This is a genomic window from Lysinibacillus sp. Bpr_S20 (genome assembly GCF_023337835.1).
In the GTDB taxonomy this organism is placed as follows: domain Bacteria; phylum Bacillota; class Bacilli; order Bacillales_A; family Planococcaceae; genus Lysinibacillus.
This window is the reverse complement of record NZ_JALNLQ010000007.1, coordinates 57672-115342: the sequence shown is the minus strand read 5'-3', so window position 1 is coordinate 115342 and position 57671 is coordinate 57672. Positions and strand designations below refer to the sequence as shown.

The 57671-nt window shown below is 36.9% G+C and carries 56 protein-coding genes and 1 riboswitch (2 of these 57 cut by a window edge); of the genes, 43 read left to right on the top strand and 13 right to left on the bottom strand.

Annotated features, from left to right (window positions below; all coding sequences use genetic code 11):
* Positions 1–360, bottom strand: the 5' portion of a protein-coding gene (locus MWJ95_RS17205; RefSeq protein WP_249106804.1) for a hypothetical protein. Its footprint begins 138 nt before the window's first position; 360 of the gene's 498 nt are visible here — the first part of the coding sequence; the start codon lies at positions 358–360; the stop codon falls past the left edge of the window.
* A 559-nt stretch (positions 361–919) separates the two neighbouring features.
* On the opposite strand from MWJ95_RS17205, the gene MWJ95_RS17200 reads away from it, so the two are divergent.
* A complete protein-coding gene (locus tag MWJ95_RS17200) occupies positions 920–1807 on the top strand; it encodes a 5'-3' exonuclease (RefSeq protein WP_249075043.1) in 888 nt (295 codons plus the stop codon).
* A 268-nt stretch (positions 1808–2075) separates the two neighbouring features.
* Here the strand turns inward: MWJ95_RS17200 and MWJ95_RS17195 are convergent, their stop codons facing one another.
* A complete protein-coding gene (locus MWJ95_RS17195) occupies positions 2076–2579 on the bottom strand; it encodes a C39 family peptidase (RefSeq protein WP_249106803.1) in 504 nt (167 codons plus the stop codon).
* Between the two features lie 162 nt (positions 2580–2741).
* Positions 2742–3095, bottom strand: a complete 354-nt coding sequence (locus tag MWJ95_RS17190; RefSeq protein ID WP_349294154.1) for a thioredoxin family protein — start codon at positions 3093–3095, stop codon at positions 2742–2744.
* 355 nt (positions 3096–3450) lie between these two features.
* On the opposite strand from MWJ95_RS17190, the gene MWJ95_RS17185 reads away from it, so the two are divergent.
* From MWJ95_RS17185 to MWJ95_RS17175, 3 genes are all read left to right on the top strand, one after another.
* Entirely contained in the window at positions 3451–5835 is a 2385-nt protein-coding gene (locus MWJ95_RS17185; RefSeq protein ID WP_249106802.1) for a 3-hydroxyacyl-CoA dehydrogenase/enoyl-CoA hydratase family protein, read from the top strand.
* A 50-nt stretch (positions 5836–5885) separates the two neighbouring features.
* Positions 5886–7058: an acetyl-CoA C-acetyltransferase gene (locus MWJ95_RS17180; protein WP_249075047.1), complete on the top strand. Its 1173-nt coding sequence runs from the start codon at positions 5886–5888 to the stop codon at positions 7056–7058.
* Positions 7059–7182: 124 nt separating this feature from the next.
* Entirely contained in the window at positions 7183–8967 is a 1785-nt protein-coding gene (locus MWJ95_RS17175) for an acyl-CoA dehydrogenase family protein (protein WP_249075048.1), read from the top strand.
* Here MWJ95_RS17175 and MWJ95_RS17170 read toward each other — a convergent pair.
* Positions 8964–9218, bottom strand: coding sequence for a hypothetical protein (locus MWJ95_RS17170; RefSeq protein ID WP_249106801.1), 255 nt, complete (start codon positions 9216–9218; stop codon positions 8964–8966). The two genes, MWJ95_RS17175 and MWJ95_RS17170, sit on opposite strands and share 4 nt — an antisense overlap.
* A gap of 508 nt (positions 9219–9726) precedes the next feature.
* Between MWJ95_RS17170 and MWJ95_RS17165 the strand changes: the two genes are divergently transcribed.
* The 17 genes from MWJ95_RS17165 to MWJ95_RS17085 all read left to right on the top strand — a co-directional run bounded on the left by MWJ95_RS17165 (position 9727) and on the right by MWJ95_RS17085 (position 30690).
* Positions 9727–10083 (top strand): arsenate reductase family protein, encoded by a 357-nt coding sequence (locus MWJ95_RS17165; RefSeq protein ID WP_249075049.1) that lies wholly within the window; start codon positions 9727–9729, stop codon positions 10081–10083.
* Positions 10084–10222: 139 nt separating this feature from the next.
* Entirely contained in the window at positions 10223–10603 is a 381-nt protein-coding gene (gene gcvH, locus MWJ95_RS17160; RefSeq protein ID WP_100544522.1) for a glycine cleavage system protein GcvH, read from the top strand.
* A 184-nt stretch (positions 10604–10787) separates the two neighbouring features.
* The gene (locus MWJ95_RS17155; protein WP_249075050.1) at positions 10788–11129 is read left to right on the top strand and encodes a toprim domain-containing protein; all 342 of its coding nucleotides are present in this window, start codon (positions 10788–10790) and stop codon (positions 11127–11129) included.
* Between the two features lie 16 nt (positions 11130–11145).
* Positions 11146–11448 carry a thioredoxin family protein gene (locus MWJ95_RS17150; protein WP_249075051.1) on the top strand — a complete coding sequence of 101 codons (303 nt, stop codon included), beginning with the start codon at positions 11146–11148 and terminating at the stop codon, positions 11446–11448.
* 64 nt (positions 11449–11512) lie between these two features.
* Positions 11513–11617, top strand: a riboswitch (SAM riboswitch).
* Between the two features lie 135 nt (positions 11618–11752).
* Positions 11753–12781 (top strand): methionine ABC transporter ATP-binding protein, encoded by a 1029-nt coding sequence (locus MWJ95_RS17145; protein ID WP_249075052.1) that lies wholly within the window; start codon positions 11753–11755, stop codon positions 12779–12781.
* Entirely contained in the window at positions 12771–13439 is a 669-nt protein-coding gene (locus MWJ95_RS17140) for a methionine ABC transporter permease (RefSeq protein WP_249075053.1), read from the top strand. The genes MWJ95_RS17145 and MWJ95_RS17140 overlap by 11 nt, the downstream gene beginning before the upstream one ends.
* A gap of 63 nt (positions 13440–13502) precedes the next feature.
* On the top strand, positions 13503–14360 hold the full coding sequence (locus MWJ95_RS17135; protein ID WP_249075054.1) for a MetQ/NlpA family ABC transporter substrate-binding protein: 858 nt from the start codon (positions 13503–13505) through the stop codon (positions 14358–14360).
* Positions 14361–14773: 413 nt separating this feature from the next.
* Positions 14774–15658 (top strand): response regulator, encoded by an 885-nt coding sequence (locus MWJ95_RS17130; protein ID WP_249075055.1) that lies wholly within the window; start codon positions 14774–14776, stop codon positions 15656–15658.
* Entirely contained in the window at positions 15655–16701 is a 1047-nt protein-coding gene (locus MWJ95_RS17125) for a HEAT repeat domain-containing protein (RefSeq protein ID WP_249075056.1), read from the top strand. Before MWJ95_RS17130 ends, MWJ95_RS17125 begins: the two co-directional genes overlap by 4 nt.
* On the top strand, positions 16698–18122 hold the full coding sequence (locus MWJ95_RS17120; RefSeq protein WP_249075057.1) for a glycosyltransferase family 2 protein: 1425 nt from the start codon (positions 16698–16700) through the stop codon (positions 18120–18122). Before MWJ95_RS17125 ends, MWJ95_RS17120 begins: the two co-directional genes overlap by 4 nt.
* The gene (locus tag MWJ95_RS17115) at positions 18119–21298 is read left to right on the top strand and encodes a hypothetical protein (protein ID WP_249106800.1); all 3180 of its coding nucleotides are present in this window, start codon (positions 18119–18121) and stop codon (positions 21296–21298) included. The genes MWJ95_RS17120 and MWJ95_RS17115 overlap by 4 nt, the downstream gene beginning before the upstream one ends.
* A 178-nt stretch (positions 21299–21476) precedes the next feature.
* The gene (locus MWJ95_RS17110; RefSeq protein WP_249106799.1) at positions 21477–22637 is read left to right on the top strand and encodes a dicarboxylate/amino acid:cation symporter; all 1161 of its coding nucleotides are present in this window, start codon (positions 21477–21479) and stop codon (positions 22635–22637) included.
* A gap of 593 nt (positions 22638–23230) precedes the next feature.
* Positions 23231–24556: a nucleotide sugar dehydrogenase gene (locus tag MWJ95_RS17105; RefSeq protein ID WP_249075060.1), complete on the top strand. Its 1326-nt coding sequence runs from the start codon at positions 23231–23233 to the stop codon at positions 24554–24556.
* 10 nt (positions 24557–24566) lie between these two features.
* Positions 24567–26003, top strand: a complete 1437-nt coding sequence (locus tag MWJ95_RS17100; protein WP_249075061.1) for a polysaccharide deacetylase family protein — start codon at positions 24567–24569, stop codon at positions 26001–26003.
* 5 nt (positions 26004–26008) lie between these two features.
* On the top strand, positions 26009–27874 hold the full coding sequence (locus MWJ95_RS17095; RefSeq protein WP_249075062.1) for a glycosyltransferase family 2 protein: 1866 nt from the start codon (positions 26009–26011) through the stop codon (positions 27872–27874).
* Positions 27871–29622 (top strand): polysaccharide deacetylase family protein, encoded by a 1752-nt coding sequence (locus tag MWJ95_RS17090; RefSeq protein ID WP_249106798.1) that lies wholly within the window; start codon positions 27871–27873, stop codon positions 29620–29622. The genes MWJ95_RS17095 and MWJ95_RS17090 overlap by 4 nt, the downstream gene beginning before the upstream one ends.
* Positions 29623–29643: 21 nt before the next feature.
* A complete protein-coding gene (locus MWJ95_RS17085; protein ID WP_249075064.1) occupies positions 29644–30690 on the top strand; it encodes a glycosyl hydrolase family 18 protein in 1047 nt (348 codons plus the stop codon).
* Positions 30691–30923: 233 nt separating this feature from the next.
* Here the strand turns inward: MWJ95_RS17085 and gltC are convergent, their stop codons facing one another.
* Complete coding sequence (gltC, locus tag MWJ95_RS17080) at positions 30924–31826, bottom strand: glutamate biosynthesis transcriptional regulator GltC (RefSeq protein ID WP_249106797.1); 903 nt, start codon at positions 31824–31826, stop codon at positions 30924–30926.
* A gap of 659 nt (positions 31827–32485) precedes the next feature.
* Here gltC and sufC point away from each other — a divergent pair.
* The 6 genes from sufC to MWJ95_RS17050 all read left to right on the top strand — a co-directional run bounded on the left by sufC (position 32486) and on the right by MWJ95_RS17050 (position 39503).
* Positions 32486–33265, top strand: coding sequence for a Fe-S cluster assembly ATPase SufC (sufC, locus tag MWJ95_RS17075; protein ID WP_068985348.1), 780 nt, complete (start codon positions 32486–32488; stop codon positions 33263–33265).
* A gap of 18 nt (positions 33266–33283) precedes the next feature.
* Positions 33284–34591 (top strand): Fe-S cluster assembly protein SufD, encoded by a 1308-nt coding sequence (gene sufD / locus MWJ95_RS17070; protein WP_249075066.1) that lies wholly within the window; start codon positions 33284–33286, stop codon positions 34589–34591.
* Positions 34591–35820, top strand: a complete 1230-nt coding sequence (locus MWJ95_RS17065) for a cysteine desulfurase (RefSeq protein ID WP_249106796.1) — start codon at positions 34591–34593, stop codon at positions 35818–35820. Before sufD ends, MWJ95_RS17065 begins: the two co-directional genes overlap by 1 nt.
* Positions 35810–36238: a Fe-S cluster assembly sulfur transfer protein SufU gene (gene sufU / locus MWJ95_RS17060; protein WP_249075068.1), complete on the top strand. Its 429-nt coding sequence runs from the start codon at positions 35810–35812 to the stop codon at positions 36236–36238. Before MWJ95_RS17065 ends, sufU begins: the two co-directional genes overlap by 11 nt.
* 103 nt (positions 36239–36341) lie before the next feature.
* Positions 36342–37739, top strand: a complete 1398-nt coding sequence (gene sufB, locus MWJ95_RS17055; protein WP_068985344.1) for a Fe-S cluster assembly protein SufB — start codon at positions 36342–36344, stop codon at positions 37737–37739.
* 411 nt (positions 37740–38150) lie between these two features.
* On the top strand, positions 38151–39503 hold the full coding sequence (locus tag MWJ95_RS17050) for a lytic polysaccharide monooxygenase (protein ID WP_249106795.1): 1353 nt from the start codon (positions 38151–38153) through the stop codon (positions 39501–39503).
* Between the two features lie 487 nt (positions 39504–39990).
* On the opposite strand, the gene MWJ95_RS17045 is transcribed toward MWJ95_RS17050, so the two are convergent.
* Both MWJ95_RS17045 and MWJ95_RS17040 read right to left on the bottom strand, forming a co-directional pair.
* The gene (locus MWJ95_RS17045) at positions 39991–40461 is read right to left on the bottom strand and encodes a ferritin-like domain-containing protein (protein WP_249106794.1); all 471 of its coding nucleotides are present in this window, start codon (positions 40459–40461) and stop codon (positions 39991–39993) included.
* A gap of 136 nt (positions 40462–40597) precedes the next feature.
* Positions 40598–40945: a DUF3592 domain-containing protein gene (locus MWJ95_RS17040; RefSeq protein WP_249075071.1), complete on the bottom strand. Its 348-nt coding sequence runs from the start codon at positions 40943–40945 to the stop codon at positions 40598–40600.
* Positions 40946–41407: 462 nt separating this feature from the next.
* Between MWJ95_RS17040 and MWJ95_RS17035 the strand changes: the two genes are divergently transcribed.
* Positions 41408–42007: a nitroreductase family protein gene (locus MWJ95_RS17035; RefSeq protein ID WP_249106793.1), complete on the top strand. Its 600-nt coding sequence runs from the start codon at positions 41408–41410 to the stop codon at positions 42005–42007.
* Positions 42008–42073: 66 nt separating this feature from the next.
* Here the strand turns inward: MWJ95_RS17035 and MWJ95_RS17030 are convergent, their stop codons facing one another.
* Positions 42074–42898 (bottom strand): GNAT family N-acetyltransferase, encoded by an 825-nt coding sequence (locus MWJ95_RS17030; protein ID WP_249106792.1) that lies wholly within the window; start codon positions 42896–42898, stop codon positions 42074–42076.
* A 207-nt stretch (positions 42899–43105) separates the two neighbouring features.
* Positions 43106–43237, bottom strand: coding sequence for a hypothetical protein (locus tag MWJ95_RS24530; RefSeq protein ID WP_283175771.1), 132 nt, complete (start codon positions 43235–43237; stop codon positions 43106–43108).
* Between the two features lie 267 nt (positions 43238–43504).
* Between MWJ95_RS24530 and MWJ95_RS17025 the strand changes: the two genes are divergently transcribed.
* The 9 genes from MWJ95_RS17025 to MWJ95_RS16985 all read left to right on the top strand — a co-directional run bounded on the left by MWJ95_RS17025 (position 43505) and on the right by MWJ95_RS16985 (position 51439).
* Positions 43505–44362 (top strand): DUF72 domain-containing protein, encoded by an 858-nt coding sequence (locus MWJ95_RS17025; RefSeq protein ID WP_249106791.1) that lies wholly within the window; start codon positions 43505–43507, stop codon positions 44360–44362.
* Positions 44362–45183, top strand: a complete 822-nt coding sequence (locus MWJ95_RS17020; RefSeq protein ID WP_249075075.1) for a sulfite exporter TauE/SafE family protein — start codon at positions 44362–44364, stop codon at positions 45181–45183. The genes MWJ95_RS17025 and MWJ95_RS17020 overlap by 1 nt, the downstream gene beginning before the upstream one ends.
* 164 nt (positions 45184–45347) lie before the next feature.
* Entirely contained in the window at positions 45348–46709 is a 1362-nt protein-coding gene (locus MWJ95_RS17015; protein WP_249106790.1) for a bifunctional metallophosphatase/5'-nucleotidase, read from the top strand.
* 45 nt (positions 46710–46754) lie between these two features.
* Positions 46755–47864 (top strand): HD-GYP domain-containing protein, encoded by a 1110-nt coding sequence (locus MWJ95_RS17010; protein ID WP_249075077.1) that lies wholly within the window; start codon positions 46755–46757, stop codon positions 47862–47864.
* 23 nt (positions 47865–47887) lie between these two features.
* Entirely contained in the window at positions 47888–48697 is an 810-nt protein-coding gene (yunB, locus tag MWJ95_RS17005; protein ID WP_481817358.1) for a sporulation protein YunB, read from the top strand.
* 286 nt (positions 48698–48983) lie between these two features.
* A complete protein-coding gene (gene lipA / locus MWJ95_RS17000; RefSeq protein WP_249075079.1) occupies positions 48984–49907 on the top strand; it encodes a lipoyl synthase in 924 nt (307 codons plus the stop codon).
* A 32-nt stretch (positions 49908–49939) separates the two neighbouring features.
* Complete coding sequence (locus MWJ95_RS16995; RefSeq protein ID WP_249075080.1) at positions 49940–50293, top strand: YutD family protein; 354 nt, start codon at positions 49940–49942, stop codon at positions 50291–50293.
* A gap of 361 nt (positions 50294–50654) precedes the next feature.
* Positions 50655–51182 (top strand): D-glycero-alpha-D-manno-heptose-1,7-bisphosphate 7-phosphatase, encoded by a 528-nt coding sequence (locus tag MWJ95_RS16990; protein WP_249106788.1) that lies wholly within the window; start codon positions 50655–50657, stop codon positions 51180–51182.
* A 62-nt stretch (positions 51183–51244) separates the two neighbouring features.
* The gene (locus MWJ95_RS16985; RefSeq protein ID WP_308221940.1) at positions 51245–51439 is read left to right on the top strand and encodes a hypothetical protein; all 195 of its coding nucleotides are present in this window, start codon (positions 51245–51247) and stop codon (positions 51437–51439) included.
* A 177-nt stretch (positions 51440–51616) separates the two neighbouring features.
* Here MWJ95_RS16985 and MWJ95_RS16980 read toward each other — a convergent pair whose 3' ends face one another.
* Positions 51617–51883, bottom strand: coding sequence for a DUF3055 domain-containing protein (locus MWJ95_RS16980; protein ID WP_068985326.1), 267 nt, complete (start codon positions 51881–51883; stop codon positions 51617–51619).
* 88 nt (positions 51884–51971) lie between these two features.
* Here MWJ95_RS16980 and MWJ95_RS16975 point away from each other — a divergent pair, with 88 nt between their 5' ends.
* Entirely contained in the window at positions 51972–52424 is a 453-nt protein-coding gene (locus tag MWJ95_RS16975; RefSeq protein ID WP_249075082.1) for a DUF86 domain-containing protein, read from the top strand.
* Entirely contained in the window at positions 52421–53182 is a 762-nt protein-coding gene (locus tag MWJ95_RS16970; RefSeq protein ID WP_249075083.1) for a TIGR01457 family HAD-type hydrolase, read from the top strand. Before MWJ95_RS16975 ends, MWJ95_RS16970 begins: the two co-directional genes overlap by 4 nt.
* Before the next feature lie 136 nt (positions 53183–53318).
* Here the strand turns inward: MWJ95_RS16970 and MWJ95_RS16965 are convergent, their stop codons facing one another.
* Positions 53319–53555 (bottom strand): YuzB family protein, encoded by a 237-nt coding sequence (locus MWJ95_RS16965; protein ID WP_249075084.1) that lies wholly within the window; start codon positions 53553–53555, stop codon positions 53319–53321.
* 442 nt (positions 53556–53997) lie between these two features.
* Between MWJ95_RS16965 and MWJ95_RS16960 the strand changes: the two genes are divergently transcribed.
* A complete protein-coding gene (locus tag MWJ95_RS16960) occupies positions 53998–55062 on the top strand; it encodes an NAD(P)/FAD-dependent oxidoreductase (protein ID WP_249075085.1) in 1065 nt (354 codons plus the stop codon).
* Between the two features lie 67 nt (positions 55063–55129).
* On the opposite strand, the gene MWJ95_RS16955 is transcribed toward MWJ95_RS16960, so the two are convergent.
* Positions 55130–55465, bottom strand: a complete 336-nt coding sequence (locus tag MWJ95_RS16955; protein WP_249075086.1) for a YuzD family protein — start codon at positions 55463–55465, stop codon at positions 55130–55132.
* A gap of 83 nt (positions 55466–55548) precedes the next feature.
* On the opposite strand from MWJ95_RS16955, the gene MWJ95_RS16950 reads away from it, so the two are divergent.
* Positions 55549–55785, top strand: coding sequence for a NifU family protein (locus MWJ95_RS16950; RefSeq protein WP_249075087.1), 237 nt, complete (start codon positions 55549–55551; stop codon positions 55783–55785).
* A gap of 49 nt (positions 55786–55834) precedes the next feature.
* Here MWJ95_RS16950 and MWJ95_RS16945 read toward each other — a convergent pair whose 3' ends face one another.
* A complete protein-coding gene (locus tag MWJ95_RS16945; protein WP_249075088.1) occupies positions 55835–56527 on the bottom strand; it encodes a DUF2225 domain-containing protein in 693 nt (230 codons plus the stop codon).
* 348 nt (positions 56528–56875) lie between these two features.
* Between MWJ95_RS16945 and MWJ95_RS16940 the strand changes: the two genes are divergently transcribed.
* Positions 56876–57247 (top strand): HesB/IscA family protein, encoded by a 372-nt coding sequence (locus MWJ95_RS16940; RefSeq protein ID WP_249075089.1) that lies wholly within the window; start codon positions 56876–56878, stop codon positions 57245–57247.
* Positions 57248–57546: 299 nt separating this feature from the next.
* Positions 57547–57671, top strand: the 5' portion of a protein-coding gene (locus tag MWJ95_RS16935) for a hypothetical protein (RefSeq protein WP_249106787.1). Its footprint extends 259 nt past the window's final position; the window shows 125 of its 384 coding nt (coding positions 1–125); its start codon is at positions 57547–57549; its stop codon lies off the right edge, out of view.

Here is a 57671-nt window from a genome sequence, read left to right as displayed (position 1 = left end):
ATCATTATTTAATAATTGTGGTAAAGCATCTCCTGTGAAGAGAGAAGAAAGTACTATATATATAATAAATGTTCCAATCCAAGCGACCATGTAATTTAAAAATTTAGCTATTCTAGGAAAATAAATAACTAGAAGATTTAAAGCAATAAAATATAGAACGCAAGCAGTAATAAAAAATAGAGTATCCCAAAAGTAAATGGCTTTCCCACTGGCTATTTTTACACTTATAGCTCCATGTAAGGAAATGGCAGTGAAAAATCCTAAAAATATAAAATCAATTAAAACAGCTACAGTTTTACTAATCATTGCGGAAATTTTAATAATAGCAAACAGTAATAAAAGTATAATTAAAAAAACCATTGTTTTCACCCCTGTTTATTTTATATAAAATTGGATAACGTAATTATAACAAATATGGATAAAACAACCATAAATCTTTTGATCGACCTTTCTCAAAACAGAATCCTCAAAATGATTCTATAATACCCCACGTAAAGCCCTATTTAAACTATGTTGAACAGGAGAGATAACCCAATGAGATTGACGATAAAAATTATTTAATTCAAATCATGAAGCCTCTCCAAACTTGAGTAAAAGGAAATTCTATATCGTATGTTAAACACTAATAAACTTAATGGGGATTCATTCTCCTTGGAAGAGGGGTGTTCACGGTTCAACAGTTACTAATTATAGGGGCTTCTTCCTGCAGCCATTAATCTATTATTTCCTTTTGAAATAGCTACGAATATTTACAAGATGAAAGTCAGCGGGAGATTGAACAACAAGAAAATTTAGTTTACTGCATAAAATTAACATCATTCTTTATTTAGTGATGTTCCCTGGTAGTTTGCTATAATAGAACAATGCTTAATAATGAATTACTACAATCATTGTATTGTTATAGAGAGGACTATTTATCATGACAACAAAACCAAAACTATTAATTGTTGACGGTATGGCGCTATTATTCCGTTCATTTTTTGCGTCGGCTGCAATGGGGCATTATATTCGCCTTGCAGATGGTACACCTTCTAATGGCGCCCAAGGATTTGTGCGTCATGTATTAACGGCACAGTCTATTATGAAGCCGACACACCTAGCTGTTTGTTGGGATATGGGTGCACACACATTCCGTAATGAATTATTTGATGGCTATAAGGCTAATCGTCCATCACCACCAGAGGAAATGCTACCGCAATTTGATATGGCGAAAAATTTATCGCAACAAATCGGCTGGCAAAACTTCGGTGTTAAAGGAATGGAGGCAGATGATTTAATTGGCTCAATGATTACAAAATTTCAGGATGAGGCTGACATTACGGTAATTAGTGGAGACAAGGATTTACTGCAGCTTTTAAGACCATCAACAGAAATTGCTTTTACGAAAAAAGGCTATACAGAGTACGACGTTTATACGCATTCACGCTTCCAAGAAGAGTATGGGATCGAACCTATTCAATTTGCACAGGTCAAGGCCTTTATGGGGGATACGAGTGACGGTTACCCAGGCGTTAAGGGAATTGGACCAAAGCAGGCACTGACGTTAATTCAAACGTATGGCTCTATCGAAAATGTTCTTAAGTCCATAGACGAATTAAAGCCTGGTCAACGCACGAAAATTCAAGAGAATCTAGAGATGTTAAAACTGTCACACGAACTTGCAACCATTCAAACAGACGTACCAATCGAGGCAGATTTGGCAACTTTAGAGTTACCTAATTACGAGCCTCAAATGTTCAAAGAAATAGAACAACGCGGCTACACATTAATCGCCAAGCAAGCACGCTCACTGTATTCACTTATTTAATAACATACATCATGGTTATCAACGCAGAGTATAGAAATATGCTCTGCTTTTTTTATGGCTCATCACCAAATATTGAGACTGACATTTGGTGAAACATATAACCATGTGCATAGGTTGAAGTGGGGGGGATAGATAATACGCTGGAAGAAACGTATAGAACAATGGATGTTTTTGCACAAGTTCTAAAAGAAATTCTTGAGAAGAATAAATAAGCCTTGAATTAAGAATGAAAAAAGAGCGTGTCTAATCATCGCAGGCACGCTGTCACTTAGTTCGGTGTAATTTTTACAAAGCTCAATACTTTTTCATTTTCTTTAAATGGAGCCATTCGAATTTTACTCTCACGATCAGGACCGCCATTATCATGGAATATTAACCATAGCTCATCATTGCGTATTTCATAGCCAATAAGAGGAACCCAATGATAGGCGAAAGCAGATTTTTTATTGTACCAATTTAAGCTAAAATAGCGGTCAAAGCGTATGGCGACAGGGCGACCTTCATCGATTTCCTGCATGGCTTCCTTTAACGTACAATCACGAATATCCCATGTTGGACGGAGCCGGCGAAGATTACGAATTAAACGCCATTTAAATAACCCGATTTTTGTGCCACCCAGAAGTTTATAAAGCTCATTTACCGAAGGGGCTTGATTTTCTAAATAGTGTAAGATGACGTGTACAGTTGTAGGACCACAGGCAGAATTATGATAGTTTGATGCAATGGATGCATCATATTGAGACTTTCCGAGTAGCGACAATTGCTGGCGCATCTTAATCTCCTTTCTAAAAAGAGCCGCATTTCAAAAAGAAATGCAGCTCATTTTTCCATTATTGTTGTGCAGATAAGAACTCTGTAACTTGCGGCTGGTGCTTCGCTTTCGCCACAGACTAGTAGCTCTTCTACATTATTATAACGTTTTTAGCCCAGTTAATTATTGTTGTGCAGATAAGAATTCTGTTACTTGCTGAGGTGTTTTAGCGTTAGCACTATGTAAGTGTGCTAATTTTTCGCCGTTTTGGAAAATTAATAGGCTTGGAATACCCATTACGTCATATTTGTCCGCGATTTCTGGAAGTTCATCACGGTTAAGTTCATACCAGTCAAATTGGTTGTACTCTTCGATAATTGGATCGATGAACATATTCATACGTGTGCAATCTGGGCACCATCCAGCGTAAAATTTCACTAGAACTTTTTGATCACCTGAGATCAGTTCATTAAATTGTTCAATAGTTGTAATTGTTTTCATTAGTATTTCACTCTCCTTGCTTTCCATTCTACACATTTTTTCCGCAACCTGAAAGTTTTCTGTTTGGCATAATCGATATCTACTTATTGTTCTGTTTTCGCTCGTAAAAAACAAAAAAAGTTGTATATTGCAAAAATAATTGGAGAAAAATGATTGCTAAATTAAACAAAATAATCTAAACTAAAAACAGAAAAAGTAGTTTTATCTTTATTCAGCAGAAGATATTTACCGCTAAATCAGAATGGTAGCTGAACGAAGATAAGCCTCAGTTGTATGTCACAGATTACGCCTGAAATAATCTGGACAAAAATACACTAAGGCAAACTTGATATTTTTTTGATCAAAAAATGAATGGCTATTCATTCAATGGGAGAATAAGGGGGAATTGCTAGTGACTTACAACATTAAAAAAGCAGCTGTTCTAGGTTCTGGGGTAATGGGCTCTGGAATTGCAGCACATTTAGCAAACATCGGTATTCCAACACTATTATTAGACATTGCGCCGAAGGAACTAACAAAAGAGGAAGAAGCGAAAGGTCTTTCCTTAGAGCATCCTGCAGTAAGAAATCGAATCGTTAACGGATCTCTTCAAAAGTTATTAAAGCAAAAGCCAGCACCACTTACTTCTAAGAAAAATTTATCACTACTAACGGTTGGGAATTTTGAAGACGATTTAGAGAAATTAAAAGATGTAGATTGGATTATTGAAGTGGTCGTTGAAAATTTAGCGATTAAACAAAGCCTATATGAAAAAGTTGATGCTGTACGTAAGCCTGGCACAATTATTAGTTCAAATACATCTGGCATAAGCATCGACGCAATGGCAGAAGGGCGCTCTGAAGATTTTAAAAAGCATTTCCTAGGAACTCACTTTTTCAATCCGCCACGCTATTTAAAATTACTCGAAGTCATTCCGGCAAACACAACAGCGCCAGAGGTTGTTAACTTTATGAAAACATTTGGCGAAGATGTGCTTGGGAAAGGTGTCGTACTTGCTAAGGATACACCGAACTTCATTGCCAACCGTATCGGAACGTACGGTTTACTAATTACTTTACAAGAAATGATGAAGGGTAGCTATTCAGTTGGTGAAGTGGATTCTGTAACAGGCCCATTAATTGGTCGTCCCAAATCTGCAACATTCCGAACGTTGGATGTTGTTGGTTTAGATACATTTATCCATGTAGCGAAAAACGTCTATGATCAAACAACTGGTGAAGAGCAGCAAATATTCGCAGTACCTCAATTCTTACAAAAAATGGTCGAAAACGGCTGGCTAGGAGCAAAATCAGGTCAAGGGTTCTTCTTAAAGCAAGGTAAAGAGATCCTTGAAATTGATCCAAACACACTAGAATATAGCCCAGCCAAAAAATTAAAAACACCTTCTATCGAGATGGCAAAACAAACGCGTGGATTGGCCAATAAAGTGAAGGCATTAACGTATGCTAAGGATCGAACTGGAGAGCTATTATGGGGTATCTTCGCTCCAACGCTAATTTACTCTGCGCAGCTACATGGTGAAATTGCTGATGATCTTGTTGCTATTGACAATGCCATGAAATGGGGCTTCGGCTGGCAGCAAGGTCCATTTGAAATATGGGATGCAATTGGCGTGAAAGAGTCGGTAGCAAAAATGGAAGCTGAGGGTCGTGAAGTGCCTGCATTCGTCAAAGATATGTTAGCAAGCGGCTTTGACACTTTCTATTCAGAAATTGACGGTGACCTAGCGTATTATAATGGCTCTGAATACGTAAAAGTACCAGTTAATGAAAAAGAAATTAACTTAAAACGCTATAAGAAAAAACATGGCGTTATTAAATCAAATACAGGTGCTAGCTTAATAGATTTAGGTGATGGAATAGCATTACTTGAATTCCATTCCCAATCGAATGCAATTGGCTTAGATATTATTCAAATGATTAACTTTGCAATCGATGAAGTAGAAGCTAACTTTAAAGGCTTAGTCATCGGTAACCAAGGGAAAAACTTCTGTGTTGGTGCGAATCTAGGAATGATTTTAGTAGAAGCACAGGATGATAATATTTTTGAGCTAGATTTCGTTATTAAAGCATTCCAAGATGCGATGCAAAAGATTAAGTATTCCCGCAAGCCTGTTGTGGCAGCGCCTTTTGCGATGACACTTGGGGGCGGAGCAGAGGTTTGCTTACCAGCTGCACATATCCAAGCAACAATGGAAACGTATATGGGCTTAGTAGAAGTCGGTGTAGGCTTAATTCCTGGCGGTGGCGGTAATAAAGCACTTTACCAAAAATTCCTTAAAGGGTTACCAAATGGCGTTGAAGTAGACTATCAACATATTGCTAATAAAGTATTTGAAACAATTGCGATGGCACAAGTTTCGACATCTGGTGAAGAAGCACGCGATAATAACTTCTTAAACTTTGTTGATGGGATTTCTGTTAACGCAGATCACCAACTACATGATGCAAAACAAGCTGCACTAGCGCTTTATGAGGCAGGCTATCAACCACCTTTACCTGCAAAAGTTCCTGTAGTCGGTGCATCAGGCTACGGCACGCTACTAATCGGTGCGCAAGGAATGTATGAATCAGGCTATATTAGCGAACACGATTTAAAGATTGCTAAAAAATTAGCGTATGTCATTGCTGGTGGTAAAGTTCCTTATGGCACATTAGTAGATGAACAGTACTTATTAAACCTTGAGCGTGAGGCGTTCTTAAGCTTAGTTGCTGATCCGTTATCTCAACAAAGAATGCAGCACATGCTTTTAAAAGGAAAACCACTGCGCAACTAATTTCAAGACTGTAACCATACTTGCACATGAAACAAAGGGGGATTAATACGATGCGTGAAGCCGTTATTGTAGCAGGAGCACGAACTCCAATTGGAAAAGCGAAGAAGGGTTCTTTAGCAACAGTTAGACCGGATGATTTTGGAGCGGTTGTTGTCAAAGAAACATTAAAAAGAGCGGGCTATGAAGGCCCGATTGACGATTTAATTTTAGGATGCGCAATGCCTGAAGCTGAGCAGGGCATGAACGTAGCACGTAATATAGGAGCGCTTGCCGGGTTACCAGATACAACACCAGCGCTGACAATTAATAGATTTTGTTCATCAGGTTTACAGGCAATTGCTTTTGCAGCAGAGCGTATCATGCTAGGTCATTCTAAGGCAATTCTAGCTGGTGGAGTCGAGTCTATGAGTATGGTACCTATGGTAGGTAATACACCTCGCTTAAATCCAGCTTTAGCAGAAACTGCTCCGCAATATTATATGGGAATGGGGCATACAGCTGAGGAAGTGGCACGTCAATACAATGTAAGTAGAGAAGATCAGGATGCATTTGCTGTTCGTTCTCATGAGCTTGCAGAAAAAGCGATTAAAGAAGGTAAATTCAATGATGAAATCGTACCAATCGAAGTGGAGCAGCATTATGTAGATGACAACAATAAGCCACAGGTGAAAAAATTCACTTTTAGCATGGATGAAGGTGTACGTCCAGGTACATCTGTAGAAGGTTTAGCGAAGCTTCGCCCAGCCTTCCATGTAAAAGGTAGTGTTACAGCTGGTAATGCTTCTCAAACTTCGGATGGTGCGGCAGCAGTACTTGTGATGGACCGCGAGGAAGCAGAGAAGCAAGGGCTTACGCCAATGGCGAAGTTTTTAGGCTTTGCAGTTGGCGGTGTACCTCCTGAGGTAATGGGTATTGGCCCAACCGTGGCAGTACCTAAAGCTCTTGAAATTGCTGGGTTATCAATTGATGACATTGATTTATGGGAAATTAACGAAGCATTTGCATCTCAAGCCTTACAGGTCGTACGTCATTTAGGCATCGACCAAAACAAAGTAAACGTCAACGGTGGAGCAATTGCCGTAGGTCACCCACTTGGCGCAACTGGAGCTATTTTAACGTTAAAGCTTATTCATGAATTGAAGCGTCAGGGTAAGAAATATGGTGTCGTGACTATGTGTATTGGCGGCGGTATGGGTGCTGCGGGAGTGTTTGAACTTCTATAATTTTTGCTAGATCAGCTTGGGGTGCAGCGTTTCCGGTTGCCTCCGAACACCGTGCTTCAAGCTTTTCTATATATTGGGGATAAAAACTATTAAAAATAGATATATATATAGGGAGGAATTTAGAATGACAGAAAAAACAACGGATTTCATTAAAGGCGGCGGATTTATTATTGAAGATGTGGAATTAGATCGTGTATTTACACCAGAAGATTTCACAGATGAACATAAGATGATTGCTAAAACTACTGAAGAGTATGTAGCAAATGAAGTATTACCAGTCGTTGAAAATTTAGAAAACCATGAATTTGAGCATTCGGTTCGTCTATTAAAAAGCGCAGGTGATCTCGGCTTACTAAGCGCAGATGTACCTGAAGAATATGAGGGTCTAGGATTAGACAAAGTTTCTTCTGCATTAATCGCAGAAAAAATGTCAGTTGCTGGCGGCTTCTCTATTACGCACGGTGCGCACGTAGGTATTGGTTCTTTACCAATTGTACTTTTCGGAAATGAAGAGCAAAAGCAAAAGTATTTACCAAAGCTTGCGACAGGTGAATTAATTGCTGCCTACGCATTAACTGAGCCAGGTTCAGGTTCTGATGCATTAGGTGCTAAAACAACTGCAAAGTTAAACGATGCAGGAACACATTATATTTTAAATGGTGAAAAGCAATGGATTACAAATGCAGGCTTTGCAGATGTATTTGTTGTCTATGCAAAAATCGATGGTGATAAATTCACAGCATTTATCGTAGAACGTGCCTTCAATGGCGTTTCGGTCGGTGCAGAAGAGAAGAAAATGGGTATCAAATCTTCATCGACACGTACATTAATCCTTGAAGATGCAGAAGTACCTGTAGAAAACCTTTTAGGTGAAGTAGGTCGCGGACACGTAATTGCCTTCAATATTTTAAATATCGGTCGCTATAAATTAGGAGTTGGAACAATTGGTGGCTCGAAGCGTGCATTAGAGCTTGCCATTCAATATACAAACCAACGTCAGCAGTTCAAAACGAAGCTGTCTGATTTCAATCTAACAAAAGAAAAATTAGCAACAATGGCTTCGCAATTATATGCATCTGAGTCATTAAACTATCGTACAGTAGGTTTATTTGAGGACCGTTTAAGTCAGCTAAGCCCAGATGAGCAAAAGCAAGGGAAAGTGATTGCTGGTGCAATTGCTGAGTATGCTATTGAATGTTCTATTGCTAAAGTATTTGGTTCAGAGACTTTAGATTACATTGCAGATGAAGCGCTTCAATTACACGGTGGTTACGGCTTTATGGCTGAATACGAGGTAGAACGTATTTACCGTGACTCTCGTATTAATCGTATTTTCGAAGGTACAAATGAAATTAACCGCATGATTGTACCAGGTACATTTATGAAAAAGGCAATAAAAGGCGAATTACCATTACTACAAGTCGCTCAAAATTTACAACAAGAGCTTCTTATGTTAATGCCTGAGGATGTAGGCACAGAGCCGCTAGCACAGGAAAAATACCTAGTGAAAAATGCGAAGAAAATTGCTGTATTAGCAGCAGGTTTAGCGGCACAACGTTTCGGCGCGAAGCTAGATCAAGAGCAAGAGGTTTTAGTGAAAATTGCAAATATCGCAAACCAACTATTCGCGATGGAATCAGCTGTATTACGTACAGAAAAAGCAATTGCTCGTGACGGTGCTGAAAAGGCTCATCAAAAATTACTATACACTCAAATCTTCAGCCAAGAAGCATTTGCGGAAATTGAAAAAGAAGCAAAAGATACGATTCTTGCTTCAGCAGACGGCGACGCTGCACGCATGACATTGTCTGCGTTACGTAAATTAACTCGCAACAACCCATACAACTTAATCGCGAAGAAACGCGAAGCTTCTGTTAAATTAATTGAAGCAGAAAAATTTGTAGTTTAATAAAGCGAACTTAACCTAGCTATCCAAGGTGTGATAGCTAGGTTTTTTGTTGAAAAAATCTTCGCCAAAGTGAGGAGTTGATTTCCGTTCCGGCTGGGGCGCTTTGCCGCTGCCGCTTCGCTTTCGCGCAGATAAAACATTTGTAGCTGCCGCTTTGCATTCGCACAGATAAAACATTTGTAGCTGCCGCTTTGCATTCCCACAGATAAAACATTTGTAGCTGCCGCTTCGCTTTCGCGCGGATAAAACATTTGTAGCTGCCGCTTCGCTTTCGCGCGGATAAAACATTTGTAGCTGCCGCTTTGCTTTCGCGCGGATAAACACATGACATATGTTTCAAAGATGTCATCCAACTTTTGAGTTTGGAGCCACTTTCACGTTTTATCGACTAACTTTTGAATTTTATCGACTAACTTTTACGATTTATCGCCCAACTTTTGAATTTTATCGACTAACTTTCACGTTTTATCACCCAACTTCTGAATTTTATCGACATCTACCTGCCAAAGAGCAAAAAGGATTTATACAGTAATACATGTTTATTAGCTTGAAATCGGACCGCTCCAAAACGCCAACCGCTGATAAATGCCGAGCATCGCTGATAACATCATAAGTCGTGCCAGCATGGAACTCCAATCACCCCCACGCTTAGCACGAAGAGTTTCATTTTGGTTCATAACGATTAAGATGGTATACTACAGGAAATGGGGGAGACACTGAAAATGTAGTGTCCCAAAATGATAGTAGAGGAGCCTATAAATGACGATTCAACTTATTCAATATCCGAAATGTACTACATGTAAAAAAGCTCAAAAATGGCTGAATGACAATGGAGTTTCATATGAAGAGGTACATATTGTCGAGCAAACGCCTTCAAAGGACGAATTAACAAGCTTATGGCAAGCAAGTGAACTACCTTTAAAGAAATTTTTTAATACTTCTGGTATGAAGTATCGCGAGCTTGGCTTGAAGGATAAGCTTGCTGAAATGACTGAAGAGCAGCAGCTGGAACTGCTTGCTTCAGATGGTATGTTGATTAAACGTCCAATTGTAACCGATGGAAAAAAAGTTACTTTAGGGTTTAAAGAATCAGATTTTGAGCAAACTTGGAAATAACTGCTTTTACCTTCTATCAGCAAGGGCAAATTCGATTCCGGACGCAATTATACTGAGGCATAATTGATTCTTGTTTTTATGGTAGAAGTATGGCAAACTGAAAGTGAATATATTACATATTTATGGAGGGGTTTTTTGCATGAGCACACCTAAAGACTTACGATACTCTGAAGAGCATGAATGGGTAAAAGTAGAAGATGGTAAAGTACGTATCGGTATTTCTCACTTCGCACAAGCTGAACTAGGAGATATCGTTTTCGTTGAACTTCCACAAGTTGGCGACGAAATCAAAACTGATGATCCATTCGGTAGCGTAGAATCTGTAAAAACAGTTTCTGAATTATACGCACCAATCTCAGGTACAGTAGTTGAAGTAAATGCAGATTTAGAAGATAGCCCAGAATTCGTTAATGAATCACCATATGAAAAAGCATGGATGATCGTTGTAGAGCCTGCTGATGCATCAGAAGTTGAAAAGCTTATGACAGCTGAGCAATACGAAGAAATGATTGCAGAATAAGACAAGCCTGAAACAGAAAAACGTCGGAAACTACCGGCGTTTTTTATTATCTTCATTCATCCTACACAATAATTGGTGAGGAAATGCAAGTATATTCCCTTATCAATAGGTGTCTAACTGTATCAACGACAAAGTTTATTGATATAATGAGTTATAAGGGATATGTCTAAATGGGGGTGGCGTGATGTTCGAGGGGAAATGCGTAATTGTCGAAGGTCGTTCGGATAAGCTTCAAATTGAACCTATTTTAAATGAAGATGTAAAAATACTTTGCACGAATGGTACAATTGGTGTGCATCAATTAGAAGAACTCCTCGATCCATATGAGGGTTGTGAGCTTTATACATTTTTTGATGCAGATACATCGGGTGATAAGTTACGAGCATTAATGGACAGACATTATCCAGAGGCTGAACATTTACGTACGATGCCAACGTATAAGGAAGTTGAGACAACTCCGAGGAAAGTGTTAGCGGCAATATTGCTTCGTGCACATTTCTCAATCCATAATGAATATATTTTATAAGGTTGCGTGAAAAAAGATGGAAGAATGGTCAAAAGAGCAGTGGGACGGGGTTATCCAGTCCGGTGAAAAGGCTGCCTTTTATTTATATACGCCAATGTGTGGAACGTGTGCAGTTGCATCGAAAATGATGACGGTTGTTGAGCAATTGCTGCCGCAGCTACAGGTCGGTAAAGCGAATATTAATTTTATAGAGCAAATAGCTTATGATCATAAAATTGAAAGTGTACCATGTTTACTCATATGTGAGGGCGGAAAAGTGACAGAAAAGGTTTATGCTTTTCAATCTGTACCATATTTATACGAATTGTTAAAAAACTAATTGACTGAATATTACTTGCGTGGTAAAGTAACAAATATATTAAAAAAACAATAAATATATCGAACTCTTATAAAGAGCGGCGGAGGGAAGTGCCCTATGAAGCCCGGCAACCATCACAAAGTGAAAAGGTGCCAAATCACACAAAGATTTTATCTTTGAAAGATGAGAGAACGGTTCAACGTATTAGTTACGTGACCCCTTCTACTTGTCTATAAGTGAAGGGGTTTTTTATTTCAAACATCCGCTGAAATATTGAACGCAATTATGCCGAGGCATATTTGATAAGAGAAAAGGAGAATTCGCTATGATCAATCTTCAAAATATTACGAAAAATTACAAAACCGCGAATGGCGAATTAACAGCAGTCAAAGATGTCAGCCTTACGATCAATCAAGGTGAAATTTTTGGCATCATCGGCTATAGTGGCGCTGGTAAGAGTACAATGATTCGCTTATTAAACGGTTTAGAAAAGCCTACATCTGGTACGGTGACGGTTAACAATCAAGAATTTTCATCCATAAAGGGGAAGAAGCTCCGGGATGCTAGACAAAAGGTCAGTATGATTTTCCAACATTTCAATTTACTTTGGTCTAGAACGGTTGCAGAAAACATCGCATTCCCGTTAGAAATCGCAGGCGTTCCAAAGGCAAAACGTGAGGCACGTGTGAAAGAATTGATTACACTCGTTGGCTTAGAAGGGCGCGAGAATGCCTATCCATCACAACTATCAGGGGGACAAAAGCAACGTGTAGGTATTGCTCGTGCGCTTGCTAATAATCCAGAGGTATTGCTTTGTGATGAGGCAACATCCGCACTCGATCCGGAGACAACCGATGCTATTCTTGATCTACTTGTCGATATTAACGAACGATTAGGTTTAACGATTGTGTTAATCACACATGAAATGCACGTTATTCGTAAAATTTGTCATCGTGTAGCGGTTATGGAAGCTGGAGAAATTGTAGAGCGTGGTGAGGTCTTACAGGTATTCCAAGCTCCACAAGCTGCTATTACGAAAAAATTCGTTTCACAAATTACAGATACAAAGGAAACACAGGAAACGGTGGCACAAATTAAAGCTAATTACCCTAGTGGACAACTTGTTAAGCTAATCTTTGTAGGAGAAAAAACAGAGCAGCCAGTCATTTCACATCTTGTGAAACAATTTGATGTAGAAGTAAGTATTGTGCATGGGAATATTTCACAAACCAAAAATGGCGCGTACGGTACACTTATTGTGCAAATAGATGGCTCAGAGGCGAATGTTGCTGCTGCACTTAGTTACTTAAATACAGACGAAGTACAAACGGAGGTGATTGCAAATGCTAACTAGTGTCTTTCCAAATGTCGACTGGGACAAAATGTGGCAAGCTACGTATGAAACTTTGTATATGACAACAATCGCTACGGTGATCACATTTATACTTGGATTAGTAATTGGAATCTTATTATTTTTATCAAGTCCGAATCAACTATGGGCCAATAAATTGGTGAACTTTTTAACAGGATCAATCGTTAACATTTTCCGCTCGATTCCATTTATTGTACTGATTATCTTATTAATTCCATTTACCAAATTTTTACTCGGTACAATTCGTGGTGCAAATGCAGCGTTACCAGCCCTAATTATTGGAGCTGCACCATTCTATGCGAGAATGGTATTAATTTCTTTACGCGAGATTGATAAGGGTGTTATTGAGGCGGCTCGTTCAATGGGTGCAAAAACGTCGACAATTATTTGGAAAGTATTAATTCCAGAATCTTTACCCGCGCTTATTTCAGGTATTACTGTAACGGCTGTGGCACTTGTTGGCTATACTGCGATGGCAGGTATTATTGGTGCAGGCGGTCTAGGAAACTTAGCATTCTTAGATGGGTTCCAACGTAATCGCGAGGATGTAACATTAATGGCGACTATATTAATCTTAATAGTAGTGTTTGTTATTCAATGGATTGGCGACTTCATTACAGTCAAAACAGATAAACGCTAAATCTGAGGTTATCTCGGTTTTATACCGTTAACATATTTTATATAAAAAAGGGAGAGTCATAAAATGAAGAAGTTATTAACAGGATTATTTTTATCAGTATTAGTACTAGCTTTAGCTGCTTGTGGTGCTGGTAAAAAAGAAGATACAAACTCAAACGCATCATCTGGTGATAAATCAGACAGTAAAGAAAATGTAACATTAACAATAGGTGCTTCTAATACACCACATGCAGTTATTCTGGAAAAAGCAAAGCCAATTTTAGCAAAAGAAGGTATCGATCTTAAAATTGAAACGTATCAAGACTATGTAACACCAAACCAACATTTAGAATCTGGCGAACTTGATGCAAACTACTTCCAACACGTACCATACTTAGAGCTTAGCATAAAAGAGAATGGTTATGACTTTGTCAATGCTGGTGCTATTCACATTGAACCAATCGGAATTTACTCTAAAAAATATAAATCTCTTGAGGAGCTACCAAAAGGTGCAACAATTTTACTTTCTAGCTCAGTTGCAGATCACGGTCGTATGCTTTCATTGTTAGAAGCTAAGGGCTTAATTAAATTAAAAGATGGTGTTAATAAAACAGCAGCAGAAATTAAAGATATCGTAGACAACCCTAAAAACTTCAAATTCGATGCAAATACCGCGCCTGAAATGCTTGTACAAATGTATGAAAATAATGAAGGTGATGCAGTTCTTATCAATTCAAATTACGCAATCGACAACGGACTAAATCCACTGAAAGATGCAATTTCTCTTGAAGATAAAGAATCTCCTTATGTAAATATTATCGCTGTACGTGCAGGAGATGAAACAAAAAAAGAAATTAAAAAATTAGTAGAAGTATTAAAATCTAAAGAAATCCAAGACTTCATCATTGAAGAATGGAAAGGCTCAGTTGTACCAGTTAAATAATACATCCGCTAAAAGACGTTAAAAGTTATCTAAAAGGGTATGTAAGTGAACAGCTTACATACCCTTTTAAATTTGCAAGTATAAATGCCCCATCGATCTGGGGCTTTCGGTGCAAGCGGATGTTAATTCTCTGCGGTGTCTGTCGATAAAATGACCAGACAGTTTTAAAATGGTTTGAAAGGGTATATAAGCATAACTTATCTGAAAAATATAATTTTTTTAATTAAAGTGGTCTTCTTGTGTTTTATAGCAAAAATATAATATATTTTAAAAGTGATTGTTTTACCAAAAATTTTGTATAGAAATTGATTAGGCATTTTTATTACTATAGTTGTTGGGTTAATAGATCAAAAAAATGCTATAAAATATAAAAGAAGATCAAATATTTCTTATACCAACTGGAGTGAACACCCATGAATAAATTATTCATTGCAGAAGACATCATGCAGGAGCATGAGGTGAAGGGTTATTTTGAAATATTGCGAGAAAGTGTTATTCGCTCACGTTTCACAATGACTGCAGTCTTTTTTAAATTAGCTAATTCCTCACAAGGAACTGATATAGAACGTCATCAAGTGAATCATCAAATTTCTGCTTTTCTAAAATCAAAAATACGAAAAACAGATTTACTTTTCCAATTAGCAGATGGCATGCATTGGGGAGTTTTTTTTCTACAAAGTAGTGAAGTGGAGGTAAAGGCATTTTTAACAAGGATTTTTGCCATTCTGAAGCAAGAAAGGGAATTTCAACAAATACCGTTAAAGGCCTCCATTACTGAAATAAGAAATAATAGTGTTAACTTTGAAGCTTTATTAGAAAAAAATAAGCAAAAACTAGCAGATGATGAACAACCGAGTTGGTCAATTGAACAGGTTACAGATTATAATGTGCAACCAACGGAGCTAGTAAAAGTCAGCATTATTGAACAAAATGCAATCTTTAGAAAAGTGCTAGAAACTACCATCAGTCATTTAGACATTCCACATTTTACTTTAGAAGTGGCTAGCTATGAAGATGGCTATAGTTTTTTAAAGTCCGATAGCTATAAATCTGGCCATATGCATTTAGTTATTATGAACGATATTTTACCACGTAAAAATGGATTAGAAATTTTGCACATTTTACGAGAAATGCCGAATGAGAAAAAGTTCATCATTTATATGATGTCAGAACGAAACTCAGAGGGAGCGTCACTTAATGCTTATGAAGGCGGCGTCGATGAATTTATCGTAAAACCGTTTAATTTGCGTGTGTTAGAAGCAAAAATCAGGAGAACGTTTGCGAGGTTTTGGCTATGATCGGGCTATCGGTTTCGTTTCTTTTAAAAGTCATCGTTGTTTTATTGGTGATTTTATTTTTATTTACAGTATATTTACTATTTCAGCGCCGACGGGAGATCCGTTTTGCAGAAACGCGTGATACATTTTTACAAAATTATTCACTGCCCTGGTACAACTATTTAATCAATGATGAAAATTTCTCTATTGTGCTTGTACCTCGCGGAAAAGCTCAAGTAGCAGCTGTAGAAATAATCTTTTCATCTTACTTAAAAAATATATTGGATGAAAAAGTTGAACAAAAAATAAAAGAGTTTTCAAATCTCTATTTAAAAGAGTTTTATGAAAAGGATTTATCAAGTAGACGATGGAGCATTAGGATGAATGCTCTATATCGAATTGCTGATTTCAAGATAGATGAATTATTAAATGCTTGTCAACAATTTGAGAAATCCAAAATTTCGGAGGAAGAAAATTTTCAGCTGTTAAAAATATACTCTCTCTTCCAACCAGAATTGTTTATCGAAAAAATTAAAGAATTGACTGTTCATTATTCAGAAAGCGAATATAGAAGATTATTTGTATTGTTAGAGGATGACATATTCATTCGCTTATTTGAAGACTTTGATAGCTGGACAAAAAATATTCAATTTGCTGCAATTGATACTGCAGCTGTAAAAAGAAATATGCAATATATTGATCAGTTAAAACAGCTATTAACGCATGAGGTTCCAGAAATACAAATTAGAGCGTTAAAGGGACTTTATGAAATTGGTGTCATTGATGAAATCGATCCTTATGTCCCATTTGTGACATCAGATATGTGGGAAGTAAGATTAATGGTTGCGAAAATCTTTAAACATGTGCCACTAAACTATTCCTATACTTATTTAGAACAGCTTCTTGAAGATGAAAATTGGTGGGTTCGTTCACAGGCAGCGAAAACAATTGCTGAAAATAAAGAAGGAATTGCAAAATTACAGCAATTTATGGAGTCCTCAAATGACCAATATGCAATTGAAATGGCACAGGAATCGGTAGTCAGAAAGCAGGGGAACAAATGAAAGTGTTTTTAGATTTTTGTATGTGGTTCTTTGGTGGAGCTATTCTGTTTTATATGTTATTTGTTATTGTTTCATATTGCACAATGTTTGTAATTGCTATGCTTGTTATGCGAAAACGCTATAAATTAGATCCGTCAGAGTATGATGACGCACATATAGATGCTTTCTACTCAAAACCAGTATCCTTATTAGTCCCTGCTTACAATGAAGAGGTTGGAGTTGTAGATACAGTCTATTCATTGTTAAATTTACGCTATCCGCAAACGGAAATTATCATTATTAACGATGGTTCTACTGACACTACACTGCAAACTGTCATTGAGCATTTCCGGATGAAGCCTGTTGATAAAATTGTTCGTACAAATATCCCTACAAAAGAAGTTAGACAAATCTATGAATCTGAAATTTATCAAAATTGTATTTTAGTAGATAAAGAAAATGGCGGTAAGGCGGATGCCTTAAATGTAGGTATTAATGTTTCTCAGTATCCTTATTTTTGTTCAATTGATGGGGATTCAATCTTAGATGAAAAATCATTACTTCGTGTGATGAAACCAATTATTTTATCTGATGGTGAAGTGATTGCGGCAGGGGGAAATATTCGAATTGCCAATGGAGCAAAAATGCAGCTTGGTTCCGTTACTGAATCACGCCTATCAAATAATTATTTAGTCATTATGCAAGTAATAGAATATGTAAGAGCCTTTTTAATGGGGCGAATCGCTTTAAGTAAATTCAATCTTGTGCTTATCATTTCGGGTGCATTTAGTGTCTTTTCGAAAGAATGGGCTGTGGAAGCAGGCGGTTATTCCACGAATATTATTGGAGAAGACATGGAGCTTGTCGTAAATATTCACCGTTTGATAAGAAAGAAGAAAGAAAAGAAACGTATTGAATTCGTTCCAGATCCTGTGTGTTGGACTGAAGCACCTCAAACATTGGGGGTCTTGCGAAATCAACGTAGACGTTGGCACCAAGGGTTATTTGAAAGCCTTTGGAAACACAAAACGATGACGTTTAACCCCAAATATGGCTTGATAGGTTTTATTGCATTTCCTTATTTTTGGCTAGTGGAATGTCTGGGGCCAATTGTTGAGCTAGCTGGTTATATTTATATAGTTGTAGCATTTTTCTTAGGGAAAATTTATTATGAGGTAGCTTTCATGCTGTTACTGCTTTTCGTTATTTATGGTGTTATTTTTTCAATTGCTTCTATATTATTCGAGGCATGGACCTTGAATAATTATCCGAAGAAAAGAGAGCTACTAAGAATGGTTCTTTTATCATTTACGGAAATCTTTTGGTATCGACCACTCACTCTTTTCTGGCGCTGTGAGGGATTAATTCGATTTGTGCTAGGAAAAAGCGATTGGGGCAATATGAAGCGTGCCGGCATCGCTGAAAAGGAGGAGAGTGTATGAAGCGAATATATATAGGGATTATAGTCGTTCTAATTCTATTTATCACACCTGTAGCATGGTGGTATTTAAGCGATGAAAAACCGTTGAACGTTGCCATTCTAGATAAAACAGTTCCGAATGAAACATATCGAGAGCATTTAGGTGTGAACTGGTTTTTAAACCATTATAAATATACGATCGATAATCGTCCGTATGATGTACAAAAGAATTACTACGGTACGATTCCAAATGATAAAACGAAAAAAGTATCAGAAAAAAAGTTTCCGACTGACTATAGTAATTATGATGTTATTTATTTGGCAGATACGTATGGTGTTTATAAGGATGATTTAAATGGAGGAAAGCGTCTAGGTAAACGCTCAGAAAAGATTGTCGGCGGCTTGGAAATGAACGAATGGCAGTCTATAGTAGCACGTTTAGCAAGCAACAAAAAAAGTATGCTAATCGCTGAATACAATACATTTGCATCACCAACTTCAGAGGCTGTTAGAAAAGAGCTACAAGATTATTTAGGGATTTCATGGTCAGGATGGATTGGGCGTTATTTTGATGAACTTGATTATCATAAAAATTCAGAAATTCCACAATGGGTTGTAGATGAACATGGTGATAATTGGCCATATAAAGGCGGTGGCTTTCTTCTATTTAATGAAATTACAGAAAAGCTGATTGTGCTAGAAATGGACAAGCATGTTAAAACAGAAGGCATTCAGGTGCAATTTACTGAAGAAGGGGAAAAGTTCTTTAATACCTCTGCTCGTTCGAAATATGACTATTGGTTTGATATTATCACGCCTAAATATGCGGAGGATGCGCTCGCTAATTATGAATGGGACCTAACAAAAGATGGGGAAAAACTATTAAAGGACAATGATATTCCACAGCAATTCGCTGCGATCGTTTCACAGGATAAACGCTACACGACAAGCTATTATTTTGCGGGAGATTTCAACGATATATCACGTGTTCCGAACCTTTACAAAATAAAGGGATTACCGACCATTTATAAATACGCTGAGAAGTATGCCGATAGCTCATTTTACTGGTCGATTTATATACCAGTTATGCATAAAATCTTTGAAACGTTTGAGCAAAAAGAGGTTAAAGAAACTGTTAATCATGAAAAATTAAATTATAATGCACGGATTAAAGGCGAATCATTTGAAGTTTTACGAGATGGAAAATGGGAGCCATTAGTCTTTAAGGGCGTTAATATCGGTATGGGGAAACCGGGAGCATTCCCTGGCGAGGCCGCTATTACGGAAGAAGAGTACTATCGATGGTTCCGTCAAATTGCTGAGATGAATGCCAATACGATTCGCGTTTACACCTTACATCCACCAGGTTTTTATCGGGCACTTGCTAAATACAATGAGGAAAACCCAGATAAACCGTTGTATGTATTGCATGGTGTGTGGATTAATGAGGAAGGCTTGGCGGAATCACTAGATGCTTACGATGATGCTACCTTAAAGGACTTTCAAGCTGAAATGAAGCGCATGGTAGACGTTATCCATGGTAATACTTATGTCAAGCCTGTAACAGGACATGCCTCAGGATTATATGATGTCGATGTGTCAAAATATATTATTGGCTGGGTGTTAGGCATCGAATGGTATCCACATATGGTTGTCGGTACAAATGAAAAACACGCTAATATAGGCGAATACAATGGGACGTATTTTGAAACGAAAAATGCTGCACCATTTGAGCATTGGTTAGCAGAGCAAATGGATCTAATTACTAAATATGAGAAGGACAAATATAACTGGCTCCGTCCAATGAGTTTCACAAACTGGGTAACAACCGACTTACTAGACCATCCATCTGAGCCTTCTCAGGATGAAGATTTAGTAGGCGTTAATCCAAATGTTATTTATACAAAGGGTGAGATGAAGACACCGGGACAATTTGCTTCCTATCATGTGTATCCATATTACCCTGACTTCTTTAACTTTGATCAAAAGTATTTAAATTATAAAGATTTCCGGGGCAATAAAAATAGTTATGCTGGATATTTAAAAGACTTACATGAAGCTCATCATATGCCTGTTCTTATTGCGGAATTTGGAATCCCAGCAGCCCGTGGTATGACACATGAAAATGTTTACGGCTGGAATCAGGGACATATGTCCGAACAGCAGCAGGGTGAAACACTTCAACATTTGTATGAAGATATTATGCATGAGGGCTTGCTAGGAGGTCTTGTCTTTACATGGCAAGACGAGTGGTTTAAGCGAACATGGAATACGATGGATTATGATGATCCAAATCGTCGACCATTTTGGTCCAATGCACAAACGAATGAGCAGCAATTTGGCGTACTAAGCTTTGATCGATTTAAAGTAAAGGTAGATGGCGATACAAAGGAATGGAAAGGTACACAAATGTACAATACCTCACCTTCTGACGCAACAGATTTTGCTGTCGACTATGATGAAAGATATTTGTATTTCAAATTAAAAAGTGATGTTTTAAAAACAGCTTCACCTCGTATTTTACTTGATGTAGTACCAAATCAAGGAAATACTTCGGCAACATCCATAAAAGATATGACGTTTTCAAATGGTGTAGATTTCATGGTGGAATTAAATAAAAATGGGGACTCTCGCGTTGTCATAGATGAATACTATGATTTCTATGATTATTTTTACGGTCATAATTTAAAGATGATTCCTCCTCGAATGGAAGCTGTCACAAAAAATAGTGGTAAATTTGCACCGATTAATTATGTATTAAATAAACAGCTATACTTACCAGAGCAAAAGATTACTACCGATTTTAGTTATTATGAAACAGGAAAGCTCCTTCAAGGGAATGCCAACCCAAAAACAAAAGATTATAATTCATTAGTAGACTATACGTGGACGGATGATAATGTGATTGAGCTACGGATTCCTTGGCTACTGATTCAAGCAAAAGATCCAAGCCAGCGTGAGTTTATGGGCGATTTATATAAAGATGGAGAGACCGCTTCTACGAAAGCCGATAATATTTATCTTGGTGCTGTCTTTGTAGACAAGGATGGTAAGGTAGTGAAATCTTTACCAGAGACAAAAGATCATGTCTTGCCAGCACTCTCGGCTTATTCTTGGGACAAATGGCAAGCGCCTAAGTATGAAGAGCGTTTAAAACAATCATATTATATTTTACAAAAATTATTTAAAGAGTATTAATGGAAGCTTAGGATAGACGAATTTGTCTATTCTAAGTTTTTTTATTACTTGATAGAAAATAAAGAAGAGTTTTGCAATTCCGACTATTAATAGAACTGTATATTCTCTCGATTGTTTATGGTAAATTACTAATAATACATTCGAGAAAGACACTTGTTTTTTTAAGGAGGACAATATCGTGAAGTTTAAATTTGGTTTATTGGCAAAAATTATTGTCGCAATTTTGCTAGCGGTAATACTTGGAAGCTTTATGCCAGAGCCATTTGTACGTATATTTGCAACATTTAATGGCTTATTCGGTAATTTTTTAAATTTTGTTGTACCACTTATTATTATTGCATTTATTGCTCCGGGCATTGCCCAGCTTGGGAAAGGCTCCGGGAAATTATTAGGCTTGGCAACATTCTTTGCCTACTTCTCCACAATCATTGCAGGAATATTCGCTTTTTTGGTAGCACGAAATGTGTTGCCCAATTTCATATCAAATGGTGCTATGGAAAGCATGAAAAACCCAGAGGAATTTTTAGCACAGGCATTCTTTAAAGTTGAAATGCCTCCATTAATGGGTGTTATGTCAGCATTAATTTTTGCATTTATCGTAGGGATTGGTATGACAGCCATTCAAAGCGATGTTATGAAACGCGGTTTTGAAGAATTTAATGTAATTATTGAAAAGTTAATTTCATTTGTGATTATTCCACTTTTACCATTTCATATTTTCGGGATTTTCTTGAATATGACATATGGAGGACAAGTAGCAAAAATATTATCTGTCTTCGCAATTGTCTTCGCACTTATAATTGTGATGCACTGGGTAATTTTGCTAGTTCAATACACTACTGCGGGAACTTTAAATAAGAAAAATCCACTTATGTTACTTCGAACTATGCTACCTGCGTATTTTACAGCATTAGGCACACAATCTTCAGCTGCAGCTATTCCAGTTACATTGCGACAATCGCAAAAAACGGGTGCTTCAGAAAAAGTAACGAATTTTACAATCCCTCTGTTTGCAACTATTCATTTATCAGGTAGTACGATTACAATCGTAACTTGTTCTTTAGGTGTTATGTTGATGAACGGTATGGATATAAGTTTTGCACAATATATCGGCTTTATATTTATGCTAGGTATTACGATGGTTGCTGCACCAGGTGTCCCAGGAGGAGGAGTTATGGCAGCATTAGGTTTACTGCAAACAATGCTCGGCTTCGATGAAACAATGGTTGCACTAATGATCGCACTCTACTTAGCACAAGATAGCTTTGGTACAGCTACAAATGTAACAGGTGATGGTGCATTAGCCATGATTGTCGATCGTTTCAATAAGAAAGGTTAATGAATAAAAGCAGAGTCGTGGATAGGGCAGTCAAAATCGTGGATAGAAGCGTCAAAATGACGGATAGAACTGCCAGAGCGACGGATAGGATTATCAAAACGACGGATAAAATCGTCAGTGACGGATAGAAATATCAAAGTGACGGAAAGAACTGCCCGAACGACGGAAAGTATGACTCAAGGCGGAAAGAACTGCCAATCCGACTGATATAACCACCTTAATACAAAAAAATCGCCTGCTACGGCGATTTTTTTGTTTAGGAGATAGTTAATTTTATTTGCTGAAATTTAATAAAAAATAACATTTATCTAGTTGTTTATCGAAAATGTATAGTTCTAAAGAAGTGGATTGTGTATTTTTTATAACTTATTTGTGTCGAGATGGTTATTTTTTCTCTTTATTATGGAATTGTTTAGAAAAAGTTTAGTTTTATTTAGTATGATATACATATTGAGGAAGTTTATGTTTTCGAATCTTAGGATTTGATGACTAAGAATGGGTGTGATATGAGGGGATTTTATGTACAAAGGTATGAATTGTTAAAGCTTTGAATTACGTTTTCACAATAACTTAGACAAAGGAGTAATTTGTTTATGGGAATAAAGATTGAGACAAAGGGATTAGCTTTATCAGAAAAAATCAAAACAAGAAGTGCCACAATTGGGGTTGTTGGACTAGGATATGTGGGGCTCCCTCTAGCCTTAGAAATCGTCAATAAAGGCTTTGGAGTAATTGGTTTCGATAAAGATAATAAAAAAATTACCAAATTAAAAAGTGGTGATAGTTATATTGCTGATATGTCTAACGCAATCATCGAGAAAGCGGTTAAAGAAGAGAAATTTGAGCCGACAAATGATTTTTCTAAACTCGTAAATGTAGATATCATTATTATTTGTGTACCGACGCCTACAAATGCAGATGGAACACCTAATATCTCGTATATTGTAGATGCAGCTAATGCAATTGAACAAAATATGTCCCCTAATACTTTAATTATTCTTGAAAGTACAACTTACCCTGGAACAACAGAAGAAGTAGTTCAACCGATCTTAGAAAGAGGTAACTTCATTATTGGACAGGATATATTTTTAGCTTATTCTCCTGAACGTGTGGATCCTGGAAATATAAATTTTTCAGTTTCGAATACGCCTAAAGTAGTTGGTGGTATTTCAGCAGCTTGTTTAGAAGTAACCAAGCTTTTTTATGAAACAGTGATCAATACAAATGTGTTTGCTGTAACAGGTCCAAAGATTGCTGAAATGGAAAAGTTATTAGAAAATACGTTTCGACAAATTAATATTGCCCTTGTCAATGAATTAAGTCAGGTTTGCCATAAAATGAATATCGATGTGTGGGAAGTGATTGAAGCGGCTTCGACAAAGCCTTACGGTTTTATGCCATTTACACCTGGCCCTGGGGTAGGTGGTCATTGTATACCAGTAGACCCTAAATATTTATTGTGGGCAAGCCAGCAGCATGGTGTTTCAGCGACATTAATTGAGACGGCAGATAAAATTAATGATTCTATGCCAAGCTTTGTAATTGAAAGATTAGAAAATTATTTAAATGCACATGGAAAAGAGATAGATGATGCAGAAATTGTAGTTATTGGAGTTTCTTATAAGCCGAATATTAATGATTTTCGGGAATCACCAGCATTACATGTTATTGACAAATTAATGGAAAAACGGTGTGGTCTAAAAGTTGTTGATCCATTTATAGAAACATTTACAGTTGGTAATAACATGTTTAACACAGTTTTACTTACAAAAGAGTTAATTCAAAAAGCGGATGCTGTAGTCATTTTAACGAATCATGCAGCTATTGATTATGCATTGATTGATCAACATGCTGCTTTAATTTTTGATACACGAAATACCCATTATTTGTTTAAAAATGAAAAATACCACAAATTATAGGGGGGATTCTGTGATCACGGGGCGGTTAAAATTATGTAGTCTATTAGTCATTTTATTTCTAGCTGGATGTCAATCGTCCGCTCAAACTAATCAGGTTCAACCGGTCGATTCAACAATTGAAATAAAGGAACCGGATGGAACGATGAGTGAAATTTATAGTCACGCGAGCATTCTTAGTCCAAAGGTAGCTTTAACCTTTAATGGACTTGCAGACAATGAAATAATGCAAAAATTATTAAAGGCTTTGGATCAAGCTAACATGAAGGCAACATTTTTTGTAGAAGGTACACGAGTTGCACAAGATCCTGAGTTAGTGAAGGCTATTTTAGCAAAAGGTCATGAAGTAGAAAATGGAACATTGACGTTTCCCGAAATGACTGATTTGAGTTATGAAGAAACATATAAAGAAATTTATTTAGCGAATGAGGTTTTTAAAGATAAATTAGGTTATACACCTAAATACGTTCGCAGTCGTTCCGGTGATTCAACGGACAATATGCGATTAGCAACTAAAACCTTAAATATGAAGGGAGTTGTAGGATCTTCCATTAATCCAAAAGATCGAAATATGCAAAGTGCTGAAGAAATAATGGATTATATTCATCGATTTATCAATAGTGGATCTATCATTCATTTAAATACGTACATTAACCCTGCAATTATTGATGTTATTCCATTATTGTCTCAATTTGGCGAAGAAAAAGGGTACGTTTTCTCTACATTAACGGACGTTTTAGATAAACAATATTTAGTAAAATCCTTAGAGGAAATTGAAGGCTATGATGCTATTAAAGTAAATCCGGATTATGAAAATGTAAAACCGAATTTGTACTATCGTAAAAATACTTCCAAAAAAGAAATTGCTTTAACCTTTGATGATTGGGCGAGTGAGGAGAGACTTAAAGAAATTTTAGATGTTCTTGATAAGTATCATGTTCAATCTACGTTCTTTTTAATTGGCAAAGGTGTGGAAAAGGATCCGCAATTAGCAAAATTAATTGTTGAGAGAGGCCATGAGGTTGCAAGTCACTCCTATAATCATCTTGATGTAACGACAATGACACCTGAAGAGCTCCAAGAGGATGTTGTAATGGCACATCAGGCCCTAACATATGCCTTGCAAGAAGAGCCTTTGTTGTATTTCAGGCCTAATAAAGGTGCTATTAATGAAGAATCAGCGAAAATTATTGCCGCAACAGGTGTCCAATCGATTGCGATGTACGATATAGCATCATTCGATTGGAATTTAGAATATACATCTCGAGATATTTATAATCGTGTGATGACTAGAATTGCTCCAGGAAAAGTGATTGTTATGCACATTTTAGACGGTACAAAAACAGTTGAAGCATTGCCATTAATCATTGAAAAGCTGCAAAAAGATGGGTATAGTTTTGCGAAAATGTCGACTTGGATTGAAGAAGATTCAAATAAGAAAGTGAATTGATAATCATGAATAAGAAAAAAGAGATTTTAACGATACCACGCGCTGATCGACGGATTTTATCGAATATTCCTGACCCAGAAAATGTACGAAGTCTCGTTGACCGACGGGGTGCTTCGTATCAAAAGGAAGAAATCGATCCTACAGATGTCAATGAAATATATCGTTTACAGCTGTTAAGTTTACGCTATGAAACTAATTTTGAAGTACAAATTAAAAGAGCAAAGCACAAGGTTAGTAACAAACATTATGCGGAGGATATTTCGGTTACAGGTATCCTTATATTTTCAAATAATCCTGATAATTTTGTAATAGACGAAATTATTACGATGAAATTTACTATACCTGGTGGTGCGATGCCTGAGGGCTATGAATCTAAGGTAAAGGTAAAAGCGAAAGTTGTTCGTCATTTTACGAAAGAAGTAGATGGTGAAACTAGATGCTATTATGCATGTGAATTTTTACAGCCTCTAAATGACTATATGACTAAAAAACGATGGGGACTATCAATCTTTATGGCAAGTATATTTTTATTAGTAGTTTCTCTAATCGTTATGTTAATGAGGGCTGAAAGTGTTATTTACTTCAGATTCAATAAATTCCTATATCTATATAGTATTATTGCTGCAACATTTCTTTTAAGTCGATATATATTTGGCATTTTCTATAGGAATGTACCTATAAATCCTAAATTTGAACCGGGCGTTTCTATTATTATTCCGGTGTTTAACGAAGAAGAATGGATTCATAGAACAATTTTAAGCTGTATTAATCAGTATTATCCTGTAGACAAATTAGAAGTTATTGTTGTAGATGATTATTCAACAGATAGAACTGAGGAAAAAGCTAATGAAATGATTGAACTTATTCATAGCGAGGGTGAGCGATTTAAAACAAAGAATCGCTTAAGTTTCCATAAGCTACCTCAAAATGGTGGGAAGCGTGAGGCTTTAGTGGCAGGGGTGCATCTTGCTAAACATGATTTAGTTGTTTTCGTAGATTCTGATAGTTTTTTAGAACCTCATGCCATTCGAAATTTAGTACAGCCTTTCCAAGATCCTAAAATGGGTGGTGTGGCTGGAAGAACAGAAGTTGAAAATAAATTTACAAATGCTCTGACAAAATTGCAAACCGTTCGCTATTATATAGCCTTTCGGATCATGAAAGCTGCTGAGTCTTGGTTTGATACAGTCACTTGCTTATCTGGTCCATTAGCATGTTATCGAAAAGAGCTTATTTTAAAGAACGAGACAGCATGGTTAAACCAAAAATTCCTTGGACAACCCGCAACATTTGGGGATGACCGTAGTATGACAAACTATATTTTGAAAACACATCGAACGGGATATCAGGACAATGCTGTATGTTCTACAATTGTTCCATCAGATACAAAAGTCTTTTTATCTCAACAAATGAGATGGAAACGATCATGGCTACGCGAATCGTTACGAGCATTTTTATTTATGTGGAAGAAGGAACCTTTTATGTTTCTTTTCTTCATCATCGGTTTAATCGTACCAATAGCAGCCCCTATTGTTGTTGTTTACAATTTACTTTATGTGCCAATTATGCATGGCGTTTTTCCAACTACGTTTTTAGTGGGCTTGTTATTGATGGCAATGCTAATGAGCTTAGCCCATCTTTTCTTTAGAAAAAGTAAATTGTGGACGTTTGGCTTTATCTTTGTACTTTTCTATGAATTTATTTTGCTGTGGCAAATGCCTGTTGCATGGGTTACATTTTGGAAATCAACTTGGGGAACGAGAGAAACACCTCAAGATGTCATCGCCAAAGAAAAGAAATTAGAAAAACAAAAATTACGAAAATCTCGATTTTCGATTCTAAAAATTAGCAAAATGGGTGAGAAGGAATGAGTGAAAAAAAAGTTGTATTAAATCCGGCTAAAAAGAATCGAAGGAAAATAATACGATCAATTGTTCAAACGATCATCGTTGTATTTTTAGCTGTTATTTTAATACGTGTTGTATTTTTAACTGATAAAAGGGTAGAGGAAACGGTTCCTTTAGTGAATAAAGATGGTTTCATCGCATTATCATATTTTGGTGTGAGCAGGGGTGAATCTCCTAAATATGTATCTAAAGAGAATTTGAGAAAACAACTTGCACTGCTTGAAAGTCAAGGCTATACAACTGTTACTCAGCAGGATATCTTAGATTTTTATCAGAAAAACAAACCATTGCCAGAAAAGGCGTTGTATTTATCATTTGAAGATGGACGTACAGATTCTAGTATATTCGCTCAAAACATCATGGAGGATCTAAATTATAAAGCTACCATGTTTACGTACGCCAATAAAATGGATACACGGGATAACAAATTTTTAAAGCCGAAAGACTTATTGCTCATGGAGAAAAGTGGCTATTGGGAGTTGGGCTCTAATGGGTACCGTCTGACATATATTAATATGTATAACGATAAAGGACAGTCGTTAGGTGTAATAGATGAAAATAAAGTGCCAAATAAAACGACTATCGAATATTATAATCATTATTTAATGGACTTTATTCGCAATCAATATATGATTCCAAGTGAAACGCGACAAGAAATGGAGAAGCGTATTCAAAAAGATTACAAGCTAATGCATGATATTTATAAGGAGGAATTAGGAGAAGTTCCTAAGGCCTATGCTATCATGCATGCCAACTCACTTTATAATAATATGGATTCGTTAGTTGAGAGTGCGAATAATAAAGAAATTAAGGATAGATTTAAAATGCATTTCAATTTGGAGCTAGGGGCATATAATGATGCGGATGCTGATCTCTACAATTTAAGTAGATTACAAGTATCCCCCTATTGGTCTACGAATCATGTGATGATGAAAATCCGCCAAGCTAGTAAGCAAAATGTAGAGTTTGAAGTCGGAGATCCTCAACGGGCAAAAGAATGGTCAGTATTGAGCGGTGCAGCAGAGTTTGAAAATAATGCGATTACGCTAACATCAGCACCTTCTAGTGAAGGTCGGGTAATATTGAAGGAAACACTTCCAGAGAAATATAATATAAACTTTGCCTTTAAAGGGAATGTCATAGGACAACAATCTATTTATTTAAACTATGATGAAAAATATAATAGCTATATTCGGGTGGCATTAATAGATAATGAGATTGTTGTTTCTGAAAAATCACCAGAATCGAGCGTTGTTGAGAAGGAACGATTTCCGTTAAATGAAATAAAGTGGAATAAAGAAGAGTATGCATTCAATAAGGCTACTGTATACGATTATCTGGATACGCAAAAAGGTTCTAGAATTGACGAGGAAGAGTATCCACGAAACTTAACAAAAACGAGAGTATTTAACATTTATGTAGAAAATGGTAAAATAAAGATAGATGTAGATAAGGTATTATCCAAGACAATTCAAGTAAATCCTGACATACAAGGATCTAAAATTGGATTTGGTGCGTTGTTCAGCAAAAAAGAAACGTCGCATGAACAGTATGCAGATGATATTTATGATACATTCATCGAGGATATTTTGATTACAGATGTTAACGATCATACGCTTTTTACTAACCAATATACGAATTTCGATAAAGTAAAGCACAAAACAATAACGTTATTTAATAATGTTGTTGATTTCTTTATTGAAACCTTCTAAAACGGGGGGAACTAAATTCAAGTGAAAAAAATTTTTCTGTTTATCTGTATAGCACTACTAGTTATCACAGCTTGTAGTAATAGCCAAGAAGCACCTGTTAAGGCAAAGGAGGGGTTTAAGCTCAAAAACAAGCTTCAATTATCTATTTGGTTACCAGAATGGCAAAATAAAGCTGCCATCGAGGATGTGAAAAATTCACAACAGGGCTTACAAGACATTCACGTTTTTGGTGCTTATTTTAATGAGAATGACCAATTATTATTAACTGAAGATGCGACAGAAACGTTGAAGCAAACACAGCAACAATTTAATGAATCACACCATGTTATTCTCACGTTAATTAACGATTATGTTAAAGATAACGCCCCATTAGTTCAGAAGGATAGTGCGTTATTGCATCGATTGTTTCAAGATAAATCATCAATGCAGCGACATATTGATAATATTATGCAAGTTGTTGAACAATACAATGTGAATGGTATCGAAATTGATTATGAAAAGGTTGCTAAAGAGGATCTCTCTAAGTACGTCCGTTTCATAGAGCAACTTTATGAACAGCTATTAAAAAAGGATGTTTCATTACATGTCGTATTAGAGCCTGGATTCCCATTTAATGTTAAATTACCGAATGGGCCTAAATATACAGTGATGGCTTATAATGTGCACGGATATCATAGTGGTCCAGGTGCAAAGGCAACCTATTCGTTTTTAAATGACTTAGTAAAAAAAATTAGGAAGTCTAATCAAAAATTAGCGATTGCATTTGCAACAGGCGGATTCGAATGGGTAAAACAAGGCAAGACGGTTGCTTTAACGGAGGTAGAAGCTGAGGAATTACTAAACAAAACGCAAGCTGTTAAAAATCGCGATCAAGCAAGTGGTGCGGCTTATTTCACTTTTTTAGATGAACAAAATGTTAAGCATGAAGTTTGGTACGCCGATCAGGAAACACTAAAAAAATGGACAGCGCATGTGCAAAAGAGAAGCTACAATGAGGTTGTTTTATGGCGTGCCGGAGGTCTAGGCTCAAAAACGTTACAATGGATTAATGAACAATCAGGGAAATGATTGATAGAATTTCTGAGTGACGGAAAGAAGGACCAGAGCGACGGGAAGAAGGGCCGAAGTGACGGATAGAAACCAGAGCGACGGAAAGAAGGGCCGAAGTGACGGATAGAAAAGCTAAAGCGACGGAAAAAAAGCCGAAATGACGGATAGAACAGCCATAGTAGTGGTAAAACCGCCAATCTGTAGGATAGAATCACTTAAGCCAAAAAAAATCGCCAGCTACGGCGATTTTTTTATTGGAATTGAGAAAGACGTGAAAAGAAATTGGTCACGAAGTCTAAAAATATTTTTTCAGACGGGGCAATCTCGCGGTTTACAGGTGAAATAATGCCGACTGTTCTTGGAATCGTAGGTGATTGAATCGGTACTTTTACTGTGAAACGGGCAGCTGAATCATACAGTGAGCTTTCTGGTAATAAGCTGACCCCGATGCCTGCAGCGACAAGACCCTTTAGTGCATCTAAGTCTTCACCTTCAGAGATGATGTTTGGCAAGAAGCCAGCTGCTCGACAGGCATCCATAGCTAGTTTATGTAAAATGTATCCATCTGGGAATAACACAAATAAATCGTTACGTAAATCAGCAAGCTGAATACTTTTCCTTTTAGCTAATGGATGTTTTGCTGGTAGTAATGCGGCGATATTTTCAGTAAATAAAATTGTTGAATGGATCGATTCGTCCTTTGGTGGAAGCGGGCCTAAAAAAGCTAAATTTAACTCGCGATTTTTGACTGCATCTATTAAAAAACGATAGGAGCCTTGACGGAGCTGGAATTGCAAATCTGGATATTCACGCTTAAAGGCAGAAATAACAGTTGGTAATACATAGCTAGCCAAACTCGTTGGAAAACCAATTTTTATGGTACCTTTAGCAGGATCTAAATATTCTTCAACTTGCTTTGCGGCAAAATCAATGGCTTTTAAAGCTGTAATTGTGTGCTCCAGAAATGTTTTTCCAACCGGTGTCAATTTAACATTTCGTCCTACACGTTCAAAGAGTGGTGTGCCTAATTCATCTTCTAAATTAGCAATTTGTCGGCTTATGGCTGATTGAGCAACATGAAGATGTTCGGCAGCTTCTGAAATGTGTTCCCGCTCAGCGACTTCCACAAAATAACGTAATTGACGTAACTCCACTAGAATTCACCCCTATTAATCGAAAAATACGATTGATTATACATTAATTATATACTATTTGAGATGAAAAATGATTGTAAATAAACATCTAAACTAGATCTCTATTGTGTAAATGCATTATCTTCTACAATAGACGCCTTCAGGAAGCTCTACTCTGCGCGAAAGCGAAGCGTCAGGCGGCAATGTTTAATCTGTAGCGAAAGCGAAGCGGCAGCTACAAAGCGCCCACCTGGAACGGAAATCAACCGTACGTTATGATGGTAAGTCTTAATTTTACGAACTAGTACTCTAAAGATTTCTTTTCTTTATTTGATTCCATTCTAATAAAAAAGGTTATAGTATTGATAGTGTTCTTTATGCATTTCTGTCACAAAACCGCTACAATTAGCGATTCCTAAGAGGTTTCCACTATGAGCTAGATGAAATCCGTTCTCAATTAGAATTATTTCATTGAAAATAAGGGGAGTCGATTCTCATTGTCAATAATGATTAGTAATAATCTGAAAATGCTTACAAACTCTTTGTTTTTAAGGATTGTTTTAAAGAAAATTGAAAGTGATTGAAATGGTTTGCATAGAGAACGATTTTCAGTTAAGATTAGAATGATGATAATTAAGGAATGGTTCACCATTCACTGAACACACTATGGAGGTATTTTCATGTCAACTTTAGTTATTAAAGATCTTCACGTTGAAATCGACGGGAAAGAGATTTTAAAAGGCGTAAACCTTACAATTAATACAAATGAAATTCACGCAATCATGGGACCGAACGGAACTGGTAAATCAACACTAGCTTCTGCAATCATGGGTCACCCTAAATATGAAGTAACTTCTGGTACAGTAGAACTTGATGGCGAAAATGTACTTGAAATGGAAGTGGACGAGCGTGCTCAAGCTGGTTTATTCCTAGCTATGCAATATCCTTCTGAAATCGCTGGTGTAACAAATGCTGACTTCTTACGTTCAGCTATTAATGCACGCCGTGAAGAGGGCGATGAAATTTCTCTAATGAAATTTATCCGTGAATTAGATAAAAACATGGAATTCCTTGAAATGAACGAAGATATGGCTCAACGCTATTTAAATGAAGGTTTCTCTGGCGGTGAGAAAAAACGTAACGAAATTCTTCAATTAATGATGATTAAACCAACATTCGCAATTTTAGATGAAATTGACTCTGGTCTTGATATCGATGCGCTTAAAGTTGTTTCAAAAGGAATCAATGCAATGCGTGGAGAAGGATTCGGCTGCTTAATGATCACTCACTACCAACGCCTACTTAACTACATTACACCAGACCATGTACACGTAATGATGCAAGGTCGCGTTGTGAAATCAGGTGGCGAAGAATTAGCACAACGTTTAGAAGCTGAAGGCTATGACTGGATTAAAAAAGAATTAGGTATCGAAGAAGAAACTGAAGAACAAGAAGCATAAGAGGGAGGACGAACTAGCATGACAGTGGAACTTAACTTGCCTGTAACAGTACAGGACGTGCGCTCGTTCTCAGAAGCAAAAGGTGAACCGGCTTGGTTTACAGAGCTTCGCGCGGCAGCACTAGACAAAGTAACTGGTTTAGATTTGCCAAAACCAGACAGAACAAATATTACAAAATGGGATTTCATGAATTTCCCAACTCATACTGTTGACAGTGAAGGATTTTCTTCACTTGATGCATTACCTGAAGAAGCAAAAGGTTTAATCGATCTTGAAGCACAAGAAAATCTTTATGTTCAACGCAATAACACGCCAGCTTTCATTAAAACATCACAAGAACTAGCTGATAAAGGTGTTATTTTTACAGATATTTTAACAGCGGTTCGTGAACATGGTGACCTTGTTAAAAAGTACTTTATGACAGAAGCTGTAAAAGTTGATGAGCATAAATTAACAGCTCTTCATGCGGCACTTGTTAATGGTGGTGTGTTCGTATACGTACCTAAAAATGTCATTATCGAACAGCCGCTTCAAGTAGTATTCTTAAACGATAATGCGGAAGCTTCATTATATAACCACGTGTTAGTTGTAGCTGAAGCAAATTCGGCTGTAACGTATGTTGAAACTTATATTTCAACAGTTGAAGAAGCACAAGGTCAAGCAAACATTATTGCGGAAGTAGTAGTTCAAGACAATGCACAAGTTACTTATGGTGCGGTTGATGTGCTTGCGAAAGGATATACTACTTATGTAAATCGTCGTGCACGACTAGCTCGTGATGCGAAAGTAGACTGGGCTCTTGGCTTAATGAATGACTCAGATACTATTTCTGAAAACATTACACATCTAATCGGTGACGGTTCTCATGCTGATACAAAAACAGTGGTTGTTGGTCGCGGTGAACAAAAACTTAACTTTACTACTGAAGTTCGTCACTGGGGTAAGAACTCAAATGGTCATATCTTAAAGCATGGTGTAATGAAAGATGCAGCACAATCAATCTTTAACGGTATTGGCTACATCGAACACGGTGCAACAAAAGCCGATGCACAGCAAGAATCACGTGTATTAATGCTTTCTGAAAAAGCTCGTGGCGATGCTAACCCAATTCTATTGATTGATGAAGATGATGTAACAGCAGGACACGCAGCATCTGTTGGTCGAGTGGATCCACTACAACTTTATTACTTAATGAGTCGTGGTATCTCGAAAGCAGAAGCAGAGCGCCTTGTTATCCATGGATTCCTTGCGCCAGTTGTTACGCAATTACCAATCGAGGGCGTACAAAAGCAACTGACGGAGGTTATTGAAAGGAAAGTTCGCTAATGATGAATAAAGACATTAAAAGCTATTTCCCAATTTTAAATCAGGAAGTAAACGGTCATAAGCTTGTTTACCTTGATAGCGCAGCAACTTCTCAAAAACCTATTCAAGTGATTGAAGCAATGAAACAATATTATGAATTTGATAATTCTAATGTTCACCGTGGTGTGCATACATTAGGTAATCGTGCAACTGACAAATATGAGGGTGCACGTGAAAAGGTTCGTAATTTTATTAATGCTACATCAACACAAGAAATTATTTTTACACGTGGTACTACAACTGCTTTAAATACAGTAGCATCAAGTTATGGTCGTGCTAATGTGGCTGAAGGTGATGAAATTGTCATTACCCACATGGAGCACCATTCTAATATTATTCCTTGGCAACAGCTAGCGAAGGAAAAAAATGCAACGTTGAAATATATTGAGCTTGAAGCAGATGGCACACTTAACCTAGAAAAGGTTCGTGCGACAATTACACCTAAAACAAAAATTGTGTCGGTGTCAATGGCGTCAAACGTCCTTGGAACGATTAACCCAATTAAAGAAATCGCTCAAATCGCACATGCTAACGGTGCTGTAATGGTAGCGGATGGTGCACAAGCAGCACCACATATGAAAATTGATGTACAGGATTTAGATGTAGATTTCTTAGGGTTCTCAGGGCATAAAATGTGCGGACCAACTGGAATAGGTGTACTATATGGTAAAAAAGAACACCTTGAAAAGATGGAGCCAATTGAATTTGGTGGCGAAATGATTGACTTTGTTGGACTTTATGATTCGACGTGGAAGGAATTACCATGGAAATTTGAAGGTGGAACTCCTATTATTGCAGGTGCAGTAGGTTTAGGAGCTGCTATTGATTTCTTAACTGAAATAGGGCTAGATAACATTGCGGAACATGAGCATAAGCTTGCAGGCTACGCGATGAATCAGCTTGAAACAATTGACGGACTTAAAATTTTCGGCCCACGTGACCCAATGAAGCGTTGTGGTCTTGTAACGTTTAACCTAGACGATGTACATCCACACGATGTAGCGACGGTTCTTGATATGAACGGTATTGCAGTTCGTGCAGGACATCATTGCGCTCAGCCACTAATGAAATGTCTCCAACAAGTAGCGACAGCGCGTGCAAGCTTCTATCTGTATAACACGGAGGAAGATATTGACCGCCTAGTTTCAGGATTACGTTCTGCGAAGGAGTATTTTGGCGATGTCTTTTAATAATTTAGATCAACTATATCGTTCAGTCATTATGGATCATTATAAAAATCCTCGTAATAAAGGATCTATTGAAGATGATGCTGTAACGATCGATATGAACAATCCGACTTGTGGAGACCGTATTCACTTAACGCTAAAAGTGACTGACGGTATTGTAGAGGATGCGAAATTTGACGGCGAGGGCTGTTCGATTTCGATGTCTTCTGCATCTATGATGACACAGCTCATTAAAGGGAAAAAAGTTGAGGAAGCACTAGAGCTTGCTGATATTTTCTCTAAAATGATGATGGGTGAGGATTATAGCGATAAATACGACCTTGAGGATGTTGAAGCACTACAAGGTGTTTCTCAATTCCCTGCACGTATTAAATGTGCTACATTAGCTTGGAAAGCGATGGAAAAAGGTGTAAATCTTTAATAAATTCTAATTTTGAGTGAAAGTCACAATATGTGCTTTCACTCGAAGTAAGATATCTGTGCTTTAAACAAAATAACAATAATACATGAACGGAGGAGAAAAAATGGCTAAAAAAATGCCTGATATTGGCGATTACAAATACGGATTCCATGACAAGGACGTATCAATTTTCCGTTCAAAACGTGGTTTAACTGAAGAAATCGTCCGTGAAATTTCTACTATGAAACAAGAGCCAGAGTGGATGCTTGAATACCGCTTAAAAGCACTTGAAACTTTCTATACAAAACCAATGCCGCAATGGGGTGGCGACCTAGGAGATTTAGATTTTGATGAAATTACGTATTACGTAAAACCATCAGAAGCTACTCAAAAATCTTGGGATGAAGTACCTGATGAAATTAAAGCTACTTTTGATAAATTAGGTATTCCAGAAGCAGAGCAAAAATACCTTGCAGGTGTATCTGCTCAGTACGAATCTGAGGTTGTTTATCACAATATGAAACAAGACCTTGAAGATCTTGGTATTGTGTTCAAAGATACTGATTCAGCTTTACGTGAAAACGAAGATATTTTCAAACAATACTGGGGCAAAGTGATTCCTTACACTGACAACAAATTCGCTGCACTAAACTCAGCTGTTTGGTCAGGTGGATCATTCATCTATGTACCACCAGGTGTAAAAGTGGAAACGCCATTACAAGCTTACTTCCGTATTAACTCTGAAAACATGGGTCAATTCGAACGTACGTTAATTATTGTAGATGAAGGCGCTCATGTACACTACGTTGAAGGTTGTACAGCTCCTGTTTACACAACAAACTCTTTACACTCAGCTGTAGTAGAAATTGTTGTACGTAAAGATGCATACTGCCGTTATACAACGATTCAAAACTGGGCAAACAACGTTTACAACCTAGTAACAAAACGTACAGTTGTTGAAGAAAACGGTACAATGGAATGGATCGACGGTAACATCGGTTCTAAGTTAACAATGAAATACCCAGCTTGTATCCTTAAAGGTGAAGGCGCTCGTGGTATGACATTATCAATCGCATTAGCAGGTAAGGGACAACACCAACACGCAGGTGCGAAAATGATTCATATGGCGCCAAACACATCTTCAACAATCGTTTCTAAATCGATTGCAAAACAAGGTGGTAAGGTAACATATATGGGTCAAGTTCGTTTCGGCCCTAAAGCAAGTGGTGCACGTGCTAACATCGAATGTGATACGTTAATCATGGACAACCAATCTACTTCAGATACAATTCCATACAACGAAATCTTAAATGATAATGTTTCTTTAGAGCATGAAGCGAAAGTTTCAAAAGTATCAGAGGAACAATTATTCTACTTAATGTCTCGTGGTATTTCTGAAGAAGAAGCGACAGAAATGATCGTAATGGGCTTCATCGAGCCATTCACAAAAGAATTACCAATGGAATACGCAGTAGAAATGAACCGTCTGATCAAGTTTGAGATGGAAGGTTCAATCGGTTAATACGCCGATATTCGTTGGTAAATTAGGATTTTAGCGCTAAGGCTAAAACCCATATTGCCCAACATATTAAAATCGAGTGCATTGCGCTCGATTTTTTTTATGTAGATGTTGTTTACATAGCTTAACGACTTATATGACGTGGAATAAAAACTTATGAAGCAGATCATGAATCGACAAACTTTAATTTGAATATTTTATGAACACTTTATCAAAATATATAGTTCTTTTAAGTGAAAAGGTACTTAATTATAAAATGTTTATTATATTTAGAGCTATTTATATATATATTTTGCGACAAAACATAACAATGTAATGTAACTTTTAGCATATTCATACATAGTTTGCTTAATTTTCAATCCGTAGCTATCATACGAGTAGAAATACATTTTTCATGAGAAGGAGACTACTTATATGAACTTTACAAAATTAAGTAAACGTAAAAAGGGATTAAGTGCTGCCGTATTAGCGGCTGGAATTATGGGGATTGCAATGGCACCAAATGCATCTGCACATGGGTTTGTAGAAAAACCAGCTAGCCGTGCTGCATTATGTAGCCATAGTTATGGTGCGCTTAATTTGAGTTGTGGAAGGGTTATGTACGAGCCACAGAGCTTAGAGGCTAAAAAAGGATTTCCGCAAGGTGGACCAGTTGATGGTAAAATAGCATCTGCAGGAGGTCAGTTTGATGGCATCCTCGATCAACAATCTGTAAATCGCTGGTTTAAGAATACGATTACAGGGGGATCGAATACCTTTACATGGAAGTACACTGCATCACATTTAACAAGCAAATGGCACTATTATATTACGAAAAAGGGATGGGATCCTAATAAACCATTAACTCGTGCTGATCTTGAGCCAATTGGAACTATTGAACATAATGGTACCGAAGCATCAACTAATTTAACTCATACAATTAACGTACCAACTGATCGTAGTGGCTACCACATTATTTTAGCAGTTTGGGATGTAGCGAATACTGCAAATGCTTTCTATAATGTAATTGATGTTAATTTAGTGAATAATGTGGATGTGGATAAGGAAGCTCCAACTCAGCCAAATGGATTACAGGCTACGAAAGTCACTGCTAACAGTGTCGAGCTAAAATGGAATTCTTCTACAGACAATGTGGGTGTAAAAGAATATCAAGTATTCCGTGATGGTAAAGCAATTGGATCTGTACCGGGAACAACATTCACAGATAAAAATTTAAAAGCGAATACAAAATATACATATACAGTAAAGGCAGTGGACGCAGCTGGAAATGTTTCTAAAGAAAGTGAGTCTATAGCTGTAGAGACAATGAATGCAGTTCCAGACACGGAAGCACCAACGCAACCAACTTCACTTCACACGATGGGCGTAACAGCCTCAAGTGTAGATTTAATGTGGAGTGCATCAGAGGATAATGTAGCAGTTGACCATTATGTTATATATAGAGGGACACAAGCAGGACAAATGACTGTAGTTGGAACATCGAAAACTACATCTTTTAAAGACATGAATCTACAATCAAATACAACATATAACTATGCAGTCACTGCGGTTGATACAGCTGGAAATGAATCTAATAAAAGTTCCGTTTTCACTGTGACTACAAAAGAGCAAGGGGCGTCTTATGAGCAATGGAGCCCAATTAAGGCATACACAAAAGGTGATAAAGTAGAGCATCAAGGTAAAATGTATGAAGCTGTACAAAGCTATCAAGGATATGGAGATCCAAATTGGATATTCGCATTGTCTTTATGGAAAGAAATTAAATAATCTGCATAGACTCTTGAGGAAAAAGCAAGAGTACGGAGCGTTTAGATGGAAGGAGACGAACTTTTGAAGTTCGTCTCTGTTCTTTTTGATCTTCAAGGTAAGTACCTAATGTTGTTTTGGTGGTTCAAAGAGTCGTTATAAAGTTGAGAAAAAAGGGTTGGAAAATTATCAGTTGGAATATTTAATACCATAAACGATTCATACATAGAAATATTGTCTTTTTCCCTACGACTTCTAGTCGCATAGGCTATTTTATTGTTTTCTGAGTTTGTTACGACTAACTGCGATTCATCATTAGAAAACGGTACCCAATTATGCCCAAAAAACGGTAATAAAGCATTTATATGCCCGAATGTATGATTAATTAAGTTAAAGTTTCCTAGAAAATTATCAAAAATTGATTGAGTTAAGTTTTCACCCAACATTTGAGGGGGTGTCAATGCAGGTAATAGTTCAGGATGACCGTAATTTTGAGTTTGCTTATGTGTTATGTCCGGGCTTTTTGAAAAAAAAACAAAAACCATACAGCGTGATTTTGCTCGTCCGCTGCTGCACGTCGAAATCTTTCTTTAATCATTGGATCATTTGCTTTGTCTGCTATATCTAAATAAAAATCAACGGTTTCTTGTTCATCTTTAAAAGCAAACTCTATTCCGGCTCTATAGTTGTCCGGGCATTCCTCGATTATTTGATAAGAAGGATTTCTTCCTGTTAAATTCGTATAAATTTTGCTAAATTCCTCGAGATGGCGTATTTCATCTTTTTGTATCTCAAGTATTCTATTCTTTTCATCTTCAGTAGGTGCCATCTTAGCTAATTTCTCATAACAAACAACAGCACTATATTCACCGTTAATTGCTTTCTGAATATCATTTGCAAGTGGAGCATCATTTAGCATAGGAAAAGTACTATTATGCTGTGGAGCATAATGATAATAGTATTGATTTGGATACATCATTGTCCTCCTTTTATTTCAGCTGATTCGAGACGCAATTATGTCGAGGCATAATTGATCCATCACCTTATCTTATGCTTTGTGTATAGGTAATTGTGAAAAGTCATTTCAGAACAATACAGTACCCCTTTGCCTTTTTCTATACTCGATATTTAAGCTTAAACTGTTGAGGTTTCTTTTTATTATATAAAATCGTCACCCATTGGCCCTCCTCAAAAAAAGAGCGATTTTTTGTATATGTCCACACTTTGCCTGTGACTGTGATTGGTTTATTTTGTAAAGAGGTAAATTGTACTGTTAACTTCACTCTACGCTGAGATTCTCCTTTGGCATATGTAATCTCATGGCCGACTGTTCGGTGTGAAAAATCACTTTCGATAATTTGTGCGTTCATTTCAATCCATTCAATTTTTTGATATTTCAATGGTAGTAGCCATAGTATGAGAATGATTAGGATGAAGATAACCAAACCAATAAGAATAAACATATGCGTCCCCATTTCTTTATTATTAGAATGTTAGAATATTAAAGCTTCAGGAAGATTACATTAAGGTTTTAAACAAATAGATCAACTTAAGTAAGGCAAGAAGGGATTTTATTAGAGAATGGCCTATATTATAGAAATTATAACGTTATATAGGTAGTATTTGTAGTCTTATTATAATGAAAGGAGGTCAACAAACTGCAGATCACTTTTTGTGATGTTATTTCTTTTTTTTAAAATAATTGACTTCTTTCTGTGTTGTAACTATAATGGTTACAGGTAAGGGCGATGAAGATTAAAATTAGCAGTCGTTTTACAATCGCTGTTCCTACATTAATTATTGGTGATGAAATGATCCAAGAATTCGCTAGTAAAGAAGGTAAATTTAGATTGAAACAGTAGCGTGTAAAATGAAGCTACATGTAAAAGTCTATATATAATTAATTAAATTCGGAGGAAATACAAATGTCAGTAACAACAAATTTAAAAGAAGCAATTATTAATCGTCGTTCAATCCGTAAGGTGAAAAAGAATGATGCGATTACGAAAGAAAAAATTGAAGAATTATTAAAAATCAGTGTACATGCACCATCTTCATTTAATATGCAAAGTGGCCGTGTCGTTGTTTTAATGGATCATGAACATGAAAAGTTTTGGGATATTGTGAAAGAAACAATACGTGCGCGTGTACCGGCTGAAAATTTTGCAGCGACTGAAGAGCGTTTACAAGGATTTAAAGATGGTGTAGGAACAATCTTGTTCTTTGAAAACCAAGCAACAATCAAACAAATGCAAGAAAATGCTCCTTCTTATAAAGAGCAATTCCCATTCTGGTCACATCAAGGAAATGCAATGTTACAATACGCAACATGGATGTCTTTAACTACAGAAGGAATTGGCGCATCTCTTCAGCACTATAATCCAATTATTGACGAGGAAGTTAAAGAAACTTGGAATATCCCTGCAGAATGGAGCTTAGTAGCACAAATGCCATTTGGTGAACCAAATGAACAACCAGGAGAAAAAACTTCTTTACCTTTTGAAGATGTAGTGAAGTTTTATTAATTAAATAAAGTGACGCAAATAAACCCGGTTAAGTGGACGTAATACACTTAACCGGGTTTTAACATATTAGTCAAATGAAAACTCGTATCCTACATAGTTAAAAACATTAGTAAATGCTATATTTTCTGCTACAGCGATAGATGGTTTGTTTGAGTCCATACAATCCCAATATGGAATCGAATCTTGTGCTAAACAATCTTTTACAAAGTAGTGAGCTAACTTTTGGGCTAATTTATTTCCTTGATGAGCATCTAATGTTTCAATGTCAATACAGTGGACATTTTCAACGACAAAGCCTGAAAAACAAAGACTAACAATGTGATGATCGTAAACGATACAGTATCCGAGCCCTTTACTCAAGAAACACTCAACAGAAGACCAAAACGAAAGAATTTTTGAATGTAAAAATTCAGGATTTTTAATTACGTTATCGTTAAATAGAGCGTTATCGATTTTTAAAACAGTGTAATCTTCTTTAATATCTGGCTCGCTATTGGCTTTATAGTTTTCTTTATGAAGCTTATATACTCTTTGCTTCCAACTACCAAGTTCACGATGTTTAAATATGTTTTCAATCGTTTGATTCCACTCTGGATGATTACCAATGCCTTCAAAGTAATGTAACCCCACTTTCTTCGCTTCAGGTACAATTACTCGATCAACAAAACCATTTATCTGATTATTAAACTGTTCATTTTTTTCATTCCCTATAAATAAAAATCCATCATTGTTGCCTAACCAAATAAGTGCTGATTGAGGAGTCTCGATTTGATCAACAAAAATTCGCCCAGGATTCACTCCCTCTACTATCGCTTTTACTTCTAATTGCCCTTCCTCATTTAGTAACCTTTTACACCTGTAAAATTCATTTTGCTTTAGCTCAATAATCATCTCAATCAAATCCCCTTCACGTTAAATTGACTCATCACCAAAGTTAAGAATGACATTTATAAAAACGTATATTATGCGTATAAGTTGATTGGAGTGGAGGCTGGGCGACTCCTTGGGGATTAGCGATAGGGGAACGAAGGCTAAGAACATCACATCCTGTGATAACGCCTTCGTGACCAACATCATGCTGCTGTCGCTGCGTTAACACTACGCTTTCGCGCAAAAAACATCTGTTGGCCCGAGACCCTGGAGCGAGCAAATAGGGGAACGAAGGCTAAGACCATCACGTCCTGTGATAACGCCTTCGTGACCAACATCGTGTTGGCCCAAGCGGCTCATCGGACGCCCCCAGGAAGCTTTGCTCTGTAGCGAAAGCGCAGCGTCAGCAACAAATGTTTTCTGTAGCGAAAGCGAAGCGACAGCAACAAAGCGCCCAGCCGGAACGGAAATCAACCCCACGCTTTAATAATAATCCTAAATTTTATTATAAAGGTAAATTATGGTAATGTGCAATTTTGCCTTGTTTATGAGATATGTTTTTTACGATACGTTCATATTTCGTTAGAAAGTGTGTGCTATGATATTGTACATAGAGGAGGGAGTCACATGATTATAGTTGGATTAACTGGTTGGGGTGATCACCCTTCACTTTATAGTGGAGTGACTGCCTCGAAAGACAAATTATTCGATTATACAGGCCATTTTTTAACGGTTGAAGTTGATACTTCGTTTTATGCAATACCTTCTATAGAGAATGTTCGAAAATGGTGTGAGGACACACCCGAAAATTTTCGTTTTGTTGTGAAGACCTATCAAGGAATGACTGGGCATTTACGTGGTGATATACCGTTTGACTCGAAGAATGACATGTTTAATGCCTTTATCGAATGTGCAAATGAATTTAAACGCCATGGGAAGCTAGCGATGGTACTAGCGCAATTTCCACCATGGTTTGATTGTCAGACTAAAAATGTACAGTATCTATTGTATATTAGACAGCAGCTTAAAAGCTTTGACGTAGCGATTGAGTTTCGTAATCGAACATGGTATGCGGACAATGTCGTGCAACAAACGATGGATTTTTTACGAGAGCATCAATTTATTCATACAATTTGTGATGAACCGCAGGCTGGTGTTGGTTCTGTACCATTTTATCCTACCGTAACTGCGACGAAGTCACTTATACGTATTCATGGACGTAATATTCATGGTTGGCGCAATACTGGCAATGCCGAAAATTGGCGGAAGGTTCGTTTTTTATATGATTATAATAATGAAGAATTGCAGCAGATCGGGGAGCACATAAAAGAACTCCAGTCAGAAGTACAGGATCTATATGTATTATTTAATAATAATTCAGGACTACATGCCGCGAAAAACGCCAAGGAATTACAAGGAATTTTAGCGATTAGGGATGAAGGGTTAGCGCCTAAACAATTAAACATGTTTGAAGGGGAACTTTAATGGAATTTATTCTTTTAGTTATCATTGCATTATTATCTGGGGTAATTGGCTCGTTGGTTGGGCTTGGCGGCGGAGTTATTTTAGTTCCAGCAACATTATTTGTGGGGCTAAATCTAGGGATGATTCCAGATATCACTCCTCAAAAAGTGGTTGGTTTATCTGTTGTCATGATGATTTTCACGGGGCTTGCCTCTACGTTAAGCTATATGAAATCTAAAACAGTTGATTATAAAAGTGGTTTCATATTTTTTATAGGGAGTATTCCTGGAACAATGCTGGGCGCATGGGTAAATAAGGGGCTCGATTTACCATCATTTAATTTGTATTTTGGTATTTTACTCATTATTTTAGCGACGATATTACTTGTGCGTGATCGATTGAAACCTGTAGAATGGTTTGTAAAAAATGGTATGCAACAGGAATTTGAAGACAAAGAAGGAAATACTTTTGTATATGGGTATCCAATTTGGTTTGCCATTACATTAACATTTGCGATTGGCTTTGCCTCTGGATTATTTGGTATCGGTGGGGGTTCGATGATCGTGCCTGCTATGATTATTTTATTTTTATTCCCACCACACGTTGCCGTAGCAACATCGATGTTCATGGTATTTTTATCGTCTCTTGTTAATTCAGCGAGTCATATTTATTTAGGACATGTACCATGGCTTTATACGATTCCTGTTATTCCAGGCGCATATATTGGAGCAAAGCTTGGGGCAGCATTAAATAAAAGAATTAAATCAGATACGCTTGTAGTAGCACTTCGAGTTATTTTATTATTATTAGGAATTCGCTCTATTATTGAGGGATTATTGTAATATTGAGGATACGCATCAAAACGTGTGGTTGATTTCCAACTGGGGGCGCCGAGCCTCCTTATATACAAGATATACTCAAATGTCATCCATAATTTTTGGTGATGACTTTATACTGACGAAGGTCTGATAGAAAAGGAAGCTATTTTAAAGAAGAGGTGGCTTAATTGCTGGAAAAAATTCATATTTTTCACACGAATGATTTGCACAGTCATTTTAAGTATTGGCCACGAATGGTAAGCTATGTGAAAGAAACGCGTACTAAGCTTACAATTATGGGGGAAACAAGCTATTTATTTGATGTTGGTGATCATTTGGATCGTTCAGATATTTATACAGAAGCAACGGTCGGTAAGGGCAATGTGAGGTTATTGAATGAAGCAGGCTACGACGTAGTGACAATTGGTAATAATGAAGGTATTACATTGTCCCATGAAGAGCTGTACCATTTGTATGATGAAGCAACTTTTGACGTAGTAGTTGCCAATGTCAATGCTTCACATGAAACAAATCCTGCGTGGATGAAGCCATATGTTATACTAACAACTGATTATGGCACAAAGATTGCAGTGATCGCAGCGACTGCTATGTTTGAAGTATATTATAAGGAATTAAACTGGGAGATAGATGAAGCACGAAGCACACTCATTCGCTTAGCACATCAGCTTCGTGAAGAAGTAGATATTATAGTTTGTTTGTCTCATTTAGGGATAACAGAGGACGAGCTTTTAGCTGAGGAATGCCCTGAAATAGATGTTATATTCGGCTCCCATACACATCATGTTCTCCCTAATGGAAAGCTCATTAATGGCGTTTTGTTGACAGGTGGAGGGAAATTTGGGCAATATACTGGCCATCTTATGTTAGAATATGATACAAAATCTAGAGGAATTGTTGAAAAAAAGGATACTTTAATTCATAATAAAGATTTGCCTACGATTAAAAATGAAAATGAAATCGTTGAATCATTAGAAAAAGAAGGCAATCGATTACTTGATATTCCAGTATTTACAACAGAAAAATCGTACAATAAGGAATGGTTCCATTATTCACAGTTATCCGATTTATTCGCGCGTGCCATTTTAGAGAAAAGTGGAGCGGATTGTGCGTTGTTTAATGCGGGTATTTTTTTAGATGGTTTACCAAAGGGAACAGTGACTGCATTAGATTTACATCGAATTTTCCCACATCCTATCAATTTATGTACGATTGAATTGACAGTTGCTGAAATGAAAGAAATTTTTCTGCAATCTAAAAACGAAGAATGGCCGTATATTGAGCTAAAAGGATTAGGGTTTAGAGGCGTTATTTTTGGGAAGATGTTAACTTATGGCTTTTCAATGAATGAAGATCGCCAATTACTTATCAATGGGAAGCTTGCAGATAATGATCGAAGCTATAAATTAGTAACCCTTGATTTGTTTACATTCGGTTATTTTTATCCAAGTTTTAAATATGCTAAGAAAAAATATATTCTACCAGAATTTTTGCGAAACATTATGATAGATTATGGGCAAAAATTTCTTTAAGTAATAGTCGTTAAAACGCTTTTAGAATGGATTGGGGAAAAGGTCATGCGGTTAATTTCAATCGATGTATTAAAAGAAGGAATGGTATTAGCAAGAACCATTTGGAATGAAGCGGGGCACCCTCTTTTAAAGAAAGATGTTGTCATTAATGAACGGATCATTCAGAGACTTCAACAATTAAATATGCATTATTTATATATTGACGATAAAATTTCTGAGGGAATTGAGGTACAGGAAACAGTTCCAACCGTTATTCGAAATAAAGCAATTTCAACCATTAAAGCTTCTTTCCAATCAATCAATGGTTTAAATCCATTAAATGCCTCTTATGTGCTTGACCAACAATCAAAAGCAATTGTTACAATTGTCGATGAGTTACTATTGGCGGTAAGAGGTAATGATGAAATTCTAACAATATTAACAGATGCGTATTTATTTGATGAATATTTATATCAACATTCTTTTCAAGTTACGTTATATTCGATAGCGATTGCTAAAGAGCTTGGCTATTCAGCGGAGGATTTACGTTTAATTGGAATTGGTGCTTTGTTACATGATATAGGTAAGATTATGGTGCCGAAAGAAATTTTGACAAAACCTGGCCGCCTTACGTGTGAGGAATTTGAAACAATGAAGCAGCATACTCGATATGGGTTTGATTTGTTACGTAATTTACATTCTATATCATTGATTGTTGCACATTGTGCCTTCCAACATCATGAACGGATTGATGGGAGTGGCTATCCCCGAGGCTTAGTTGATTTTGAAATCCATCCATTTGCCAAAATTATTGGGGTAGCAGACGTTTTTGATGCAGTGACTACAAGTCGTGTATATCGTGAAAAAATGCTACCTTCTCAGGGCCTGGCAATTCTAGAAGCAGGCGCTGGAACTATATACGATGCACGTATTGTGCAAGCGTTGAAAAAATCAGTTGTCCATTATCCTAACGGTGTTATTTTGAAATTATCGGATGGACGTCGAGGTATTGTATCAAGACAAAATACATTGAATGCTGCATTACCGTGGATTCGTATTTTTGAAGAGCAAAATCAACTATTGACAGCTACATACGAAATTAATTTAGTGGACTACCCAACCGTATTCATTGAAAGCGTTGAATCGGATTATGTTGGACCATCGAAAATCGAATAAAAATCTTCTCCTGTTCATATTTTATGGAACAGGAGGAGATTTTTTTGTTTTTCCCTCGAAAAAGGATGAAATTACGATCATATAGTAATTATGGTAACTATAGAAAAAAGGGCAGTCGGTTGAATAAATTAACCCTAGTAGTTGTGTTAATGATTATCGGTGTTTTTTTATTTATTTATTATTTAAATGAGAAGCTTATGCCGACATACTTAGATTATGCAGAAATACAAACGGCTAAGATTGCATCTTCCGTTGTGAGTAAAGCGATTGATTCGCGTACATCAAGTGTTATGGATGTTAATGATATTCTTGTAGAAGTATCTCCTGGCAATCATGATGATTTGAAAATTAATACAGAAACGATTAATCGAGTTCGAACAGAAACGGTCAATCAAGTAAAATTGTATTTAGAGCAAGCAGAGCAAGGGGAACTGTCGCATTTACCAAATCTTGATAATGTTGATTATGATTATAACAAGATTAATGAAGGGAATGGGGTAGTTTTTTATATGCCGTTGAGTCAGGCAGCTAATATCCCTTTAATTGGGAACTTAGGACCTAAAATTCCGATACGCTTTCATGTCATTGGTAATGTGCATAGTGAAGTTACTTCCTCAATAAAAGAATATGGTATTAATAGCATATACATGGAGATAGGGGTTCATATAGAGGTAAATGTGCAAATTATTGTCCCTTTTGCTAGTAAAACTACAACAGTTACTCAGGATATTCCGGTGGCGATAGGCTTTGTAAGGGGGAAAGTTCCAGATGTTTATTCAAATGGTAGTAAAGAGGCACCTTCAATTCAAGTACCTATCTCTCCTAAAAAGTAGAAATGTTTGCCTTCTTTCAGCGAATGTTCTTTATCCTGAAAGCGACAGATACACGTTTCCAAACACCCACTGAAATATAGGAACTCAGTCTAAGAACGCCACGTCCTGTGGCAACGACTGAGTGACCAACATCACGTTGGCTCAAAGCCTCCGACCGATTCCGGACGCAATTTTGCCGAGGCAAAATTAATTATGATAGTTGTTGGAGTTCATTTATTATGTTACATTGACAACAGTGAAGATAGTAATATTAAAACAGCACATTTTTGATAGGGGCGATATCCGTATGACATCTTGTAAACCTACAAGCAAGGAAAAAGAAGAATATTTAAGAAAACCAGATTGGTTAAAAATTAAATTAAACACAAATGATGAATATAAAGGGCTAAAGAAGCTCATGCGTGAAAAAAATCTGCATACAGTATGTGAGGAAGCACGCTGTCCTAATATTCATGAATGTTGGGGTGAACGACGTACAGCAACAATGATGATCCTTGGATCTGTTTGTACGCGTGCTTGCCGTTTCTGTGCTGTTAAAACAGGCTTACCAAATGAATTAGACCTAGCTGAGCCAGAACGAGTAGCAGATTCTGTAGCAATTATGAATTTGAAGCACGTTGTTATTACAATGGTAGCGCGTGATGATTTAAAGGATGGCGGGGCACAAGTATTAGCTGAAACAGTGCGTGCGATTCGTCGTAAAAGTCCGTTTACATCGATTGAAGTTTTACCGTCCGATTTAGGTGGTTTGCAAGAGAATCTTCAAATTTTAATGGATGCGAAACCAGATATTTTAAATCATAATATTGAAACAGTGCGCCGCTTAACGCCAAGAGTTCGAGCTCGTGCAAAGTATGAGCGTTCATTAGAATTTCTTCGTTTGGCAAAAGAAATGCAGCCAGACATCCCTACGAAGTCATCTTTAATGATTGGTTTAGGTGAAACAGAAGAAGAAATTATAGAAGTAATGGACGATTTACGAGCTAACGACGTAGATATTATGACAATTGGTCAATATTTACAGCCGACGAAAAAGCATTTGCCTGTTAAAAAGTATTATTCTCCAATAGAGTTTGGTAAATTGCGCAAAATCGCAATGGAAAAAGGATTTAAACATTGTGAAGCAGGCCCACTTGTACGTAGTAGTTATCATGCTGATGAACAAGTTAACGAAGCAACAAAAGAACGTCAACTACAAGCAGAACAGTAAGAACGAATGTTGAAATAGAAGGCGGTGCCACTTTGATCAATATTGAAGGATATGAATACGAGCTTATTGAAGATTATAAAGAAGCTTTTCAAGAGGAAGTATTCCAGGAACGATACTCAGATATTTTAGCCAGATATGATTATATTGTCGGCGATTGGGGCTATAGTCAATTACGCTTAAAAGGTTTTTTTGACGATAAAAATCAGAAAGCCTCTTTCGATACGAAGATTAGTACACTACAAGATTACTTATATGAGTATTGTAATTTTGGCTGTGCATATTTCGTCTTGCGAAAATCCGGTAAATCTACTCAACAGCCAGAAGCTGTAGTAAGTGAAGATAATGAAGTGACAAAGCTTGTTGAGAATGAACAAATAGCAGAATAAAACGTAAAAAACCTGGTGCAATTTGCATCAGGTTTTTTACTTTGTAGTGATAGGTTTTTTAAATTTGGTAATAATAAAAGTGAATGATAAAAAATGTTTTATTTTTGGCTTTTCACCAAAGTTGGGATAACACTTGGTAAAAGTATTCCCTTAATAAAAGTTGATTGGAGTGGAGGCTGGCGACTCCTTGGGGATTAGCGTCACAGATGAGACCCTGGAGCGAGCAACGCGAGTGAAGCGGCTCATCGGACGCCCCCAGGAAAGCGCCTAGCCGGAACGGAAATCAACCCCACGCTATGGAGATGTATATTGGCTATTATACTAACCTACTTATTTTATATTAAAGGTGTGTGTTGTTTAGATGAAAAAAGCTGTATTTTTGGATCGTGATGGGGTCATCAATGAAGTGTTAACGAATCGCGTTAAATTTGTCAACAAACCTAAAGACCTCTATTTCCTGCCGCATGTTTCGAAAGCTATAAAAAAATTGAATAAATACTTCGACTATATATTTGTAGTAACCAATCAAGGTGGCGTTGGATTGGGGTTTATGAAAGAAACGCAGCTACAAAAAATACATGAGCATATGGTAAAAGAATTGAAGAAGGAAGGGGCCATTATTCACGAAGTCGTATATTGTCCCCATAAACCAAAGTCGGGCTGTGCCTGCCGTAAGCCCAATAGTAAACTTATCGTTGACCTCGGTGAAAAATATAATATAGACTTGGCAAACTCCTACATGGTGGGAGATACGGATACAGATATTATCGCAGGTAAACGAGCAGGAACTAAAGGAGTATTTTTAGGCGCAAAAGATCCGCTGGCAGATGCAGTTTTTCCAGATTTAATTAGTGCTGCTGATTGGATTATTAAAGATGCCACAGCATAACGCTAGTACTGTTGAAGAAAAGAAAAAGCGTATAAATTATGTGAAAAAGGATAATTTATTTATTGGAGGTGATTAATTTGACTAAAGAAAATAAAAAGTCATTAGATCGAGAAGAATATGGATTTGGCTTTGATATTAGTGTTGATGACTTAGCCGTAATTGGGCAAAATCAACAAGCCAAAAAACAAAACGACAATGAAAACAAAGACAAGCCTCACAATAAAGATACTCCTTCTAAATTGAATAATGAAAAGTAGGGGCACAATACATTGCTTTTCGATTTAGATTTAAGATACTTACAAAAAAATTTCGCTAATCTTCTGTTGCATAGTACGCAAAGTAGAACACTGTGTCCGAAGAAAAGCGGAATTTTTTTGTATTAAATTCTTAATTGCTATATTGCAGGCACAAAAAAACACCCAATTTAAAGGGTGTTAATTCAATAATTCACGTAAATATTCTCGTAGCTCGACGGTATCTTCCTCTGTACGATTGTATACGTGTTCAAGATAGCCAGGTTCTTCTACATCATCTGGACCAATTATTGCAAAGCGTCCAAATTGAATATCCATGACAAGCACTTTTCCAAAGAAACGACCCGATTGCAAAATGGCTAAATCATAACGTAACTTATTCCCTGCAAAACTTACAAAGCGTGTTTTCGTATCTTCTACATCATCATATAAAAAAAAACGTTCCATCTTTTAATCTCCTTCCAGTCCTATAGATATGGTACTATAGAAGAGAAATGACTATCAACTTTTAAAGATTTGAATGGGGGCTTTCCTTGTGTATTTTGTAGATCGTAATAAAATCACAAAAAATTTACAATACTTAGATGGACTATTAGCAATTTTAGAGTCAGAAGATAGCTGGCTAGAAAACGATATGAAGAAATTAGCACTTGAGCGAATTGGTCACAATGTGATGGAGTCAATGATGGATGTAGGAAATTTAATGATTGACGGCTTCATTATGCGTGATCCAGGAAGCTATGAGGATATTATTGATATTTTAATCGATGAAAAAGTCGTATCTACTGAAATGGAAGCGCCGTTGAAAGCAGTTGTTGGCTTACGTAAAATGCTTGTTCGTGAATTCACAGATGTAGATGTTCAGGAAGTTGTTCATGTGTTAACAACAACGTTACCAGCATTAAAACAATTCTCACCAGCTGTGAATAGTTATTTAACAAATGAACTCGGCCCTGTTTCAGCATTTTTACCAGAGGATCATCAATGAAGACCTACAAGGCCTATTGCTTTGATTTAGATGGAACCGTGTACCGTGGAAAGGATGGCATTCCTTCTGCCATTACTTTTATTCATCGGTTACAACAAGCAGGGATTGAGCCATTTTACGTAACAAACAATTCTTCTAAGACAAGAGAGCAGCTGCAAGAAGCTTTAAACGCTATCGGAGTGATTGCACCGTTAGAGCATATTTACTCTAGTGCATTAGTTACAGCAAAATATGTAGCCGTGAATTTCCCAGGCAAAAAAGTAGCCATGTTAGGTTCTGATGGTATTCGTAAAGCATTATTTAATGAAGGCATTGAACCTATCGTGGATGAGCCAGAGGTATTTGTTATGGGGATTGATCGAAATCTAGATTATATGGCACTTGCGAAGGCGACGCTTGCCGTGCAAAATGGTGCGACATTTATAGCAACGAATCAAGATATTAAATTCCCGACAGAACATGGATTTCTCCCGGGTAATGGGTCATTTGCCCGACTAGTAGGTGAGGTTGCAGACGTTGAGCCAATTTATATCGGTAAACCATCACCTGCAATGCTTGAAGTCATTGCGAAAGAGCATGGCTTTACGAAAGATGAAATGGTGATGATTGGCGATAATTATGACACAGATATTATGTGTGGGATTCATTTTGGCTGTGACACAATCCATGTAAACACAGGTGTTACACCAACAAAGGCTGTGCTCCAGAAAGAGCAGCAACCTACCTATGTTGTAGAAGCTTTAATGGCCGAGGCATAATTGATTCGTTCAAATATATAGCTCAAACATAAAAAAAGGATGCTTATGTCGATTTTTTTGGCATAACATCCTTTTTATATGTTCAAATTTAGTAGTAAGTGTTTCATCATTATATGAATGAGGTATTACACCCTCATTACCATAACGGATTTTCTTCGATAAATTGATAAATTGCTTTCGTCAACTCTTCAGGAGAATCAGCCTCAACTAGTTCACCATTGACGATTGCATAAAATGATTCTGAACATTTTGTACAGTAACTAAGGCAGCCATATTCCAAAACGTCTATGTTCGGATCACGCTCAAGTGTTTCATAAGTTTTTTGAGAGCCATTTGCCAAATTACTTATACAAAATTCAACCATTGGATTCATATAAGTCACCTCACCAAAGTAATGCTACCCGCTTTTAAAACATTCGTCAATCATTTGAATTGACCCTTGAGAAAGCAAATACTCAAAGGTTTTCAACTGATGTTTGAACGCTGGCTGAAAAGTGACTTAAACCTATATTCATCTCACTACCTTTATGATTGGAAGACATCTATATCTGTCGCTTGTACTGAATGAAAGAAGTAAAATAATCTTTGCAAAAGTGAAGAAAAGGAAACGGTATTTAAGGAAAATTTGCACAATAGTGACAGTTTATAGAAGTTCAAATGATTCAAAAATCGTTTGAAAAAAGCGAGATATCATTCATTTTGTGAAATCTTTCACAAAATTGCATTCTGATATTGTGAAACTTCTCACAATCGGTTATACTCATTTGTGGATACTTTGTGAACAATTAATATAAGAGATATAAAAGGAGACTATTATGGGTAAATTAGTACTTTTAGGTGGCGGCTACGGCAATATGCGTCTTATGCTTCGATTATTACCAAACGTTCCATTAGACACTGAAATCGTGTTAGTAGACAGAGCCCCTTTCCATAGTTTGAAAACAGAATTTTACGCATTGGCAGCAGGGACTGCAACAGATAAAGAAATTCGTGTATGCTTCCCAGAACATGAACGTTTATCAGCTGTATATGGAGAAGTTGTTGAAATTAATCGTACGGAAAAAGTAGTCATTTTAGAAGATGGACAACGTATTGAATATGATGATTTAGTCATTGGTCTTGGCTGTGAGGATAAATATCATGGGGTACCAGGTGCCGCTGAATACACATATAGCATTCAGACAATGGCGAAATCACGTTCAACATTCCAAGCACTTTGTGGTTTACCAGCTGGCTCTACAGTCGGAATTGTAGGAGCTGGCTTAAGTGGTATTGAGCTTGCAAGTGAATTACGTGAAAGCCGATCAGATTTAAAAATAAAGCTATTCGACCGTGGTCCACGTATTCTAAAGGACTTCCCAGAAAAGCTAAGTAAATATGTAAAAGACTGGTTTGTAAAACATAACGTTGAAGTCATTGCCAATTCAAATATTACAAAAATTGAACAAGGTAAAATTTATAATCACGAAGAAGAAATTGTACTTGATACTGTTGTATGGACTGCTGGTGTACAGCCTGTCAAAATCGTTCGTGATTTAGAAGTTGAGAAAGATAAACAAGGGCGTCCTCTTGTAACACAATATTTCAATCTTCTTGATGATGAGCATGTATACGTTGTAGGTGACTGTGCTGCTTCAGAATTACCACCAACAGCGCAATTAGCTGAGGAACAAGCAGAACAAATCGTCAAAGTCCTTCGCATGCGTTGGAAAGGCGAAAACTTACCTGAGAAAATGCCTGATATTAAATTAAAAGGTTTCATGGGAGCTCTTGGTAAAAAACAAGGCTTCGTTTATTTAGCAGATACAACAGTAACAGGACGTATCGCACGCTTAATGAAATCAGGATTATTATGGTACTACAAACGTCAAAATGATTAATTAGTGGAAAATGTTTGAAAAGGGATTGTTTCGAAATGTAATTTTGAAACAATCCCTTTTATTTCTTTTAAACGGTTTCGTCAGGTATGAAACCTAAATTTTCAAGAGCAGTAAATATAGGCTTTAATTGTACATAGCCTTCGCCCACCACTTCATCATTTAAAAGGACAAGTGGATAAAAAAATTCATCCTCTTGAATGCGTGTAGCATAATCCTGATCGCGCTCATTCTCAATTGGTCCTTCAATATCGATATAGCGAATATCATATCCTTGGTTTGGATATTTTCGATCGATGGCTGCTTGAAGCCATTCATATGTATCCTTTGAAGAAGGCGCGTTGACACAACTTGCGCAGATTACCGCTGTTCCGTAAATTTCAATCTTTGGTTTCGTTTGTCCCATTTCATTTCCACTCCCCGTGATTCTATATTGGATTTTTTCTGTTGCTAACATTATAATCATTATAAGGAAAGGAGTCGAGACAAATGGCAGAAGCAACAATTAACGAACAAGTTCAAGAGGTATTAGATAAATTACGCCCATTCTTACTACGTGACGGTGGAGACTGTGAATTAGTAGATGTAGAAGATGGCATTGTAAAATTACGTTTATTAGGTGCATGTGGTAGTTGCCCAAGTTCAACAATTACACTTAAAGCTGGTATCGAGCGCGCATTATTAGAAGAAGTACCAGGTATTATTGAAGTAGAGCAAGTATTCTAAGACGACTAAAAAAGTTCTAGCCGATACATTCAGGCTAGAACTTTTTTTCTTAACTATGGCGAGCTTGTTCTTTTTCTTTTCGAATAATAGCCCATTGTTCCTTGGCCATATCAATGACCTTTGCTTCTCCGCCAATACTTTGCTTTTCAATGACCTTTGAAAAGAAGCGTGTAGCATTTTCCAAATCACCGATTCTTCTTGATAGCTCTGCAATCATATACATAATTCGTACGTCTGACATTTGCGTTGAGCTGTAATCCTCAGTTGAATAAGATTCCATATAGTAGTCTCGGGCCATTGTCATAAAACGTTTCTCTTGGCCTTCGTTTTTTAGCGAACGATATAGCCATGCAAGACGTAATGTAAGCCCAGCGATAGCAACAAATTTTTCTTTTTTAATCGTACCGCAAAGGAACGCTAATTTATAAGCTTGTATCGCTTGGAATACAGTACGTTCTCCCTTAAAATCATGATGTACCCATTTTTCTGTAATTTGCGTACGAATTTCATCTTGAGTGCCAGGGGCGAAATACTTTGAAAAGTCTTCTGTAAATGAAAATCCGCAATGCTCACAAACAAATACATTATAATAAAGGGCATTGACACCATCCGCATAGATAGGATGAAAATCTGTTTCTGTGTGATCTACTTTAATGAATTTAGAGCGTACTTTTAATGTTGGAAATTCTTTTTTGCAATGAAGACATTGAATTTTTTTCTCGTAATAAGGTGAAATCTCCATAATTTATACCTCTTTCATCGACTGATTATAACTATTATACCAATATAAATTTTATAAACGTGGATAAAAAATACCAAAAATGTGAAAAAATTAGAACTTTTTACTGCAATTCTGGTTAGAGGGTTGATTTCTGTTCCGGTTGAGTGCTTTTTCGCTGACGCTTCGCTTTCACGCAGAGCAAAGCTTCCTGGGAAGTGATCGGGTAAGTCCCAGAAGTGATCGGGTAAGCCCAAGGAGTCGCCCAGCAGCAGCTCCATAGAAATTGAACCAAAATCCTGTTGGAGCTGAATATTTGTCATACAATAGTCAAAATTGATATGATATTAAATAAGAAGGAAGGTGATTGGGATGACAAGTAAGCAAGTAATTGAAGTTACTGAAGCGGCTGTCTTTCATATTAATGAAATGATGGAGCACAATGAAGAGCGAGGTTCGTTTTTACGTGTAGTTGTTAATGGTGGCGGATGCAGTGGCCTATCATACGGTATGCATTTTGATAAAGAGAAGACAGAAGATGATTTTGAAGATGTACAGCATGGTTTAACAATTCTTGTTTCCCGTGAAGATGCGCCGATTTTAATGGGGACAAAAATTGACTATAAGCAATCGCTAATGGGCGGAGGCTTCACAATCGACAATCCGAATGCTATCGCATCATGTGGCTGTGGCACGTCTTTCAAAACGGCAAAACGTGAAGGCACACCTGAGATTTGTGATTAAACATAAATTTTCTAAATGCTGAATGAGGGTTGTAACTAACACTTGAAATTGATAAATGTGTAAGCGCAAGACCAAAGTGATGCTTTTAGAAATGTAACTACAAAGCCTTTTTGATTTTTATGTTGTGAAAACATAACAAATTGAGGAGGCTTTTTTGTTGGACTTAAAAAGAAGAAATGTACAGCTGTTGGCACTTATAAGTAGATAGTCAAATGTACTTTCATCAGTTAAACCATATTGCAATAACTATGAAGATTCCCAATTTCTATAGGATGCACCCTTGAAAGTAAGGGTGGAATATGCTAATTTGTAAGAAAAAGGGTAAACTGAATAAACTACTTAAATGTGGTGCATTCGCCATTATGTTAGGCGTTGCTGGTTCAGCCTATGCAGGGGGAACATCTACGGCGTACATACCTGTAGG

What these genes read in the sequence shown, in the direction of transcription:
- MWJ95_RS17145 (WP_249075052.1), top strand. Translation starts at nt 11,753, where the DNA reads ATGATCAATCTTCAAAATATTACGAAAAATTACAAAACCGCGAATGGC.
- sufB (WP_068985344.1), top strand. Translation starts at nt 36,342, where the DNA reads ATGGCTAAAAAAATGCCTGATATTGGCGATTACAAATACGGATTCCAT.
- MWJ95_RS17115 (WP_249106800.1), top strand. Translation starts at nt 18,119, where the DNA reads ATGAAGCGAATATATATAGGGATTATAGTCGTTCTAATTCTATTTATC.
- MWJ95_RS17025 (WP_249106791.1), top strand. Translation starts at nt 43,505, where the DNA reads ATGATTATAGTTGGATTAACTGGTTGGGGTGATCACCCTTCACTTTAT.
- MWJ95_RS17040 (WP_249075071.1), bottom strand. Translation starts at nt 40,945, where the DNA reads ATGTTTATTCTTATTGGTTTGGTTATCTTCATCCTAATCATTCTCATA.
- gcvH (WP_100544522.1), top strand. Translation starts at nt 10,223, where the DNA reads ATGAGCACACCTAAAGACTTACGATACTCTGAAGAGCATGAATGGGTA.
- MWJ95_RS16990 (WP_249106788.1), top strand. Translation starts at nt 50,655, where the DNA reads ATGAAAAAAGCTGTATTTTTGGATCGTGATGGGGTCATCAATGAAGTG.
- MWJ95_RS17035 (WP_249106793.1), top strand. Translation starts at nt 41,408, where the DNA reads ATGTCAGTAACAACAAATTTAAAAGAAGCAATTATTAATCGTCGTTCA.
- MWJ95_RS16945 (WP_249075088.1), bottom strand. Translation starts at nt 56,527, where the DNA reads ATGGAGATTTCACCTTATTACGAGAAAAAAATTCAATGTCTTCATTGC.
- sufU (WP_249075068.1), top strand. Translation starts at nt 35,810, where the DNA reads ATGTCTTTTAATAATTTAGATCAACTATATCGTTCAGTCATTATGGAT.
- lipA (WP_249075079.1), top strand. Translation starts at nt 48,984, where the DNA reads ATGACATCTTGTAAACCTACAAGCAAGGAAAAAGAAGAATATTTAAGA.
- MWJ95_RS17150 (WP_249075051.1), top strand. Translation starts at nt 11,146, where the DNA reads ATGGAAGAATGGTCAAAAGAGCAGTGGGACGGGGTTATCCAGTCCGGT.
- MWJ95_RS17155 (WP_249075050.1), top strand. Translation starts at nt 10,788, where the DNA reads ATGTTCGAGGGGAAATGCGTAATTGTCGAAGGTCGTTCGGATAAGCTT.
- MWJ95_RS17120 (WP_249075057.1), top strand. Translation starts at nt 16,698, where the DNA reads ATGAAAGTGTTTTTAGATTTTTGTATGTGGTTCTTTGGTGGAGCTATT.
- MWJ95_RS24530 (WP_283175771.1), bottom strand. Translation starts at nt 43,237, where the DNA reads ATGAGCCGCTTGGGCCAACACGATGTTGGTCACGAAGGCGTTATCACA.
- MWJ95_RS17010 (WP_249075077.1), top strand. Translation starts at nt 46,755, where the DNA reads ATGCGGTTAATTTCAATCGATGTATTAAAAGAAGGAATGGTATTAGCA.
- MWJ95_RS16940 (WP_249075089.1), top strand. Translation starts at nt 56,876, where the DNA reads ATGACAAGTAAGCAAGTAATTGAAGTTACTGAAGCGGCTGTCTTTCAT.
- MWJ95_RS16950 (WP_249075087.1), top strand. Translation starts at nt 55,549, where the DNA reads ATGGCAGAAGCAACAATTAACGAACAAGTTCAAGAGGTATTAGATAAA.
- MWJ95_RS17200 (WP_249075043.1), top strand. Translation starts at nt 920, where the DNA reads ATGACAACAAAACCAAAACTATTAATTGTTGACGGTATGGCGCTATTA.
- yunB (WP_481817358.1), top strand. Translation starts at nt 47,888, where the DNA reads ATGGAACAGGAGGAGATTTTTTTGTTTTTCCCTCGAAAAAGGATGAAA.
- MWJ95_RS17175 (WP_249075048.1), top strand. Translation starts at nt 7,183, where the DNA reads ATGACAGAAAAAACAACGGATTTCATTAAAGGCGGCGGATTTATTATT.
- MWJ95_RS17020 (WP_249075075.1), top strand. Translation starts at nt 44,362, where the DNA reads ATGGAATTTATTCTTTTAGTTATCATTGCATTATTATCTGGGGTAATT.
- MWJ95_RS17135 (WP_249075054.1), top strand. Translation starts at nt 13,503, where the DNA reads ATGAAGAAGTTATTAACAGGATTATTTTTATCAGTATTAGTACTAGCT.
- MWJ95_RS16980 (WP_068985326.1), bottom strand. Translation starts at nt 51,883, where the DNA reads ATGGAACGTTTTTTTTTATATGATGATGTAGAAGATACGAAAACACGC.
- MWJ95_RS17045 (WP_249106794.1), bottom strand. Translation starts at nt 40,461, where the DNA reads ATGATGTATCCAAATCAATACTATTATCATTATGCTCCACAGCATAAT.
- MWJ95_RS17165 (WP_249075049.1), top strand. Translation starts at nt 9,727, where the DNA reads ATGACGATTCAACTTATTCAATATCCGAAATGTACTACATGTAAAAAA.
- MWJ95_RS17090 (WP_249106798.1), top strand. Translation starts at nt 27,871, where the DNA reads ATGAGTGAAAAAAAAGTTGTATTAAATCCGGCTAAAAAGAATCGAAGG.
- MWJ95_RS17190 (WP_349294154.1), bottom strand. Translation starts at nt 3,095, where the DNA reads ATGTGTAGAATGGAAAGCAAGGAGAGTGAAATACTAATGAAAACAATT.
- MWJ95_RS17030 (WP_249106792.1), bottom strand. Translation starts at nt 42,898, where the DNA reads ATGATTATTGAGCTAAAGCAAAATGAATTTTACAGGTGTAAAAGGTTA.
- MWJ95_RS16960 (WP_249075085.1), top strand. Translation starts at nt 53,998, where the DNA reads ATGGGTAAATTAGTACTTTTAGGTGGCGGCTACGGCAATATGCGTCTT.
- MWJ95_RS17095 (WP_249075062.1), top strand. Translation starts at nt 26,009, where the DNA reads ATGAATAAGAAAAAAGAGATTTTAACGATACCACGCGCTGATCGACGG.
- sufC (WP_068985348.1), top strand. Translation starts at nt 32,486, where the DNA reads ATGTCAACTTTAGTTATTAAAGATCTTCACGTTGAAATCGACGGGAAA.
- MWJ95_RS17195 (WP_249106803.1), bottom strand. Translation starts at nt 2,579, where the DNA reads ATGCGCCAGCAATTGTCGCTACTCGGAAAGTCTCAATATGATGCATCC.
- MWJ95_RS16965 (WP_249075084.1), bottom strand. Translation starts at nt 53,555, where the DNA reads ATGAATCCAATGGTTGAATTTTGTATAAGTAATTTGGCAAATGGCTCT.
- MWJ95_RS17050 (WP_249106795.1), top strand. Translation starts at nt 38,151, where the DNA reads ATGAACTTTACAAAATTAAGTAAACGTAAAAAGGGATTAAGTGCTGCC.
- MWJ95_RS17125 (WP_249075056.1), top strand. Translation starts at nt 15,655, where the DNA reads ATGATCGGGCTATCGGTTTCGTTTCTTTTAAAAGTCATCGTTGTTTTA.
- MWJ95_RS16970 (WP_249075083.1), top strand. Translation starts at nt 52,421, where the DNA reads ATGAAGACCTACAAGGCCTATTGCTTTGATTTAGATGGAACCGTGTAC.
- sufD (WP_249075066.1), top strand. Translation starts at nt 33,284, where the DNA reads ATGACAGTGGAACTTAACTTGCCTGTAACAGTACAGGACGTGCGCTCG.
- MWJ95_RS17105 (WP_249075060.1), top strand. Translation starts at nt 23,231, where the DNA reads ATGGGAATAAAGATTGAGACAAAGGGATTAGCTTTATCAGAAAAAATC.
- MWJ95_RS17065 (WP_249106796.1), top strand. Translation starts at nt 34,591, where the DNA reads ATGATGAATAAAGACATTAAAAGCTATTTCCCAATTTTAAATCAGGAA.
- MWJ95_RS17140 (WP_249075053.1), top strand. Translation starts at nt 12,771, where the DNA reads ATGCTAACTAGTGTCTTTCCAAATGTCGACTGGGACAAAATGTGGCAA.
- MWJ95_RS17170 (WP_249106801.1), bottom strand. Translation starts at nt 9,218, where the DNA reads ATGTTTTATCCGCGCGAAAGCGAAGCGGCAGCTACAAATGTTTTATCT.
- MWJ95_RS16955 (WP_249075086.1), bottom strand. Translation starts at nt 55,465, where the DNA reads ATGGGACAAACGAAACCAAAGATTGAAATTTACGGAACAGCGGTAATC.
- MWJ95_RS17130 (WP_249075055.1), top strand. Translation starts at nt 14,774, where the DNA reads ATGAATAAATTATTCATTGCAGAAGACATCATGCAGGAGCATGAGGTG.
- MWJ95_RS17180 (WP_249075047.1), top strand. Translation starts at nt 5,886, where the DNA reads ATGCGTGAAGCCGTTATTGTAGCAGGAGCACGAACTCCAATTGGAAAA.